The 57,131-nt window shown below is 72.2% G+C and carries 49 protein-coding genes and 1 tRNA gene (2 of these 50 cut by a window edge); 25 read left to right on the top strand and 25 right to left on the bottom strand.

The genetic code is table 11. From position 1 onward, the window contains the following. The 4 genes from OG392_RS09580 to OG392_RS09595 all read right to left on the bottom strand — a co-directional run. A protein-coding gene (locus tag OG392_RS09580; RefSeq protein WP_329277579.1) for a TerD family protein crosses the window boundary here: on the bottom strand, positions 1 to 1,897 show its 5' portion. It extends 47 nt beyond the left edge of the window; 1,897 of the gene's 1,944 nt are visible here — the first part of the coding sequence; the start codon lies at positions 1,895 to 1,897; its stop codon lies beyond the left edge, outside the window. Positions 1,898 to 2,105: 208 nt separating this feature from the next. Then, on the bottom strand, positions 2,106 to 2,684 hold the full coding sequence (locus OG392_RS09585) for a TerD family protein (protein ID WP_030325289.1): 579 nt from the start codon (positions 2,682 to 2,684) through the stop codon (positions 2,106 to 2,108). A 176-nt stretch (positions 2,685 to 2,860) separates the two neighbouring features. Continuing rightward, a complete protein-coding gene (uvrB, locus tag OG392_RS09590; RefSeq protein WP_329277583.1) occupies positions 2,861 to 4,990 on the bottom strand; it encodes an excinuclease ABC subunit UvrB in 2,130 nt (709 codons plus the stop codon). Between the two features lie 62 nt (positions 4,991 to 5,052). Continuing rightward, positions 5,053 to 5,952, bottom strand: coding sequence for an MHYT domain-containing protein (locus OG392_RS09595; RefSeq protein ID WP_329277585.1), 900 nt, complete (start codon positions 5,950 to 5,952; stop codon positions 5,053 to 5,055). Positions 5,953 to 6,162: 210 nt separating this feature from the next. Between OG392_RS09595 and OG392_RS09600 the strand changes: the two genes are divergently transcribed. Both OG392_RS09600 and OG392_RS09605 read left to right on the top strand, forming a co-directional pair. Beyond that, positions 6,163 to 6,729, top strand: a complete 567-nt coding sequence (locus OG392_RS09600; protein ID WP_329277587.1) for a methylated-DNA--[protein]-cysteine S-methyltransferase — start codon at positions 6,163 to 6,165, stop codon at positions 6,727 to 6,729. 112 nt (positions 6,730 to 6,841) lie between these two features. Beyond that, positions 6,842 to 8,134, top strand: coding sequence for an MFS transporter (locus OG392_RS09605; RefSeq protein WP_329277589.1), 1,293 nt, complete (start codon positions 6,842 to 6,844; stop codon positions 8,132 to 8,134). Positions 8,135 to 8,150: 16 nt separating this feature from the next. Here the strand turns inward: OG392_RS09605 and OG392_RS09610 are convergent, their stop codons facing one another. From OG392_RS09610 to OG392_RS09625, 4 genes are all read right to left on the bottom strand, one after another. After that, positions 8,151 to 9,146: a TolB family protein gene (locus OG392_RS09610; protein ID WP_329277591.1), complete on the bottom strand. Its 996-nt coding sequence runs from the start codon at positions 9,144 to 9,146 to the stop codon at positions 8,151 to 8,153. Continuing rightward, the gene (locus OG392_RS09615; RefSeq protein ID WP_329277593.1) at positions 9,134 to 10,474 is read right to left on the bottom strand and encodes an MFS transporter; all 1,341 of its coding nucleotides are present in this window, start codon (positions 10,472 to 10,474) and stop codon (positions 9,134 to 9,136) included. Before OG392_RS09615 ends, OG392_RS09610 begins: the two co-directional genes overlap by 13 nt. Further along, positions 10,474 to 11,814, bottom strand: coding sequence for a discoidin domain-containing protein (locus OG392_RS09620; protein ID WP_329277595.1), 1,341 nt, complete (start codon positions 11,812 to 11,814; stop codon positions 10,474 to 10,476). Before OG392_RS09620 ends, OG392_RS09615 begins: the two co-directional genes overlap by 1 nt. A 312-nt stretch (positions 11,815 to 12,126) precedes the next feature. Then, entirely contained in the window at positions 12,127 to 12,483 is a 357-nt protein-coding gene (locus OG392_RS09625; protein ID WP_266964832.1) for a cupin domain-containing protein, read from the bottom strand. Between the two features lie 273 nt (positions 12,484 to 12,756). Here OG392_RS09625 and OG392_RS09630 point away from each other — a divergent pair, with 273 nt between their 5' ends. Beyond that, positions 12,757 to 13,671: a pseudouridine-5'-phosphate glycosidase gene (locus OG392_RS09630; RefSeq protein ID WP_329277600.1), complete on the top strand. Its 915-nt coding sequence runs from the start codon at positions 12,757 to 12,759 to the stop codon at positions 13,669 to 13,671. Then, positions 13,668 to 14,582, top strand: a complete 915-nt coding sequence (locus OG392_RS09635) for a carbohydrate kinase family protein (RefSeq protein WP_329277601.1) — start codon at positions 13,668 to 13,670, stop codon at positions 14,580 to 14,582. The genes OG392_RS09630 and OG392_RS09635 overlap by 4 nt, the downstream gene beginning before the upstream one ends. 58 nt (positions 14,583 to 14,640) lie before the next feature. On the opposite strand, the gene OG392_RS09640 is transcribed toward OG392_RS09635, so the two are convergent. Continuing rightward, positions 14,641 to 15,276, bottom strand: a complete 636-nt coding sequence (locus OG392_RS09640; RefSeq protein WP_329287170.1) for a uridine kinase — start codon at positions 15,274 to 15,276, stop codon at positions 14,641 to 14,643. Positions 15,277 to 15,336: 60 nt separating this feature from the next. Between OG392_RS09640 and OG392_RS09645 the strand changes: the two genes are divergently transcribed. From OG392_RS09645 to OG392_RS09655, 3 genes are read left to right on the top strand one after another with little or no spacing between them, the layout of a single operon-like run. Further along, positions 15,337 to 15,486 (top strand): hypothetical protein, encoded by a 150-nt coding sequence (locus OG392_RS09645; protein WP_443054731.1) that lies wholly within the window; start codon positions 15,337 to 15,339, stop codon positions 15,484 to 15,486. Between the two features lie 57 nt (positions 15,487 to 15,543). After that, positions 15,544 to 16,296, top strand: a complete 753-nt coding sequence (locus OG392_RS09650; RefSeq protein WP_329277603.1) for an SDR family NAD(P)-dependent oxidoreductase — start codon at positions 15,544 to 15,546, stop codon at positions 16,294 to 16,296. A gap of 26 nt (positions 16,297 to 16,322) precedes the next feature. Beyond that, on the top strand, positions 16,323 to 16,679 hold the full coding sequence (locus tag OG392_RS09655) for a MerR family transcriptional regulator (protein ID WP_329277604.1): 357 nt from the start codon (positions 16,323 to 16,325) through the stop codon (positions 16,677 to 16,679). A gap of 97 nt (positions 16,680 to 16,776) precedes the next feature. On the opposite strand, the gene OG392_RS09660 is transcribed toward OG392_RS09655, so the two are convergent. Beyond that, positions 16,777 to 17,418 (bottom strand): winged helix-turn-helix transcriptional regulator, encoded by a 642-nt coding sequence (locus tag OG392_RS09660; protein WP_329277605.1) that lies wholly within the window; start codon positions 17,416 to 17,418, stop codon positions 16,777 to 16,779. Between the two features lie 91 nt (positions 17,419 to 17,509). Between OG392_RS09660 and OG392_RS09665 the strand changes: the two genes are divergently transcribed. The 3 genes from OG392_RS09665 to OG392_RS09675 all read left to right on the top strand — a co-directional run bounded on the left by OG392_RS09665 (position 17,510) and on the right by OG392_RS09675 (position 19,977). Beyond that, a complete protein-coding gene (locus tag OG392_RS09665) occupies positions 17,510 to 18,721 on the top strand; it encodes a pyridoxal phosphate-dependent aminotransferase (protein WP_329277606.1) in 1,212 nt (403 codons plus the stop codon). A gap of 97 nt (positions 18,722 to 18,818) precedes the next feature. Then, entirely contained in the window at positions 18,819 to 19,277 is a 459-nt protein-coding gene (locus OG392_RS09670) for a hypothetical protein (RefSeq protein ID WP_329277608.1), read from the top strand. Positions 19,278 to 19,290: 13 nt separating this feature from the next. Further along, the gene (locus tag OG392_RS09675) at positions 19,291 to 19,977 is read left to right on the top strand and encodes a DUF2293 domain-containing protein (protein ID WP_329277610.1); all 687 of its coding nucleotides are present in this window, start codon (positions 19,291 to 19,293) and stop codon (positions 19,975 to 19,977) included. 45 nt (positions 19,978 to 20,022) lie between these two features. Here the strand turns inward: OG392_RS09675 and OG392_RS09680 are convergent, their stop codons facing one another. The 3 genes from OG392_RS09680 to OG392_RS09690 all read right to left on the bottom strand — a co-directional run bounded on the left by OG392_RS09680 (position 20,023) and on the right by OG392_RS09690 (position 25,077). Further along, positions 20,023 to 20,826, bottom strand: coding sequence for a chaplin (locus OG392_RS09680; RefSeq protein ID WP_329277612.1), 804 nt, complete (start codon positions 20,824 to 20,826; stop codon positions 20,023 to 20,025). A 124-nt stretch (positions 20,827 to 20,950) separates the two neighbouring features. Continuing rightward, a complete protein-coding gene (locus OG392_RS09685; RefSeq protein ID WP_329277614.1) occupies positions 20,951 to 22,219 on the bottom strand; it encodes an SWIM zinc finger family protein in 1,269 nt (422 codons plus the stop codon). Next, a complete protein-coding gene (locus tag OG392_RS09690; RefSeq protein ID WP_329277616.1) occupies positions 22,216 to 25,077 on the bottom strand; it encodes a DEAD/DEAH box helicase in 2,862 nt (953 codons plus the stop codon). The genes OG392_RS09685 and OG392_RS09690 overlap by 4 nt, the downstream gene beginning before the upstream one ends. A 220-nt stretch (positions 25,078 to 25,297) precedes the next feature. On the opposite strand from OG392_RS09690, the gene OG392_RS09695 reads away from it, so the two are divergent. Continuing rightward, on the top strand, positions 25,298 to 25,636 hold the full coding sequence (locus OG392_RS09695) for a hypothetical protein (RefSeq protein WP_329277618.1): 339 nt from the start codon (positions 25,298 to 25,300) through the stop codon (positions 25,634 to 25,636). 75 nt (positions 25,637 to 25,711) lie between these two features. Further along, positions 25,712 to 25,981, top strand: coding sequence for a DUF6343 family protein (locus OG392_RS09700; protein ID WP_329277620.1), 270 nt, complete (start codon positions 25,712 to 25,714; stop codon positions 25,979 to 25,981). A 76-nt stretch (positions 25,982 to 26,057) separates the two neighbouring features. On the opposite strand, the gene OG392_RS09705 is transcribed toward OG392_RS09700, so the two are convergent. From OG392_RS09705 to rpsA, 4 genes are all read right to left on the bottom strand, one after another. Then, entirely contained in the window at positions 26,058 to 26,426 is a 369-nt protein-coding gene (locus OG392_RS09705) for a tetratricopeptide repeat protein (RefSeq protein ID WP_329287172.1), read from the bottom strand. A 50-nt stretch (positions 26,427 to 26,476) separates the two neighbouring features. Beyond that, positions 26,477 to 27,079 carry a dephospho-CoA kinase gene (gene coaE, locus OG392_RS09710; protein ID WP_329277622.1) on the bottom strand — a complete coding sequence of 201 codons (603 nt, stop codon included), beginning with the start codon at positions 27,077 to 27,079 and terminating at the stop codon, positions 26,477 to 26,479. A gap of 31 nt (positions 27,080 to 27,110) precedes the next feature. Continuing rightward, on the bottom strand, positions 27,111 to 28,049 hold the full coding sequence (locus OG392_RS09715) for a PAC2 family protein (RefSeq protein WP_329277624.1): 939 nt from the start codon (positions 28,047 to 28,049) through the stop codon (positions 27,111 to 27,113). A gap of 195 nt (positions 28,050 to 28,244) precedes the next feature. Beyond that, a complete protein-coding gene (gene rpsA / locus OG392_RS09720; protein ID WP_148004571.1) occupies positions 28,245 to 29,759 on the bottom strand; it encodes a 30S ribosomal protein S1 in 1,515 nt (504 codons plus the stop codon). Positions 29,760 to 30,105: 346 nt separating this feature from the next. On the opposite strand from rpsA, the gene OG392_RS09725 reads away from it, so the two are divergent. Beyond that, positions 30,106 to 30,945, top strand: a complete 840-nt coding sequence (locus tag OG392_RS09725) for a class I SAM-dependent methyltransferase (protein ID WP_329277628.1) — start codon at positions 30,106 to 30,108, stop codon at positions 30,943 to 30,945. 82 nt (positions 30,946 to 31,027) lie between these two features. Next, complete coding sequence (locus OG392_RS09730; RefSeq protein ID WP_329277630.1) at positions 31,028 to 33,691, top strand: ATP-dependent RNA helicase; 2,664 nt, start codon at positions 31,028 to 31,030, stop codon at positions 33,689 to 33,691. Here the strand turns inward: OG392_RS09730 and OG392_RS09735 are convergent. The 3 genes from OG392_RS09735 to OG392_RS09745 all read right to left on the bottom strand — a co-directional run bounded on the left by OG392_RS09735 (position 33,675) and on the right by OG392_RS09745 (position 36,854). Further along, on the bottom strand, positions 33,675 to 34,673 hold the full coding sequence (locus tag OG392_RS09735) for a DUF3068 domain-containing protein (RefSeq protein WP_329277632.1): 999 nt from the start codon (positions 34,671 to 34,673) through the stop codon (positions 33,675 to 33,677). The genes OG392_RS09730 and OG392_RS09735 overlap by 17 nt on opposite strands. 9 nt (positions 34,674 to 34,682) lie before the next feature. Beyond that, positions 34,683 to 34,823: an SPW_0924 family protein gene (locus OG392_RS09740; RefSeq protein WP_106975990.1), complete on the bottom strand. Its 141-nt coding sequence runs from the start codon at positions 34,821 to 34,823 to the stop codon at positions 34,683 to 34,685. A gap of 228 nt (positions 34,824 to 35,051) precedes the next feature. Next, positions 35,052 to 36,854, bottom strand: coding sequence for a lytic transglycosylase domain-containing protein (locus OG392_RS09745; RefSeq protein WP_329277634.1), 1,803 nt, complete (start codon positions 36,852 to 36,854; stop codon positions 35,052 to 35,054). 260 nt (positions 36,855 to 37,114) lie between these two features. Here OG392_RS09745 and OG392_RS09750 point away from each other — a divergent pair, with 260 nt between their 5' ends. Then, positions 37,115 to 38,053 (top strand): DUF4184 family protein, encoded by a 939-nt coding sequence (locus OG392_RS09750; RefSeq protein ID WP_329277636.1) that lies wholly within the window; start codon positions 37,115 to 37,117, stop codon positions 38,051 to 38,053. A gap of 13 nt (positions 38,054 to 38,066) precedes the next feature. Here the strand turns inward: OG392_RS09750 and polA are convergent, their stop codons facing one another. Beyond that, entirely contained in the window at positions 38,067 to 40,778 is a 2,712-nt protein-coding gene (gene polA / locus OG392_RS09755; RefSeq protein ID WP_443054733.1) for a DNA polymerase I, read from the bottom strand. Positions 40,779 to 40,912: 134 nt separating this feature from the next. Here polA and OG392_RS09760 point away from each other — a divergent pair, with 134 nt between their 5' ends. From OG392_RS09760 to OG392_RS09790, 7 genes are all read left to right on the top strand, one after another. Continuing rightward, positions 40,913 to 43,195 (top strand): FdhF/YdeP family oxidoreductase, encoded by a 2,283-nt coding sequence (locus tag OG392_RS09760; protein ID WP_329277637.1) that lies wholly within the window; start codon positions 40,913 to 40,915, stop codon positions 43,193 to 43,195. 65 nt (positions 43,196 to 43,260) lie between these two features. Then, positions 43,261 to 43,755, top strand: a complete 495-nt coding sequence (locus OG392_RS09765; protein ID WP_329277639.1) for a PaaI family thioesterase — start codon at positions 43,261 to 43,263, stop codon at positions 43,753 to 43,755. 561 nt (positions 43,756 to 44,316) lie between these two features. Next, positions 44,317 to 45,540 (top strand): branched-chain amino acid ABC transporter substrate-binding protein, encoded by a 1,224-nt coding sequence (locus OG392_RS09770; RefSeq protein WP_443055064.1) that lies wholly within the window; start codon positions 44,317 to 44,319, stop codon positions 45,538 to 45,540. Positions 45,541 to 45,637: 97 nt separating this feature from the next. Continuing rightward, the gene (locus OG392_RS09775) at positions 45,638 to 46,567 is read left to right on the top strand and encodes a branched-chain amino acid ABC transporter permease (RefSeq protein ID WP_329277643.1); all 930 of its coding nucleotides are present in this window, start codon (positions 45,638 to 45,640) and stop codon (positions 46,565 to 46,567) included. Positions 46,568 to 46,572: 5 nt separating this feature from the next. After that, positions 46,573 to 48,405: a branched-chain amino acid ABC transporter permease gene (locus OG392_RS09780; RefSeq protein WP_329277644.1), complete on the top strand. Its 1,833-nt coding sequence runs from the start codon at positions 46,573 to 46,575 to the stop codon at positions 48,403 to 48,405. A 2-nt stretch (positions 48,406 to 48,407) separates the two neighbouring features. After that, the gene (locus OG392_RS09785; RefSeq protein ID WP_329277646.1) at positions 48,408 to 49,451 is read left to right on the top strand and encodes an ABC transporter ATP-binding protein; all 1,044 of its coding nucleotides are present in this window, start codon (positions 48,408 to 48,410) and stop codon (positions 49,449 to 49,451) included. Beyond that, positions 49,448 to 50,164 carry an ABC transporter ATP-binding protein gene (locus OG392_RS09790; RefSeq protein WP_209494232.1) on the top strand — a complete coding sequence of 239 codons (717 nt, stop codon included), beginning with the start codon at positions 49,448 to 49,450 and terminating at the stop codon, positions 50,162 to 50,164. The genes OG392_RS09785 and OG392_RS09790 overlap by 4 nt, the downstream gene beginning before the upstream one ends. A gap of 88 nt (positions 50,165 to 50,252) precedes the next feature. Here OG392_RS09790 and OG392_RS09795 read toward each other — a convergent pair whose 3' ends face one another. After that, complete coding sequence (locus tag OG392_RS09795) at positions 50,253 to 50,906, bottom strand: ANTAR domain-containing response regulator (RefSeq protein ID WP_056560864.1); 654 nt, start codon at positions 50,904 to 50,906, stop codon at positions 50,253 to 50,255. Between the two features lie 98 nt (positions 50,907 to 51,004). Here OG392_RS09795 and OG392_RS09800 point away from each other — a divergent pair. Beyond that, positions 51,005 to 51,079, top strand: a tRNA-Leu gene (locus tag OG392_RS09800). 109 nt (positions 51,080 to 51,188) lie between these two features. After that, positions 51,189 to 51,974: a helix-turn-helix domain-containing protein gene (locus OG392_RS09805; RefSeq protein WP_329287176.1), complete on the top strand. Its 786-nt coding sequence runs from the start codon at positions 51,189 to 51,191 to the stop codon at positions 51,972 to 51,974. 3 nt (positions 51,975 to 51,977) lie between these two features. On the opposite strand, the gene pyk is transcribed toward OG392_RS09805, so the two are convergent. Together pyk and OG392_RS09815 are read right to left on the bottom strand one after the other, a co-directional pair. Beyond that, complete coding sequence (gene pyk / locus OG392_RS09810; RefSeq protein WP_329277653.1) at positions 51,978 to 53,405, bottom strand: pyruvate kinase; 1,428 nt, start codon at positions 53,403 to 53,405, stop codon at positions 51,978 to 51,980. Between the two features lie 146 nt (positions 53,406 to 53,551). Next, positions 53,552 to 54,235: an SIMPL domain-containing protein gene (locus tag OG392_RS09815; RefSeq protein WP_329277656.1), complete on the bottom strand. Its 684-nt coding sequence runs from the start codon at positions 54,233 to 54,235 to the stop codon at positions 53,552 to 53,554. 160 nt (positions 54,236 to 54,395) lie between these two features. Between OG392_RS09815 and OG392_RS09820 the strand changes: the two genes are divergently transcribed. Further along, positions 54,396 to 56,198: a bifunctional metallophosphatase/5'-nucleotidase gene (locus tag OG392_RS09820; protein ID WP_329277658.1), complete on the top strand. Its 1,803-nt coding sequence runs from the start codon at positions 54,396 to 54,398 to the stop codon at positions 56,196 to 56,198. A 14-nt stretch (positions 56,199 to 56,212) separates the two neighbouring features. Here the strand turns inward: OG392_RS09820 and OG392_RS09825 are convergent, their stop codons facing one another. Next, positions 56,213 to 57,131, bottom strand: the 3' portion of a protein-coding gene (locus OG392_RS09825; protein ID WP_329277660.1) for a lysine N(6)-hydroxylase/L-ornithine N(5)-oxygenase family protein. Its footprint extends 494 nt past the window's final position; only the last 919 of its 1,413 coding nucleotides appear in the window; the start codon falls outside the window, past its right edge; it ends in the stop codon at positions 56,213 to 56,215.

Below are 57,131 nucleotides of genomic sequence, written 5' to 3' on the forward strand. Positions count from 1 at the left end.
GCCGGAGCACCCCGCTGCCCGGCGGAACCATCGGGGGCTCGTACGACCACGCGTGGCCGACCCACGGATCGGCCAGGTGGTCGTCGGGGACGGGAGTGAGCCGCAGCAGCGAGCGCCACAGCGGATCGAGCAGCGGCCCGTACGCCGACGCGTCCTCCCGGTCCGCCACCATCAGCAGATGGACGCCGACCGACGGGCCCTCGTCGGCGAGGTACCGGAGGCGGGTGACCGCCCGGTCGTCGAAGCCGTGCGGGAAGTCGTGCACGAGCAGCAGCTGCCGGGCCGCGTCCATGCCGGGCGGCAGGGCGTCGGAGGCACCCGCCCGTACCGCCATCTGCAGCAGGTCGACCCGCTCGGTCAGCTGCTCCAGGACGGCCGAGACCCCGGCCGCTCCCCGGGCCGGCGGGGCCGCGAGGACGCCCGTCTCCACGAGCGGCGCGAGGGCGGCGGTGCCCGCACCGGCCGGGTCGAGGACATGGACGGTGAACGCGCCCGCCGGATGCGCCGCGAGCAGCCGGGCCGCGTGGGCGACCGCGCAGTCCAGGGCGAGCCGCCGGAGTTCGACCTCGTCGAGGAGGCCGGCGGCCTCGGAGTGCCCTCGGCCGCTGTCCACCCAGAGCCCCCGCTCCAGTGGCAGCCGGACGAGCATGGGGATCCGCAGATCGGTCCGCTCGGGCAGGTGGAGGTCGCCGAGGCGGATGGCCATCGGCTCCTCGGCGGGGACGCGGTAGGCCTGCCAGACGGGGTTGTCCCAGCGGGCGAAGGCGACGGGCAGGGCGGGCTCGACGACCCCGGACTCCGCCGCGAGCTGGGCGAGGTCCCGGTCGAGTACCTCCTGCGCCCGCGCCACCAGCTCGTCGTGCCGGGCGCGTGCGGCGGCCCGCGCGGCGTCATTGGCACCGTCGGCGCGGGCCCGGTAGTCCGAGAGCGTCTGGTCGAGCTCCCGGTCGAGCCGGTTCTCGGCGAACTCGCAGGCGCTCCGGTAGGCGGCGGCGGTACGGGCCAGGTCCTCGAACATGCCCCACACCTGGTTGTAGAGGCGCTCGTCCATGGACCAGCCCGCCGCGTCCCCGGCGACCGGCGCCGGCGGCCCCTGGCGGGGCTCGGACGCGGGTGCGGGACCGGGCGCGGAGGTGGTCCGGCGGCGCGGATGGGCGTAGTCGACCGGACCGCCGGCCGTCGGACCGCCGGTCGGCGCCGGGGCGGGCGTGTCCGTGCCGACCGGCGAGCTCGACTGCGGGGTCGGCGGAACGGCCGGGGCCGGGTCCGTGGCGGTCACCGGTGCCGTGCGGCGCACGCGCTCCGCCTCGGGGACGTGCCGCGCCGGGGCGGCGAGCGGGGCGGGCTCCGGCGCGACGGTCTCCAGGATCGTCGCCGCCAGGTCGGCGGGGCGCTCCAGGCCCTGGTCGTCGAGGAGGGCGGCGAGCCCGCCCTCGTACCCCTGGCCCATGGCGCGGACCTTCCAGGCGCCCTGGCGGCGGTACAGCTCCAGGGCGACGACGGCGGACTCGCTGTCGAGCCCGGTGATCGTGAAGGTGGCGATCTCGGTGCCGTCGGCGCCGGCGACGGCGACGAACGGGGCGGCGACCGTGCCGAAGCGGGCGGCCCCGCCGGCCCGCGGCCCGGGCAGCGCGAGGACCACCGAGACCCGGTGGACGGCGCCGGGGACGGCCTCCAGGTCCACGGCGAGGCGGTGGTCGGCGGCGGCCTGGCCGGGGACGTCCACCCCGGGCAGGGAGGGCGCTCCCGGATGGGCGATCCACTCCGCGCCCGGGACCCTGCCCCGCTCGTCGCCGAGGGTGGCGCCGGCGAGGACGGGGTGACCGGCCGACACGCGGATCTCCAGTCGGGTGTCGGGCAGGGGGTGGTTCTGCCCCCGGACCAGCTCGGCCGTCATCGACTCTGTCCCCTCGGTGTTCTCGGCGTTTCGGCGTTTCGGCGTTTCGGCGCTTCGGCGTGCTCGGTGGCCCGGCGTTCCCGGCGTTCCGAGGTACGCGGTTCACGGTGCGCGTTCGCGGTTCGCGGTTCGCGGTTCGCGGTTCATGCGGGACAGCTCCCGGCGGCCTGCTGCCTCCGGGAGCTGTGGGTGGGTCGGTGCGGTCCTGCTACAGGTGCGGCAGGATCGCGGGCATCAGGTCCTGGAACGTGCGGCCGTTGGCCGGGTTGCCCAGGGCGGTCATCTGCCAGCCGGAGCCGACCCGGTGCACCTTCGCCATGATCTGCGCGGTGTAGTTGCCGCCGCCGTCGAGGGTGTAGCGCGCGAGCTCCTGGCCGTTCGTCTCGTCGACGATGCGGCAGAACGCGTTCTGCACCTCCTGGAACGTCTGGCCGGTGAAGGAGTTCACCGTGAAGACGATCTGGTCGATGTGGACCGGGACCCGCTGGAGGTCGACGAGGATCGCCTCGTCGTCCCCGCCCTGGCCCGCGCCGCCGACCAGGTTGTCGCCGGTGTGCTTGACCGAGCCGTCGTCGCTGACCAGGTGACGGAAGAAGACCACGTCGACCGGCTGCTTGTCCGCGAAGAGGACGGCCGAGGCGTCCAGGTCGATCTCCTGGGTGCGCTTGCCGAAGAGACCGCGACGCGGCGCGGCCTGCCAGCCGAGGCCCATCCGCACCTGGCTGAGGCTGCCCCCACCCTGCTTCTCCAGGCTGATGGCCTGACCCTTGGTCATGTTGACCGACACGCGTTTGCCCCTCTCGTTAGCGTTCCCCGCGCCCGCTGTTCCGGTGCGTGCGGTTGCCGAGCACATTACGCAGCACCACTGACAGCGCGGAGGGGCGGTCCGGTTTTGTGTCGGTCTTGCAACACACCGGACCGCGCGCCGGACCACCCTCCCCGCCGCTCACCGAGCGCGTCCGGTCAGGCGAGTCCCGCCTCCTTCATCTGGCGCAACTCCTTCTTCAGCTCGCCCACTTCGTCACGGAGCCGGGCGGCCACCTCGAACTGCAGCTCGGCGGCGGCGGCGCGCATCCGGTCGGTCATCTCCTCGATGATCGCGGCCAGTTCGGTTGCGGGCCGGTCCCCGAGCTCGACCGTCGAGCCGGCCTTGCCCCTGCCCTTGCCACCGTGCGCGGCGAGCGAGGGGACGGGGGCCTTGGCGGCCTTGCCCTCCTTGCCCTGGCGGTAGCCGCTGCCGAGGAGTTCCTCGGTGTCGATCTCCTCGCGCGCGATGGTCGCGACGATGTCGTTGATCTTCTTGCGGAGCGGCTGCGGGTCGATGCCGTTCTCGGTGTTGTACGCGATCTGCTTCTCGCGGCGCCGGTTCGTCTCGTCGATGGCCTGCTCCATCGCCGGGGTGATGCGGTCCGCGTACATGTGGACCTGTCCCGAGACGTTTCGCGCGGCGCGGCCGATCGTCTGGATCAGGGAGGTCCCGGAGCGCAGGAAGCCCTGCTTGTCGGCGTCGAGGATGGCCACGAGGGACACCTCGGGGAGGTCGAGGCCCTCACGGAGGAGGTTGATGCCGACGAGGACGTCGTACTCACCGGCGCGCAGCTCCCGCAGCAGTTCGATCCGGCGCAGGGTGTCGACGTCGCTGTGCAGGTAGCGCACCTGGATGCCGAGCTCCAGGAAGTAGTCGGTGAGGTCCTCGGCCATCTTCTTGGTGAGGGTGGTGACGAGGACCCGCTCGTCACGCTCGGTGCGCAGCCGGATCTCGTGGACCAGGTCGTCGATCTGGCCCTCGGTGGGCTTGACGACGACCTCGGGGTCGACGAGCCCGGTGGGGCGGATGATCTGCTCGACGAAGCCGTCGCCGCGCGAGAGTTCGTACGCGCCGGGGGTGGCGGAGAGGTAGACGGTCTGGCCGATGCGCTCCTGGAACTCCTCCCACTTGAGCGGGCGGTTGTCGAGGGCGGAGGGGAGCCGGAAGCCGTGGTCGACCAGCGTCCGCTTGCGGGAGGCGTCGCCCTCGTACATGGCGCCGATCTGGGGCACGGTCACGTGCGACTCGTCGATGACGAGGAGGAAGTCCTCGGGGAAGTAGTCGATGAGGGTGTTCGGAGCGGAGCCGGGGTCGCGGCCGTCGAAGTGCATCGAGTAGTTCTCGATGCCGGAGCAGGAGCCGATCTGACGCATCATCTCCAGGTCGTAGGTGGTCCGCATGCGCAGGCGCTGGGACTCCAGGTGCTTGCCCTGCTTGTCGAGCTCGGCGAGGCGGCCCTCCAGCTCGCGCTCGATGTCGTTGACCGCGCGCTCCATGCGCTCCGGGCCGGCGACGTAGTGGCTGGCGGGGAACACGTACAGCTCGCGGTCCTCGCTGATGACCTCGCCGGTGAGCGGGTGCAGCGTGGAGAGTGCCTCGATCTCGTCGCCGAACATCTCGATGCGGACGGCGAGCTCCTCGTAGACCGGGAAGATCTCGATGGTGTCGCCGCGGACGCGGAAGGTGCCGCGGGTGAACGCCAGGTCGTTCCGCGTGTACTGGATGTCGACGAAGCGGCGGAGCAGCTGGTCGCGGTCGAGTTCCTCGCCGACCTTGAGCGGGACCATCCGGTCCACGTACTCCTGGGGCGTGCCGAGGCCGTAGATGCAGGAGACGGAGGCGACCACGATGACGTCCCTGCGGGTGAGCAGGGAGTTCGTCGCGGAGTGGCGGAGCCGCTCCACCTCCTCGTTGATGGAGGAGTCCTTCTCGATGTACGTGTCCGACTGCGGCACGTACGCCTCGGGCTGGTAGTAGTCGTAGTACGAGACGAAGTACTCGACCGCGTTGTTCGGCAGGAGCTCGCGGAACTCGTTCGCCAGCTGGGCGGCCAGGGTCTTGTTCGGCGCCATCACCAGGGTGGGGCGCTGGAGCTTCTCGATCATCCACGCGGTGGTGGCGGACTTTCCGGTGCCGGTGGCACCGAGGAGCACGACGTCCTTCTCGCCCGCGCGGATACGCCGCTCCAGGTCGGCGATGGCCGCGGGCTGGTCGCCGTTGGGCTTGTACTCACTGACGACCTCGAAGGGCGCCACCGAACGTTCGATCTTGGAAACGGGCCGCATGCAACCACCGTACGACCCGGCACTGACACTCGGGCGGTGATCGGCGCGGCAGCGGCCCTCCGTCACCAGTCCTGGGAGCGGTGGCCGCCCCTCGGGACGCTCCTGCGGGCCCCGCGGCCGGCGGGCCGGGCCGTCCAGTTGGCGGGCTCGCCGTAGGACGGCACATGGCGCGGGGCGGGCACGCCGGGGCGGTGCGGGGCGCGGCCGGCGGGGCCCTGCCAGTCCGGGTCGCCCATCACGAGCAGCGGATCGAACATGACGACGACGGCGGCGAGGATGAGGAAGACCGCCGGACCGATCAGCATCGGCAGCAGCAGCGAGGTGGCGGTGTCGCCGGTGCCCTTGACCGGCTCCGGGCCGTGCAGGTGGACACTGACCGCCGACATGGCGGTGTAGTGCATACCACTCACGGCGACGCCCATCACCAGGCTCGCACCGAGACTGGCCAGAAATCCATGTACCGACACGGCCGCCCAGAGGGCCGTCGTGGCCGCCACGACGGCGATGACCACGGACGTCGCGACGGTGAGCGTGTCGTACTCGATCCGCCCCTGCAGTCGCATCCCGGCCATGCCGAGGTAGTGCATGGTGGCCACGCCGAGGCCCGTGATGGTGCCGCCCGTGACCAGGGTGAGGGCGGTCGCCCCCCGGTACCCGACGATGAAGATCCCGATGCCGACCATCAGGACGGCGACGCCCAGGCTGGCGAAGGTGATGGGCAGGTCGTAGTGGATGGGCGCCTGCCGGACCGAGAAGCCCATCATGGCGATGAAGTGCATGGTCCAGATGCCGGTGCCGATCGACGTGGCGCCGAGGGCGAGCCAGCCCGCCTTGAAGCTGTCGCGGTGTCGGAGCGATCTCGTGGTGCAGCGCAGGCCGAGGGCGCCGCCGAGGCACGCCATGAGAAAGGCCGCCACCGGAGTGACGATCCCGTAGCTGAATCCGTCGACCGTGCCCTGCATGAGCGTGTGTCCTCCACCCCTGGTGCCACGTCGTCCGAAAACAGTCGGTACCGCTGGGTAGTACTACCGGGGCGAGATTATGGCGCGCCGGGGGCCACGCGACCACGTGACCGGGGAATTTCCACTCGTGAGACCTGAGCGAGACCGGTTCGTGATCTTGCCCCGGCTCTCCGGGCCCCGTTGTCGGTGGTGGGTCGTACCGTGGGCGGCATGGACATCGAAGCGGGACCGGGGGTCGGCGGGCGGGCCGTCCCGGTGGAGTGGACGGTCATGGAGAGCCTCATCGGGCCGCTCTTCCTGGCCGCGACCGGGCGGGGGCTCGTGCGGGTCGAGTTCCACGCCGACGCGGCGCGGCGGGAGCTGATGCTCGACCGGCTGGCGGCGCAGCTCGGAGCGGAGCCGGTGGAGCGCGCCTCGGGGCTGCTCGCCGGCGCGATACGCGGGCTCGACCGGTACTTCGCGGGCGAGCCGGGCGACCTCGACCTGCCCCTGGACTGGAGCCTGACGGCCGGGTTCAACCGGCAGGTGCTGCGCGAGCTGGCGAGCGGCGTGCCGTACGGCAGCGTCGTCGGCTACGGGGACCTGGCCAGGCGCGTGGGCCAGCCGGGGGCGGCGCAGGCGGTCGGCGCGGCGATGGGGTCCAATCCGCTGCCGGTCGTGGTGCCGTGCCACCGGGTGGTGGAGAGCGACGGCGGTCTCGGCGGCTTCGGGGGCGGTCTGGAGACCAAGCGGCAGTTGCTCGCACTGGAGGGCGTGCTGCCGACGCCGCTGTTCTGAGGGCCTCTCCGAGGGCCTTCCCGGCCGGCCTCCGCCGACCGCCGGCCCGGACCCTTCCGGGCCTGGTCGGGAGGCGTTCCCCTCAGGTGGGACGGCTGGCACACTCACGTAAGTGACCCACACCCCCGGCGCCCCTGACGCCACCCTGCCCGACCACATACCCGGCCCCGTCACCGACGCCGAGCTCCCCGCGCTGCGCCGGCGCGTCCAGGCCGTGCTCCTCGCCACCCAGATCCTCGGAGGCCTCGGCATCGCCACCGGTGTCGCGCTCGCCGCCGTGCTCGCCAGGGACGTGAGCGGTTCCGAGGCACTGTCCGGTCTCGCGTCCACGGCGACCGTGGCGGGACCCGCGCTGCTCGCCATGCCACTGGCCGCCCTGATGGCCTCGCGGGGCCGCCGGGCCGGTCTCGTCCTCGCGTACCTCATCGGCGCGGTCGGCGCCGGGGTCGCCGTGCTCGGGGCGGTCGCCGACAGCTTCCCCCTGCTGCTCCTCGGCCTCGTCGGCTTCGGCGCCGGTTCCTCGGCCAATCTGGCGGCCCGCTTCGCCGCCGCCGACCTCGCCGAACCGCACCGCAGGGCGCGGGCCATCTCCACCGTGGTCTGGGCGACGACGATCGGCGCCGTCCTGGGGCCGAACATCGCCGCGCCGGCCGGGAAGAGCGTGGCCGGTCTGGGAATCCCCGCCACCGCGGGCCCCTTCGTCTGGGCCGCGGGAGTCTTCGTGATCGCGGCGGCCGTGGTGGCCGTGCTGCTCCGCCCCGACCCGCTCCTCACGGCCCGCGCGCTCCACGAGACGGCTGCGGGCGAGGCGCCGGAGGAACGTTCCCTGCGGGCCGGGATGCGGGCCGTACGGGAGTCCCCGAAGGCCCGTCTCGCGGTGGTGACCGTCGCCGGCTCGCACACCGCGATGGTGTCGATCATGTCGATGACCCCGGTGGCCCTCACCCACCACGGGGCGGACATCCAGCTGATCGGGCTCGTCATCAGTGGGCACATCGCCGGCATGTACGCCTTCTCGCCCCTGATGGGCTGGCTGTCCGACCGGCTGGGGCGGCTGTCGGTCATCGGGCTCGCGGTGGGTCTCATCGGCGTGGCGGCGCTCGTCGCGGGGACGGCGGGGCCCAGCCACGGCCGTACCGCCCTGGGCCTGTTCATCCTCGGCCTGGGCTGGTCGGCGGGTCTGGTGTCCGGCTCGGCGCTGCTCACGGACTCGGTTCCGCAGGCCGCGCGGGCGGCCGTCCAGGGGTTCTCCGACTTCATCATGAACACCGCCGCCGGCGTCGGCGGCCTCGCGGCGGGCCTGATCGTGGCGCAGGCGGGCTACGGGCCGCTCAACGCGATCGCCGCCTGCCTGCTGCTGCCGATGGCGGCGCTCGCGCTCCGGGGCTCCCTCCGTAAGGCGTGAGTCTCCGTACGGTCGGTCAGTGCGGCGCCGCCGGGGAGGAGGCGCCGCTCGCGAGTCGGCGCGGGGTGCCCGTGCCGTCGGCCGGGACCGACCAGACCGCTCCCCCGTAGCCGTACGCGAGAGTGCTCCGGTCCGTCCACAGCGCCTGGTCGTCGATGCCGCGCCGCTCGGCGACCGCGTGTTCGCGCCCGGTGGCCAGGTCGTACACGTACAGCCGCCACGGCTCGCTCGGGCCGTCGGAGACCCGCTTCTTGAAGGCGAGCCGGGTGCCGTCCGGGGACAGCGACGGGCATTCGACGTTCTCCCGCAGGGCCTTGGCGGACCAGCCCCGCATGTCGCCCTCGACGAGATGGGTGCGGCCCCCCGTGGAGACGGTCGCGTAGAAGCGGTTGTCGTCGGCGGCGAAGCTGACGCCCCAGTAGTTGACGTCGGGGGCATGGTGGCGGCGGCCGCCGAGAGTGAGCGGGATCTGCTCGATGTTCTTCACCAGATAGCCGGTGCGCAGATCGAGGATCGAGGTCCTGGTGGAGAAGGACGAGCGCGCGTAGGAGTCGCCGGTCGCGAACATCGTCCAGGAGAGCATGTTCCCCGAGGCGGAGACCCTGGCCCGGCTGGGGATGCCCGGCAGTCCGATCCGGCGGATCTCGCGCAGCCGGCGGTCGAGCACGAGGACGTAGGAGCGGGCCGGGACGCCCGGCCTGCGCTGGAGGCAGAGGGCGGTGGGACCGGCCGCGTGGAAGCGGTCGCAGGAGGGGCCGCCCACCACCCGGCCGCCGGGCGCGGACGGGTCCACGCGCGCGATGCGGCCGCTCGCCGCGTCCCGCGCGTAGAGCGCGCCGGGGGCGCGGTCGAGGGTGAAGCCGGGGTCGGCGGTCCCGGCGACGGCGGCCTCGCGGCCCGAGGCCGCGCGCAGCGTGTAGGCGGTGGCGCCGCCGCCGAGCAGCAGAAGGGCGAGGACGAGGATCCACACGCGCGTACGGGTGGACGGGCGGGCGCCGTTCAGTTCGGACATGGGTCGATCGCTCCGCTCGGAGGGCTCGGAGGGGTGGGGGGCTCGGAGGGAGTCGTGGGCAGGAGTCGCGCCGCGCAGCAGACGGCCGCCGCGAGGGCGACCAGCGCCGCGACGAGGGCGGTCTCCGGGCCGCTCGCGGTCCAGACGGCGCCGAAGGCGACGGCGGCACCGAGCCGGGCCAGCGCCTGCGCGGTCTGGACGACGGCGAGTCCGCTCGCCTGCCGGCCCTCGGTCAGGAACGGGCCTGCCAGGGCCATCAGGACGCCGTCGGTGGCGGCGTAGAAGACTCCGAGCAGCAGGAGGACGCCCAGCAGCACCACGGGGTCGGGCAGGGGGGCGAGGAGCAGTCCGTAGGCGAGAAGCAGGGCACCGTGCCCGTACAGGAGCGGTGCCCGTCGCCCGATCCGGTCGGCGAGGCGCCCTGCGGGGACGGCGAGCAGCAGATAGACGGCGGCCGCGCCGAGCGGCAGGAACGGGAACCAGGTGGCGTCGAACGCGAGCCTTCGCTGGAGCAGCAGGTAGAGGAAGGCGTCGCCGATGGTGGCGGCGCCGAGGATTCCGGCACAGATCACGATGCGCCGGTACTCGGGCGAGCGCAGCCCTGAGAGCAGTCCACCGAGGGGTCCGCGCCGCGGGAGCGGCTCCTCGCCACCGTCACGCGCGCGTGGCCCCGCCGGGCCGACGGGCCCCTGCTTCTCCCCGCGTGTCCGCCCGGGGACGAGCAGCACCCACAGCAGGACGCCGAAGGCCCCGACGCTGAAGCTGACGGCGAAGACGGCGTCGTAGGCGTCCGCCGTCGCCCACAGCAGCGCGAAGGCGGCCAGGGGGCCGAGCAGGGCGCCGGTGGTGTCCATGGCCCTGTGCGTGCCGAAGGCGCGGCCCAGGTCCTCGGGCGGGCTGTGCAGGGTGATGAGGGCGTCGCGCGGGGCGGTGCGGACGCCTTTGCCGAGCCGGTCGGCGGCGATCGCGGTGGCGATCCAGCCGGTCGCGCCGCCGGCGAGGAGGAGGCCGAGCCGGGAGCAGGCGGACAGGGCGTAGCCGAGCCCCGCGACCTGTTTGTGGCGGCCGCCGCGGTCGGCGGTGGCGCCGCCGAGGAGGCGTACGAGTGCGGTGGCGCCGGTCGAGAGGCCGTCGAGCAGCCCGAACTGGAGCGGGGAGAGGCCGAGTCCGAGGACCAGGTAGAGCGGCAGGACGGCGGTCACCATCTCCGAGGAGATGTCGGTGACGAGGCTGACCGCGCCGAGGGCGAGGACGGTGCCGGGGACGCGCCGCCGGGCCCCCGAGGGGGCGGGCGGCGCGTCCGGGCGACCGGTGGTCGCGAGGTACATCAGTGGCAGGTGTAGGTCGGGCCGGAGTCCTTCACCTGGTTGTCGGTGCCGACGTACTGCCAGGTGTAGGTGGTGTCGGTGAGGTCCAGCTTCAGGACGCCGTACGGACCGCTGATCCGCTTCTGGCTGTTGGGCTGGACGGTCTCGATGTCGTAGGGCTCGGCTCCGCCCATGCCGCCCACGATCTCGACGATGCCGTCGGCGGTGGCCCGCCCTTCGGGGTCCTGCGGAGCGAAGCGCTCGTAGTGGTGGTCGTGGCCGTTGAGCACCAGGTCGGCCTTGGCGTTGTAGAGGATCTGCCAGACCGGCTTGGAGACGGGGTCGTTGCCGTGGCCGCCGGAGGAGTACAGCGGGTGGTGGAAGTAGGCGGCGACGCAGCCCTTGGTGTTCCGCGCGAGGTCGTCCTTGAGCCACTGGATCTGGGTGGCGTCGTCGAAGGAGTTGGAGTCGAGCGCGACGAAGTGCCAGTTGCCCTGGTCGTAGCTGTAGTACGGCTTGCCCTGCGGGTAGGCGATCGAGCCGAAGTAGGACTTGTATCCGGCGAGCGGGCCCGCCGGGTCGTAGGTCTCGTGGTTGCCGGGCACGGGGCGGGTCTTCGCCTTGAAGGCGCCCCAGGACTTGTCGTAGTAGTTGCGGAAGTCGGAGAGCAGGGCGTCGTCGTACTGGTTGTCGCCCATGGTCAGGTAGAAGGACGGCGCGATCCGCTGGGCCAGGGCCGCGGTCTTGGGGTGGGCGCAGGAGCTGCTGGAGGCCGTGCACTGGGCGGCGATGTCGCCGGCCGCGACGACGGTGAAGACGCCGGTGGGCGGCTGCGTGCTGCCGGTGGTGCCGTAGGCCTCCACCGAGAAGAGCGAGTAGCCGTACGAGGTGCCGCGGGCGGTCCCGTACACGCGGAGGTAGCGGCCCTGGCCGGTGAGTCCGGTCCAGTCGTCCGTGCCGCCGTTCCCCGCTGTCTCGTTGGCGAGGCGGGTCCAGGTGGTGCCGTCGGTGGAGATCTCGACGCGGTAGGCCTTGGCGTACGCGGCCTCCCAGACGAGCTTGACGCGGGAGACGGTGGCCGAGGGGCCGAGGTCGACGCGGATCCACTGGGGGTCGACGCCTTCGGCGCTGGCCCAGCGGGTGGTGGAGACGCCGTCGAAGGCCTTCTCCGGGCCGAAGGTGCCGTCCTCGACGGAGGAGGAGGTGGCGGGTCGGCCCTGGGAGATGAGGACGTCGGCGGCGGCTCCGGCCCGGTCCGGGAGGGCGAGCAGGAGCCCGCCGACGAGCAGCAGCACGGCGGCGAGGACGAAGGGGAGAGGGGTGGTGGTGCGGCGTGGTGGGGCGGAGGCGTTCAGGCGCATACCTGGGCTCCCTGGCCTGGGGGTCGGCGAGAGCTGGACACCGGTGCGGCGCACCACGGGTCTGCCGTGCGGCAGCGGCCGGGGCGCCCGTGCCATGGGGTCCGGGCACGGGCGGCCGGCCGGGTGGCGATTCGGGGCGCCACACGGCGGGGTGGTGCTCGGCGGCCGGGTCAGAGCTCTCGCTGAGCGCGTCACGCCCCTTGGGGTGGGGCGCCGCGCCAAGCCGCTGCCGGAATGCTAGCCGATAGGAAGGTTTCCTACCAGACTCTCGACTCGGGTCGGGCCGAGGGGAGTTCAGTGACCCCAGGAGCCTCAGAGGCTGATGTGGTACGCCTTGCGCAGGGTCTCGTGCACGGTCCAGGTCGTCCGGTCTCCCTCGCGGAGCACACAGGCGTCACCGGGTCCGATCTCCAGGGTCGCCCCGCCCTCGACGGCGACGGTCGCCCGGCCGGAGACCACCACGAACAGCTCGTCGGCCTCGGTGTCGGTGACGACGCCGGGCGTGATCTGCCAGATGCCCCGCAGCTGCTTGCCGTCGGCGGACTCCCACAGCACCTTGCCCGTCACCTCGGGCGTACCGGAGACGATCTGGGCGGGGTCGAGCGGCTCCGCCTCGAGCTCCGCGTCGGGGATGTGCACGGCGAAGGAGGGCTGGTCATGTGTCGTCATGGGCGGTGACTGTAGCGGGGGTCCGGGGCCGCCCCGAGGCCGGGACCGACTGGACGGAAGCCCTCCGCTTCGCCTCCCACCAGGTGTGATGCCTGGAACCGGCCACGACGACGAAATCCGCACGCCCCCTTCGGCGCAGCGCCGGACGGGTGGCGCTGCCGCCCCCGACGCTCTCGCCGGGCACCCCGTGACGGAATCCGAAGGCACCCCCGCGGGGTGGCCGGAGCTCGCCGACGAGGTTTGCGGGGCCGGTGGTCGCGCCAGGAATGGGACATGTCCACACAGGTGTCCGAAGAGGTACGCGAGGCGCTCCACGAGGGGCGTCCCGTCGTCGCGCTGGAATCGACGATCATCGCCCACGGCCTGCCGCGCCCCCGGAACCTGGTGGTGGCCCTGGAACTGGAGGAGCTGGTGCGGGCCGGGGGCGCCGTCCCCGCCACGATCGCCGTGGTCGACGGCAGGGCCAGGGTCGGCCTCGACCGGGCGGCCCTGACCCGGATCGCCGAGGACCCGGCGGTACGGAAGCTGGGGCACCGCGACCTCGCCCCGGCCCTGGCGGCCGGCGTCACCGGGGCGACGACGGTGTCGGCGACGGCCTGGCTCGCGGACGCGGCCGGCATCCGGGTGTTCGCGACGGGAGGGCTCGGCGGTGTCCACCGCGAGTGGACCGACACTCAGGACGAGTCCGCCGACCTCCGGCTGCTCGCCCGCGTCGGCACCACCGTGGTCTGCGCCGGGGTCAAGTCGATCCTCGACGTGCCCGCGACGCTCCAGCGCCTGGAGACGCTCGGCGTCACGGTCGTGGGGTACGGCACGGACCGCTTCCCCGGCTTCTATCTCGCCTCCTCGGGCGAACCGGTCGACTGGACCCTGCGGACCCCGGAGGCGGTGGCCGCGGTGCTACGGGCCCAGGACCGGCTCGGCGGGCCACGGGCGGCGCTGATCGTGGCCAATCCGGTGCCGGTGGCGGAGCAGCTGGATCCCGCGCTGCACGACCGGGTGCTCGCGGGCGGCCTGACGGCGGCGAAGGAGAAGGGGATCACCGGGCAGGCGGTGACGCCGTTCCTGCTCGAATACCTGACGGTGCACACGGAGGGAGCGTCCCTGGAGGCCAATCTGGCGGCGGTACGGGGCAATGTGCGGCTCGCGGCGGGGATCGCGGGGGCGTACGGCGCGAGTGGCCGGTGAGCCGGGCGGCGGGTGCGCTGCTCGTCGTCGGGGACGTGGTCACGGACGTCGTCGCCCGGCACCGGACCCCGCTGGCGCCCGCGACCGACACGGCGGCGGAGATACGGACCCTGCCGGGCGGCGCGGGAGCCAACGCGGCCTGCTGGGCGGCGCGTTCCGGCTGCTCTGACGTGCGCGTCCTCGGCCGGGTGGGGACGGACGCGGCCGACTGGCACGAGCGGGCGCTGCGGCACGCGGGCGTGCGCCCCCTGCTCGTCCGGGACCCGGACGCGGCGACGGCCAGCGTGATCGCGCTCGTGGACTCCTCGGCGGAGCGCACCTTCCTCACCGACAGCGGCGCCGCCCTGCGCCTCTCCCCCGGCGACTGGTCGGCGGCTCTGCTCGACGGCGTGGCCCGGCTGCATCTCTCCGGCTACCTGTTCTTCGCCTCGCCGAGCCACGGGACCGCGCGACAGGCACTGCGGGACGCGCGGGAGGCGGGGGTCCCGGTGAGCGTGGACCCGGCGTCGGCGGGGTTCCTGGCGGAGCTGGGGGCGGACCGGTTCCTCGCGGCGGCCGACGGTGCGGAGGTCCTGCTGCCCAACGCCGACGAGGCCCGGTCGCTCACCGGGCGGGACGAACCGGATGGGGCGGCGGCCGAGTTGAGCCGCCGGTTCCCGCTGGTCGTCGTCACCCTGGGGGCGTCGGGCGCCCTGGTCGCCGAGGACGGCTCGGTGACCGCGCGGGTGACGGCGCCCGCGGTCCGGCCGGTGGACTCGACCGGCGCGGGCGACGCGTTCACCGGGGCCTTCCTGGCGGCCCTGCTCGCGGGCGCGGACCCCGCGAAGGCCGCCGAGGCGGGCTGCCGCGCGGGCGCGGAGGCGGTCACCGTGGTGGGCGGGCGACCTCAGGCGGGACCCGCGGGCAACTGAGGCGGAGAGGCCCGAGGCCCGCCGGCGAGTGGCGAGCGCGAAGCTCCCTCCCCGTCCCCTACCCGCCGAACCCCGCCCAGGCCGGGTGGCGTGGGTCGTCCGCCCGGACGACCACGTCCGCCGCGTCGCCGGGGGCCACCTCCGACTCGTACCGGGCGAAGGCCGGCAGGGTCCAGGCCTCCTCGGTGCGCCGGGCCAGCGCGGCGGCCGAGAGCCGCAGGTACACGGTGAGGTCGAAGGGGAACCAGTGGCCGAGCAGGAAGGGCCCGTGCAGCACGAGCACCCCGCCGGGCGGCAGCGTCACGTACGGGCTGCGGGTCGCGCGGTCCCTCGCCGGATCCCACAGGTCGGGCAGCACCCGCCCCGTACCGCCGGGCTCCAGCGGCCCGAAGACCTCCCGCCACAGCGCCCCGGTGTCGGTCCACCCGTCGTAGTACGCGTCCGGGTCCTGCTTCCCGTACTCGTACCGAAGCGACGCGGGGCGCAGGAAGCCGCCGGTTCCCGCGACGAGGACGGACCGTCCGCGCGTCCGCAGGGCCTCGGCCAGCCTCTCCGCGAGCTCACCCCCGGGCGCGGCGGGCGGCCCGTCGACGCCGACCTTGAGCCAGCCGCTCCCGTCGGCCGGCTCGGTCCCGTCGAGCCGCCCGGCGAGCGCCTCGGCCAGCCGTTCCCAGGTGATCGCCTCGTATCGCATCCCGCTCATCCTGCCCGCAGCTCCCCCCGACGCGCATCGGCCGACACCCCCGGCAGTACGGTGATCGTCGCCGACATCGACGGCCTGGCCGAGCGGCTGACCGCCCGGGGCGTGGAGGTGACGTGGGACGACGACTTCCCGGGACACCGGCGCTTCCACACCGTCGACTGCCATGAGAACCGGCTCGAGTTCCTCTCCCCCGAACGCTGACCGCTCACCACCCCCGCTTGACCTTGTCACTGGCGTCACTGTTCGACCCTCAGAGCCATGGACACCACCACACCCACCAGGGTCGTCGTCATCACCGGCGCGGGCACCGGCATCGGCCGGGCCGCCGCCCGCGCCTTCGCCCGGCAGGGGGCGACGGTCCTCGCCGTCGGCCGCAGGACCGAGCCGCTGCGGGAGACCGCCGAGGGGCACCCCGGCATTCACCCGTACGTCGCCGACATCACGGCGGAGGGCGCGGCCGAGGAGATCGTCCGCGCCGCCGTGACCGGCCACGGCCGCCTCGACGTGCTCGTCAACAACGCCGGGATCTCCCGCGGCGGCCCGCTCGGCACTCTCGACCGCTCCGTGATCACCCCGCTCCTGGAGACCAACCTCGTCGCCCCCGTCCTGCTGACGCAGGCCGCGCTCCCCGCGCTCCGGGAAGCGCGAGGCGTCGTGGTGAACGTGACGACGACGATCGGCCAGCGCGGCTGGCCGGCCAACTCCGTCTATCCGGCGACCAAGAGCGCCCTGGAGACCCTGACCCGCTGCTGGGCGGTGGAGCTCGCGCCCGCCGGCGTCCGGGTGGTGGCGATCGCCCCGGGTCCGGTCGAGACCCCGATCGCGGACCACATGGGTCTCTCCCCCGAGCGGCTGAAAGCCTTGCGGGACTGGCAGCTCGCGCACGTTCCGCTGGGCCGGATCGGCCGTCCCGAGGAGGTCGCCTGGGCGATCACCGCGCTCGCGGCACCGGACGCCTCCTTCCTGACCGGCACCGTCCTGCCCGTCGACGGGGGTGCGCTGGTCGCGTGATAGGAGTGCTCCAGGAGGTGGCGCCCTTGCGCATCGGTGAAGTGGCCCGGCGGACCGGGGCGTCGCCGCGCGCCCTGCGCCACTACGAGGCGGCGGGCCTGATCGCGTCGGTCCGCGCGGCCAACGGATACCGGGTGTACGGCGAGGACTCCGTGACGCGGGTGACGAACATCCGGTACCTCCTGGACGCCGGCCTCACCCTGGACGACGTGTCCGCGTTCCGTTCCTGCCTGGACGGTGACATGCCCTCGGCCCCGCCGTCGGCCCGCGGCCTGGAGATCGCCCGCGAGCGGCTGGCCGTGCTCGACGCGCGGATCGCGGCCCAGACCGAGGCCCGGAACCGGCTGGCCCGACGTCTGAACGTGCTGCCTGACCGGGGCTGACGCCAGGACACGGCCGCCCCGCGGGACGGGCAGACACCGGACGGGGCCGACCCGCGGGACGGGCCGACGCCGGACGGGGCCGAGCCTCGGGAGCCCGCTACGACCGGCCGGCCCGCACCGGCCGTTCCAGCGCCGCACGCCCCGCCTCGATCGCCTCGGCGAGCGTCGACTCCCCGCCCGCGAGGGCCCGGCAGGTCGCCGCGTCGGTGCGCAGCCGGGCGTCCGGCACCTCGCCCGTAGCGGCGCCGTACGCCCCGTCCCCGTACGACACGGACCCGTCGCCGCCGACCCGTACGAAGAACTCGCCCTCGTCCAGGGTCACCTGGACCACACCGGCGCCCAGCCCGGCGAACGCCCCGAGGAGCGGGATCGCGTACCAGTGCGCGCGGACGGCGTCGGTGGGCCGTGGTTCGCCCAGGTCGGGCGCCCCCCAGGCGGCGAGGGTGCGCAGCACGGGCAGCAGCTCGCGGCCGCGCGGGGTGAGCTCGTACACGAACGCCGAGGCGGGCGGCGGCAGTCGGCGGCGGGTGACCAGCTCGGCGCCCTCCATGTCCTTGAGGCGGCCGGCGAGCATGTCGGTGCTGACGCCGGGGAGGTCGGCGTGGAGGTCGGTGTAGCGGCGCGGCCCGGCGAGGAGTTCGCGGACGACGAGCAGGGTCCAGCGGTCGCCGACGAGGTCGAGGGCGCGCGCTGCGGCGCAGTGCTGGTCGTAGCTGCGGCGGCGTTGCTGACGTGGCATGCGACGCAGTCTAGACATGTTGTTGGACTTCCCAAGCTCGAACTTGGTAAAACCAAGCAACACTGATTCCGGGGACCTGGGGAGGTCGGACATGGAGTTCCGGCAGTCGAGCAAGCTGAGCGAGGTCTGTTACGAGATCCGGGGCCCGGTCATCGAGCACGCCAACGCGCTGGAGGAGGCGGGCCACAGCGTCCTGCGCCTCAACACCGGCAACCCGGCCCTCTTCGGCTTCGAGGCGCCCGAGGAGATCGTCCAGGACATGATCCGGATGCTCCCCAAGGCCCACGGATACACCGACTCGCGCGGCATCCTCTCCGCCCGCCGCGCGGTGGCCCAGCGCTACCAGTCCATGGGCCTCCCGGAGGTGGACGTCGACGACGTCTTCCTCGGCAACGGCGTGTCCGAGCTGATCTCGATGGCCGTCCAGGCCCTCCTGGAGGACGGCGACGAGGTCCTCGTCCCCGCCCCGGACTACCCGCTGTGGACGGCGGTGGTGACGCTCGCGGGCGGCAAGCCCGTGCACTACCTGTGCGACGAGTCCGCCGACTGGTACCCGGACCTCGACGACATGGCGTCGAAGATCACCGACCGCACCAAGGCCATTGTGGTCATCAACCCCAACAACCCCACGGGCGCTGTCTACCCGAAGGAGATCCTGGAGGGCATCTTCGCGCTCGCCCGGCGCCACGGGCTGATGGTCCTCGCCGACGAGATCTACGACCAGATCGTCTACGACGAGGCCGTCCACCACCCGGCCGCCTCGCTCGCCCACGATCTGATCGTCCTCACCTTCGGCGGGCTCTCCAAGACCTACCGGGTGGCGGGCTTCCGCTCCGGCTGGCTGGTCGTCACCGGCCCGAAGGAGCACGCCAGGAACTACCTGGAAGGCCTCACCATGCTGGCCTCCATGCGGCTCTGCCCCAACGCCCCCGCCCAGTACGCCATCCAGGCCGCGCTCGGCGGCCGGCAGTCGATCCACGAGCTGACCGCGCCGGGCGGACGGCTGCGCGAACAGCGCGACCGGGCCTGGGAGAAGCTCAACGAGATCCCCGGCGTCACCTGCGTGAAGCCGAAGGGAGCGCTGTACGCCTTCCCGCGCCTCGACCCCGCCGTGCACAAGATCCACGACGACGAGAAGTTCGTCCTCGACCTGCTCCTGCGCGAGAAGATCCAGGTCGTGCAGGGAACCGGCTTCAACTGGCCCCGCCCGGACCACTTCCGCATCCTGACCCTGCCGTACGCCGACGACCTCGACGCGGCCATCAGCCGCATCGGACGCTTCCTGAGCGGCTACCGGCAGTGACGTGACGGCCCCTCGACTGTCATGATCTGAAGGTCCGAAGATCCTTCGGACCGGTGGACCTGACGGCAGCACGGCAGGACGGGAGGGGCGCCCGGTCATGGATGTGGCGCTGATTGCGGTGGCGGGAACCCTGTTGGGCGTCATCGCCACACACTGGTTCCAGGGGCGGGCCACCGAGCGCACCGCCTCGCTGGCCCGGACCGAACAGCTCCGCCAGGAGCGGATCGCGACCTACAGCGCCTACGCGGGCGCGGTCGTCGACTACCGGCACAGCCAGAACGACCGCTGGTTCCGGGCGGCCGAGGAGCCGGGCTCCCAGGAGGCGGAGGAGTCCCGGCACGCCTCCTACCGGCAGCGGACCGCCGCCCGGCAGGCCCTCTTCCGGGTGCAGTTGGTGTGCGACGACCCGCAGGTCCGGCGGCTGGCCGAGGCCGCCTTCGAAGAGGCCCACTGCATGCACGAGGCACGGGGGGAGTCCGAGCGCGCCCGCCGCTCTGCGGAGGCGAAGGAAGCGCTCGCCCAGTTCATCGCCGCGGCCGCGCCCGGCGTGCGCTGAGCGGGGCCCGGACATGGACCTCGTCGCGCCCGTCGTCGTCGAGCCGCTCAGGCGCCGCCGCTGCTCGGAGTGCCTGCGGGGACCTCTCGAGCGGATGATCGTCGAGTTCAACGCCCCGGTCTGTCTCGACTGCGCCGACCTGGGGCATCTCGTGTTCCTGCGGCGGGGCGACACGGCGCTCACCCGCCGGGCCCGCGAGGGCAGCACGCTCTGGGCCGTGGTCGTACGCCACAACCGGCGCCGTACCCGGTACGAACGCCAGGGCCTGCTCGTCGAGGAGGCGGCGCTCGCCGAGGCGGAGCGCTCCTGCCTGGCGGACGCGGAGGCCCGGGCCAGACGCCGGACGCGGGACGCCGCACGGCGCGCGGCGCTCGACACGGAGATCACCGAGATCCTCCGGACGGAGATCCTGCGGCTCTTCCCGGCCATCCCGGCGGACCGGGCCACGGAGGTCGCCGTCCACGCCTCGGCGAAGGGCAGTGGACGGGTGGGGCGCACGGCGGCGGGCCGCTCGCTCGACCGCGGCGCCGTGACGGCCGCGGTCCGCGCCTCCGTACGCCATGTCGACACCCCGTACGACACCTTGCTGATGCGGGGTGTTCCTCGGCACCAGGCCCGGACTCGGGTGGCACCCGCCATCGAGGCGGTGCTCCGGGCCTGGCGTCGCGACGGGGACGCCGGCGGCCGGGGGCGCGGCTGACCACTCGGGTGTCAGCCCACGTCGCCCGGCCTCGGGGCGGAACCGTCAGGCCTGGTCCGCGGCGCGGCGGGCGCGACGGTACAGCAGGGCTCCACCGAGCAGCAGCGCGGCACTCGCGGCGCCGGTGTACCCGATGCTGTCGGAACCGGTGGAGGCCAGCGCGACCGTGCTCGTCCCGCCCTGCGGAGCGGGAAGCGGGGCGGGCTTCGCCGTCTCGGTCTCCGGCTGCGGAACCGGCACGTTCCGCACGGGGGTCTGCGGGCGCGGGGTCGGCGTCTCGACCGGCGGCGTGGGCTTCGAGGGGCCGTTGACCGAGGTGTTGCCGAAGACCGGGTTCAGGATGCCGACCACGTTGACCGAGTTGCCGCTGACGTTCACGGGGAGGTCGACGGGCAGCTGGAGGCCGTTCCCGGAGAGCACGCCGGGAGAGCCCGCGACGTGGGTCTCTGCCGTGGACCCGCCGCCGTTGGCGGAGCCGCCGTCGGAGGACCCGCCGCCGTGCGAACCGCCTGCGGCGTGCTCCCCGCCGCGCGGGGTGCCGGGCTCGTCCTTGTGGGAGCGTCCGCCGCCGTCCTCCGAGCCGTAGCCGTCGGGCTCCTTCTCGGCGGAACGGTTGGCACAGCCGTTGCCGAAGGCCGGGTTGAGCAGGCCGACGACGCTGACCGTGTTGCCGCAGACGTTGACCGGCACGTGCACCGGCAGCTGAACCGTGTTGCCGGAGCCGACGCCCGGCGAACCGACCGCGGCGCCCTGCGCGCCGGAGTCGGCGTGCGCGGCGCCGGCCGAGAGGGCGATCGCCCCACCCGTGACCAACAGTGTGGCCAGACCACTTCGGCGAATCTGCCTCATGGCTTCCTGCCTTCCGGAGGTGTGCGGGCAAGTGCCCGTACCGGAATCAACGCGACAAACGCACGGGCCGGATCCGACCGTTGACGGGTTTCACTCCATCGAGTGGGCCCCGTTCGAGTGTGCGTCAGCGCCCCAGAAGATCGGTGAGGGCGCCGACGGGGTCGTGGTCGGGCGCGCCGCGCGGCCACCAGTCCTCGCGGCCGCCATCCGACTCGTAGCCGTACCAGAGCCCGTCCCGGCCGAGGCGGAGCTGGAGCGACTCGGTGGAGAGCCGGTTGCGCCAGGGCCGGAAGGCGGGGAAGTCGGCGGCGATCAGGGCGGGTCTGGCCCGGTCGAACGGACCCGCCGGCGGATCCCACGGCTCCTCGAGGACGGCGAGACCGGCGGCGCCGCCCTGCCGCCAGGCGGAGACGGCCCGGGCGAGGTCGGTGGGGGTGCGGTCCAGCGCGTACGCCAGGTCCCGGTAGAGGGCGCGGGTCGAGGCGGTCAGCCCGGATCCGGGGTGCGCGGCGGCCAGCCGGACGGCGTCCTGCCACGGGGTGAGCGCGGCGACCGGGTCGTGCCCGGTGGTGAGGAACGCGTGTGCGCGGACAGCGGCTTCGGAGGCGAGGAGGTCGAGCGCGAGCGGATCGGGGGCGTCGGGGTCGGGCGGGAACACGGCCGGGCGGCCGGGCCGGTCCGGGACCGGCAGCGGAGGGGGCAGCGGCAGCCCGGCCCGCTCCGTCGCGTCGAACACGGCACGGGCGGGGACGGTGGGCATCGGAGGCGCGGCGGCGGTCGTCTCGGCGGCCGACAGGGCGGCGTTGCGCCGGGTCAGCTCCGCGAGCAGCTCCTGCTCCCCGCGGCCGCGCATCAGGAAGAGGACGAAGGGATCCTCGTCGAGGAGCCGGGCGGCCTGATAGCAGAGGGCGGCGGCGTGCTTGCAGGGGTAACCGTCGTCCGGGCAGGAGCAGTCGGGGACGAGGTCGCCCGGTGCGGGCAGCAGTCCGGTGACCGCCTCCAGGGCGTGCGGCACGTCCTTGTCGAGCAGGGCGGCGATGTGGTCGGGGCGGGCGGCGGCCTCGTCGAGGAACCGCTCCCAGCCGTCGTCGCCGAGGGTCCGCATCCTGATCTCGGTGCGGTACGGGCGGGGCCGGCTGCCGTGGACATAGGCGACGACCCGGCCGGGGGTGACGGTGATCGCGTCGACATGGCCACGCCCCGCGTACGCCTTGCCGCGGGCGAGACGGGCCGGGTCGAGGGCGGTGTCCTCCAGGGCGTCCACCCAGGCGTTGCCCCACCAGGTGGCGGCGAACCGGCCGTCGGACGCCTCTCGGGGCGCGACCTGCGGGAAACTGCGGCGGCGGTCGTCGTGGCGGGGCACCGCTCCGCGCGCGCCCCGTGGGGTGGTCACGAGGGCCTCCTCAGGGACACCAGATCGGCGAGCTCGCGGTCGGTCAGTTCGGTGAGGGCCGCCTCGCCGGAGCCGAGGACGGCGTCGGCCAGGGCCCGCTTGGCGCGGAGCATCTCGCCGATCCGGTCCTCGACGGTGCCCTCGGCGACGAGCCGGTGGACCTGGACCGGCTGGGTCTGCCCGATGCGGTAGGCCCGGTCGGTGGCCTGCTCCTCGACGGCCGGGTTCCACCAGCGGTCGTAGTGGACGACATGGCCGGCCCGGGTGAGGTTGAGGCCGGTCCCCGCGGCCTTGAGGGAGAGCAGGAAGACGGGCACCTCACCGGCCTGGAAACGGTCGACCATCCGCTCCCGCTCGGCCACCGGGGTGCCGCCGTGGAGGAGTTGGGCCTGGATGCCGCGCGCGGCCAGATGGTCGGCGAGGAGCCGCGCCATCGTCACGTACTGGGTGAAGACGAGCACCGAGCCGTCCTCGGCGAGGATCGTGTCCAGGAGCTCGTCGAGCAGGGCGAGCTTCCCCGACCGGCCGGCGAGGCGCGCGGTGCCGCTGCCGCGCGGCGCCTCCTCCTTCAGGTACTGCGCGGGGTGGTTGCAGATCTGCTTGAGGGAGGTCAGCAGCTTCATGACGAGACCCCGGCGGGCGATGCCCTCGGCCTCCTCGATCCGCGCCATGGTCTCGCGGACGACCGCCTCGTACAGCGAGGCCTGTTCCCGGGTGAGGGAGACGGGGTGGTCGGACTCCGTCTTGGGCGGCAGCTCGGGGACGATGCCGGGGTCGGACTTGCGGCGGCGCAGCAGGAAGGGGCGGACGAGCCGGGCGAGCCGCTCGACGGCCTCCTCGTGCTCGATCTCCTCGTGGTTCTCGACGGCGCGGGCGTGCCGGGAGCGGAAGGCCTTGAGCGGGCCCAGGAGACCGGGCGTGGTCCAGTCGAGGAGCGCCCAGAGTTCGGAGAGGTTGTTCTCCACGGGGGTGCCGGTGAGGGCGACGCGGGCGGGTGCGGGGATCTCGCGCAGCGCCCTCGCGGTCGCGGAGAACGGGTTCTTGACGTGCTGGGCCTCGTCGGCGACGACCATCCCCCACTCCCGCCCTGCCAGTTCGGCGGCGCTCGTCCGCAGAGTGCCGTAGGTGGTGAGGACGAATCCGCCCTCGGCGCCGTCGAGGTCGCGCTCGGTGCCGTGGAAACGCCGGACGGGCACGTCGGGGGCGAACCTCCCCACCTCCCGCTGCCAGTTGCCGAGGAGCGAGGCCGGGCAGACGACGAGGGTGGGGGCGCGCCGGGCGCGGCGCAGATGGAGGGCGATCAGGGTGACGGTCTTGCCGAGGCCCATGTCGTCGGCGAGGCAGCCGCCGAGGCCGAGCGAGGTCATCAGGTCCAGCCAGGCGAGGCCGCGCAGTTGGTAGTCGCGGAGGGTGGCGGTGAGTCCGGGCGGAGCCTGCACGTCCTCGGGCCCGGCGAGGAGCCGGTCGCGGAGCGCGGCGAGCGCCCCGACGGGGACGGCGGGCACGGTCTCCCCGTCGACCTCCGCGGTGCCGGTGAGGGCGACGGCGAGGGCGTCGACCGGTTCGAGCAGGCCCAGTTCACGCTTGCGCGCCTTGCGGACGAGGTCGGGGTCGACGACGACCCACTGGTCGCGGAGCCGCACGATCGGCCGGTGGGCCTCGGCGAGGTGGTCCATCTCCCGCTCGGTGAGCGGATCGCCGTCGAGGGCCAGCTGCCAGTTGAACCGCAGGAGTTCCTCGCTGTCGAAGAACGCGGTGCCGTCGGTCGCCGAGCCCGGCGCGGTGTGGGCGGCGCTGACGACGGCGGAGGCGCTGAGGGAGCGGGCGAGCTCGCGCGGCCAGTGGACGGCCACACCGGCGTCGGCGAGCCGGGCGGCGGCCGGGCCGAGCAGCTCGTACAGCTCGTCCTCGGTGACCGCCAGGACATCGGGCACGTCCCGCTCCAGGAGGCGGGCGAGCGGGGGCCAGACACGGGCGGCCCGGCGCAGGGCGAGGACCGCGTCGATCCGGGCACGGGGCCCGAAGTGCTCGCCGTCGCCCGCCCAGAGGGCCGTGGCGTCGATGACGAGGGTGGGATCGGCGAGGCTGTGGACCTGGAGGAGCGCGGCCGCCGCGTGCCGCTCACCGCGCGGCGTCCGGCCCGCGTCGGAGGCCTCGGCGCCGGAGGCAGCGTCGAACAGTTCGTAGGGGGAGAAGTCCAGGCGGAGCGAGACCCGGACACCGGCGTCCATCCCGGCCGCCGCCTCGGCGGCCCAGGCCCGCGCGCGGGGCAGATGCTGGGGGGCACGGGCGGCGAACGGCGCCCCCACCGCGTGGGCGGCGGCCGGGGTCCTGGGCAGGATGTCGGCCACCGCGTCGAGGAAGGCACGCACCAGGGCCTCGGGATCGGGCAGTCGCAGCGGGCCGCGCCCGGGGACGGGCACGGCGTGCGCCTCGTACGGCAGGGCCGCGGCGACGGCCCGCAGATGGGCGATGTCGTCGGCGTCCAGCGGGCCGGCCCGCCAGGCGTCGAGGTCGTCGGCGGTCAGACCGGGCAGCAGACGGCCGCGGGCCACCAGATGCAGGGCATGCAGGGCGGCGGCACCCCAGCCGGCGCTCGCGGGGTGGGTGGCCGGGTGGTGGCGGGCCGCGACGAGACGGGGCAGCGCGGCGTCGACCGGGAGGGTCAGGGCGGGGACCGACCGGCTCCGGGCGCCGCTGCCGTGCCGTCGGACGACGGTCAGCTCGACGCGCTCCGCGCCGCTCTCCCCCGGGTCCGGCAGCGCACCGCCGTCGGGGGCCCAGAAGGCCACACGGCCCTCCCGGGGCAGGGCGGCCGGCAGGAAGACGGCGGCGCTGGTCGTCCAGGTGTGTGCCACGGCTCCGCGCTCCTTCCCACCGATGACGGATGTCGACCGGATCTCCGACCTTACGGCGGGGGTCTGACAACGGCCGTCAGGCGGGTTCGCCCGAGCGGCCCAGCAGCGGATGACACCCGCCCCCGGGGGCGGGAGGGTGGGCCTCAACCGGGTGCGCCCGAGGTGCCGCCGGAACTCCGACCGGAACACCGACCCTGACCCCGACAGAAGAGGAACCGCCATGTCCGTTCGCCGGCGTCTCACGACCGCCACCGGGGCCGTGCTGCTCACCTTCGCCGTCGCCGGCTGTTCGAGCCTGGGCCGCACCATGGTCGGCACGCTCTCGTACGAGACGGAGCGCGAGGTCGTGGTGACCGTGACGAGCCCCTCGGTGAACGGCTGCCACCGCCTCCTCGCCCCGAGCGGGGTGCACCGGGTCGAGAACAACACCCTGGTCGACATCAGGCTGTTCCCGACGCCCAACTGCACGGGGAAGCACAACATCTACCTCCCCATGAACACCAGCTACAGGGTCTCTCCGAGCGCCCTGCCGTGGCGCAGCTACAACGTCATCCACTAGCGGGTTCCCACCGGACCGTCGCAGGGTCCATCCTGGAAGTGCCCTTCGGGGCTCGGACGGGAGATGGTGACCGTCATGCGTTCCGGGAACGAACCGGCGACCGCGCGCAGCCCCCTGCGCATGCGCTTCTGGCTGGGCCTGTGGGGGCTGCTCTGGGCCGCCTTCGGCACGACCGTCTTCGCGCTGCTCGGCCGACCGGGATGGGCCGCGGCCTGCGGCGTCCTGTTCCTCGTCGTGCTGGTCGACCTGGCGATGGTGGTGCGCCACATCCGCCAGGGCCCGCACTGGCAACCTGGCCGGAACGTTCCGCCGTACGAACCGGATCACGGCGGCACGAGGCGCTGAGCGCCCGCGCCCCGTACGTTGCATCCCCGCCGTGCCCGCGCCCCGTGCCCGCGTCTCGTACCCGCCGTGCACGCGTCTACTGCTCCGTGTCGAACCCGGCGGCCCGGAGGTACTCCGGCTTCGGGTCCAGCGCCGCCGCGAGGCGGAAGTGCCGGGTGGCCTGGGCGGTCAGGCCGGAGCGCTCGAAGGTCCGGGCGAGGGCGAAGTGCGCGAAGGCGTTGTCCGGCTCGCGCTCCAGGACCAGCTCGAACTCCAGCTGCGCGGGTCGCAGCTGCGCGGCCGCGAAGAACGCGCGGGCCCGCAGCAGACGCGCCGCCGTGTTCTCGGGATGGGCGGCGATCACCGAGTCCAGGAGCTTCACGGCGCCACGGGGGTCCCGCGCGGCCAGCAGATGCTCGGCTGCGCGGAAGTCGATGACGTGCGTTTCCGGGTTTCTGTCGGCCACCATGGAATCCTTCCCCTCGATCCGGTGGTTGAACACCGGACCCGGCACCCTCATTCCGCCGAGGCGCGGCGCTCCAGCTCGTCCCAGACCTTCCGCACCTGCGGTTCGAGGGCGTCCAGAGGCCCGTCGTTGTCGATCACGAGATCCGCGACGGCCAGCCGCTGCGCCCGCGTGGCCTGGGCCGACATCCGGGCACGTGCCTCGGACTCGGCCATGCCCCGGAGCCGTACGAGCCGGTCGAGCTGGGTCTCCGGGGAGGCGTCCACGACCACCACCAGGTCGTACAGGGGCGCCAGCCCGTTCTCGGTGAGCAGGGGTACGTCGTGGACGACGACGTCCCCCTGGCCCGCACGGCTCTCCAGCTCCGCCGACCGGGCCCCGACCAGCGGGTGCACGAGGGCGTTGAGGGTGGCGAGACGGTCGGGGTCGGCGAACACGATGGAGCCGAGCCTCGGCCGGTCGAGCGTCCCCTCCGCGGTGAGGACGTGCTCTCCGAAGGCCTCGACGACGGCCGCGAGCCCCGGTGTGCCGGGCTCGACGACCTCGCGGGCGATCCGGTCCGCGTCGATCAGCACGGCCCCGTACGAGACGAGCAGCCGTGACACTTCGCTCTTGCCGGCGCCGATCCCGCCGGTCAGGCCCACCTTCAGCATGAGCGGCAGCTTAGGGCCTGCCCCGGGCGGGTCAGGAGTCGCCCTCCCGCTCGGCGAGGAAGCGCTCGAACTCGCGGCCCAGCTCGTCCGCCGACGGCAGGTCGACGGGCTCGGCGACCAGACTGCCGCGGGTCTCCGCGCCGGCCACGGCGTCGTACTGGTGCTCCAGGCCCTGGACGAGCGCGACCAGCTCCTCGTCGCCCTCGCCGATCTGGCGGTCGATCTCGGTCTGGGTGCGACGGGCCTCGGTCCGCAGCGCGTGCGCGACCTCGGGGAGGACCAGTCCGGTGGCGGCCGTCACGGCCTCCAGCGCGGTCAGCGCCGCGTCCGGGTACGGAGACCGGGCGACGTAGTGCGGGACGTGCGCGGCGACACCGAGGGTGTCGTGGCCGGACTCGGTGAGCCGGTACTCGACGAGGGCCTCGGCGCTGCCGGGGACCTGCGCCTCGTCGAAGGGGCTGCGGTGGCCCGGCATGAGGTCGGTACGGCTGCCGTGCGGTGTGAGGCCGACGGGCCGGGTGTGCGGCACGCCCATGGGGATGCCGTGGAAGTTCACGGAGAGGCGCACGCCGAGGCGCTCGATGATCTGCCGGACGGCGGCGGCGAACCGCTCCCACTCGACGTCCGGCTCCGGGCCGGAGAGGACGAGGAAGGGGGCGCCGGTGGCGTCCTGGACGAGGCGGACCTCGATGGACGGCGTCTCGTACGCGGTCCAGCGGTCGCGCCGGAAGGTCAGCAGCGGGCGGCGGGCGCGGTAGTCCACGAGCCGGTCGTGGTCGAAGCGGGCCACGAGCTGGTGGGGCAGCGTGTCGAGCAGACCCTCGACGATCTGCTCACCGGTCTCCCCGGCGTCGATGTAGCCGTCGAAGTGGTACAGCATGACCAGCCCGGCAGACTCCTGCGCCAGTGCCAGGTCGACGACAGCCAGGCCCTTGGCGTCCCATTCGTACAAATCCTGGGGATCAAGCACGATTACCGCTCCTCCTCGTGTTCTCTTTGGGAACGTCTCGCGCGGCAACGCCATTCCCGGACGGCTCGATCTTCCGTACGGGCGCGGCCGTCGGGGCGGGAGAGGGCCGGAGTCCCGGAACATGACCGAGGCCCGCTCCCCCGAAGGGGAGCGGGCCTCGATTCGCTAGCGGCTAGCGCTCAGCGGAGAGCCTGTTCAGCTCTGGCCGCCGGCCAGCTTCTCGCGCAGGGCGGCGAGCGCCTCGTCCGACGCCAGGGCGCCGGAGTTGTCGTCCGACTCCGAGGAGTACGAACCACCCGAGATGCCCGCACCGGCGTTGCCACCGGCGGCCGGGGCGGCAGCGCCCTCGGCAGCGGCGGCCTCGTCGGCCTCGCGGGACTTGATGACCTGAGCCTGGTGCTGCTCGAAACGAGTCTGCGCCTCGGCGTACTGGGTCTCCCAGGCCTCGCGCTGGGTCTCGAAGCCCTCGAGCCAGTCGTTGGTCTCGGGGTCGAAGCCCTCGGGGTAGATGTAGTTGCCCTGGTCGTCGTAGGACGCGGCCATGCCGTACAGGGTCGGGTCGAACTCGACCGAGGCCGGGTCGGCACCGAAGGACTCGTTGGCCTGCTTCAGCGAGAGGCTGATGCGACGACGCTCGAGGTCGATGTCGATGACCTTGACGAAGATCTCGTCGTTGACCTGGACGACCTGCTCCGGGATCTCCACGTGGCGCTCGGCCAGCTCGGAGATGTGGACCAGACCCTCGATGCCCTCGTCCACGCGGACGAACGCACCGAACGGAACCAGCTTGGTGACCTTACCCGGGACGACCTGACCGATCTGGTGGGTCCGGGCGAACTGCTGCCACGGGTCCTCCTGCGTCGCCTTCAGCGACAGGGAGACACGCTCGCGGTCCATGTCGACGTCGAGAACCTCGACGGTGACCTCCTGGCCGACCTCGACAACCTCGGAGGGGTGGTCGATGTGCTTCCAGGACAGCTCGGAGACGTGCACGAGGCCGTCGACGCCACCCAGGTCCACGAAGGCACCGAAGTTGACGATCGAGGACACGACGCCGGAGCGGACCTGACCCTTCTGGAGGGTCGTGAGGAAGGTCTGGCGAACCTCGGACTGGGTCTGCTCCAGCCAGGCGCGGCGGGACAGGACCACGTTGTTGCGGTTCTTGTCCAGCTCGATGATCTTCGCCTCGAGCTCCTTGCCCACGTAGGGCTGGAGGTCGCGGACGCGACGCATCTCGACGAGGGAGGCCGGCAGGAAGCCACGGAGGCCGATGTCGAGGATGAGACCACCCTTGACGACCTCGATGACGGTACCGGTGACGATGCCGTCCTCTTCCTTGATCTTCTCGATGGTGCCCCAGGCGCGCTCGTACTGGGCACGCTTCTTCGAGAGAATCAGGCGGCCTTCCTTGTCCTCCTTCTGGAGAACCAGGGCCTCGATCTCGTCGCCGACCTTGACGACCTCGTTCGGGTCGACGTCGTGCTTGATCGAGAGCTCGCGGCTCGGGATGACACCTTCGGTCTTGTAACCGATGTCGAGCAGGACCTCGTCCCGGTCGACCTTCACGATGACGCCGTCGACGATGTCGCCGTCGTTGAAGTACTTGATCGTCTCGTCGATCGCGGCGAGGAAGGCTTCCTCGTTACCGATGTCGTTGACCGCAACCTGCGGGGTGGTGCTGGTGGCGGTGGTCTCGGTGCTGCTCGTCATGTGGGAAAGGGCTCCGGTTACGGACAGAAAGTCGTAGGTACTGCTACGCCGAGAGCCCGTATCGCACCAAGAAGCCGGACAGCCAATGAGGCCCCCGTCCCGCGAACGGGAGGAGCCTCGAAAACCGAGGGGACATACAACAGGTACGAGCGCGGCCTGCTCCGTCTGAGGCGCGCAGGCCCGCAGCGCAACCTTTAGCATACGGGGGCGGCCGGACAGGGTCAATGCGCGAAGCGCGCACCCGGGGCAGATCTACTCAACTCCGGCACCAACTCGTGTCCTTCCACGCCTCATCGGCGGGATCCGCGCAGAGCGGCACTGAGCGCAAACTACATCGGCGGGCGAGATGAACCAAGAGTACGAACACGAAGTCCCCTCCGACTCGGGCGACGAGGAGGCGGAGGCGACCCGGCGTGACGCGGGGGACGCGGAGAGCAGCCGGGCGAGCCGTGGCTGGTGGGACAGGAACGCCGACGAGTACCAGAGCGATCACGGATCGTTCCTGGGCGACGACCGGTTCGTCTGGGGTCCGGAGGGACTCGACGAGGCCGAGGCCGGGCTCCTCGGACCGGCCGCCGCACTGAAGGGCCTCGACGTCCTGGAGATCGGCGCGGGCGCGGCGCAGTGCTCGCGCTGGCTGGCCGCCCAGGGCGCACGGCCGGTGGCCCTCGACCTCTCGCACCGCCAGCTCCAGCACGCGCTGCGGATCGGCGGGGAGGTCCCGCTGGTGGAGGCCGACGCCGGTGATCTCCCCTTCCGGGACGGCTCCTTCGACCTGGCGTGCTCGGCCTACGGCGCGGTGCCGTTCGTCGCCGACCCGGTGAAGGTGTTCAGGGAGGTGCGGCGGGTGCTGCGGCCCGGCGGCCGGTGGGTCTTCTCGGTGACGCACCCGATCCGCTGGGCGTTCCCGGACGAGCCGGGCCCCGAGGGCCTCTCGATCGCGGCGTCCTACTTCGACCGCACCCCTTATGTGGAGCAGGACGAGCAGGGGCGGGCGGTGTACGTGGAGCACCACCGGACGATCGGCGACCGAGTGCGGGACGTGGTGGCCGGCGGCTTCCGGCTGCTCGACCTGGTCGAGCCGGAGTGGCCGGAGTGGAACAGCCAGGAGTGGGGCGGCTGGTCCCCGCTGCGGGGCAATCTGATCCCGGGCACGGCGATCTTCGTCTGCGAGCGCACGGAGTAGCGGCAGTGCGTTCGTCCTATTAATAGGTGGGTCCTGTGGACGACGGGGCCCACCTTTCCGCGTCGCGTACGAGACTGAGTGCGTGATCCGAAACGACGCACTCGACCGTCTCCCCGTCCGCCATGCCGTCCCCGAGCTGCTGGCCGCGCTCGACCGGCGCGGTACGGCCGTGTTGTCCGCGCCTCCCGGCACGGGCAAGACGACGCTGGTGCCGCTCGCGCTCGCGGGCCTCATAGGGGAGGGACCGCGGCGCCGGGTCCTGGTGGCCGAGCCGCGGCGGATGGCGGTGCGGGCGGCGGCCCGGCGGATGGCCTGGCTGCTCGGCGAGGAGGCGGGCGGCACGGTCGGCTTCTCGGTGCGCGGTGAGCGGCGGACCGGCCCCTCGACCCGGGTCGAGGTGGTGACCACGGGCATCCTGCTCCAGCGGCTCCAGCGCGATCCGGAGCTGGCGGGTGTCGACGTGGTGCTGCTCGACGAGTGCCACGAGCGGCATCTGGACGCCGACACGGCGATGGCCTTCCTGGTGGACGTACGGGCCACCCTGCGGCCGGAGCTGAATCTGATCGCGGCGTCGGCGACGAGCGACGCGGCGGCCTGGGCGGATCTCCTGACGGTCCTGGACGGCGGCGGGCCCGCGCCGGTGGTGTGGAGCAAGGGCGAGGGCCACGGCTGCCGGATCTTCTTCGAGGCGCCACCCTCGGGGATCCGGCTGGCCCATGGCACCTGGGTGGATCCGGCGCTGCTCCGGCACGTCGCCGCGACGGTCCGGCTCGCGCTGGCGCGGCACGAGGGAGACGTCCTCTGCTTCCTTCCGGGTACGGGGGAGATCGCGCGGACGGCCGGGATGCTCGCCGATGTCGACGCGGAGGTCCTCCAACTGCACGGGCGGGCGCCGGCCGCGGTGCAGGACGCGGTGCTGCGCGGTACGGAGCCGGGCGGGCGTCGGCGCGTGGTGCTCGCGACCTCGGTGGCGGAGTCCAGCCTGACGGTGCCGGGGGTGCGGATCGTCGTGGACTCGGGTCTGGCCCGTGAGCCCCGGACGGACCATGCGCGCGGCCTCGGCTCGCTGGCGACGGTGACGGTCTCGGAGGCGACGGCGACCCAGCGCACGGGCCGGGCCGGCCGCGAGGCCTTCGGGTTCGTCTACCGCTGCTGGGCGGAGGCGAGCGACGGCGGCAGGCCGCGCTTCCCGTCCCCGGAGATCAGGGTCGCCGATCTGGCGGACTTCGCTCTGCGGGCCGCCTGCTGGGGCGATCCGACGGCGGAGGGGCTCGCGCTGCTCGACGCGCCGCCCGCCGGGGCCCTGGCGGCGGCCCGGTCGGTCCTCGGCTCGATCGGAGCGGTGGACGAGGCCGGGCGGGCCACCGACCGAGGGGTACGGATGTCCCGCCTCGGTCTCCATCCCCGGCTCGGGCGTGCGCTCCTGGACGGCGCGCCGGAGGTCGGGGTGCGACGGGCGGCGGAGGTGGTGGCGCTGCTCAGCGAGGAGCCGCCGCGGGACTACGGGGACGACCTGGCGGCGGCCTGGCGCGCCGCCCGCCGGGGTGCCGACGGGTACGGCGCCCGGTGGAAGGCGGAGGCCCGTCGGCTGGAGCGATCGGCGGCGGAGGCGGTGGGCGGTGGGGCCCCGGGGGCTTCACGGACTTCGGGGGCCATCAGGACCTCGGGGGCTGCGGGGGCTCCCCGGACTCCGGGGGCCACCGGGACCTCGGGGGCTGCGGTGCTTCCCGCTGTCGACGGGAGGTCGGCGGGGCCGGCGACCGGGGACGACGCCGTGGCCGGTCTGGTGACGGCGCTCGCCTTTCCCGAGCGGGTGGCGAGGGCCCGGGAGCAGGGCGGCTATCTGATGGTGTCGGGGAGCGGGGCCCGGCTCGGTGAGGGTTCCGGGCTGCGGGCCACGCCGTGGCTGGCCGTGGCGGTGGCCGACCGCACGGCGCGGGACGCGACGGCGCGGGTGCGGCTGGCGGCCGTGGTGGACGAGGACATGGCGCGGCGGGCGGCCGGCCATCTGCGGTCCACCGGCGAGGAGGTGCGCTGGGAGGACGGGGACGTGGTCGCGCGGTCGGTGGACCGGCTCGGCGCGGTCGAGCTGACGGTCCGCCCCCTGGGCTCGAAGGCGGAGCCCGCGCTCGTGCGGGAGGCGCTGCTCGACGGACTGCGGCGCGAGGGGCTCGGGCTGCTGCGGTGGAGCCGGGAGGCCGGGGAGCTGCGCGCGCGGCTCGCCTTCCTGCACCGGGAGGTGGGCGAACCGTGGCCGGACATGGCGGACGAGGCGCTGGTGGAGCGGGCCGGGGAGTGGCTGGAGCCGGAGCTGTCCCGGGCCGCGCGGCGCGCCGATCTGGGGCGGATCGACGCCGGTGAGGACCTGCGGCGGCTGTTGCCGTGGGCGTCGGGCGAGGCGGGCCGGCTGGGAGAACTGGCGCCCGAGCGGATCGAGGTGCCGAGCGGCTCGCGGATCCGGGTCGAGTACGGCGGTGAGCGGCCGGTGCTCGCGGTGAAGCTCCAGGAGATGTTCGGGCTCGCGGAGACGCCTCGGGTGGCGGGGGTCCCGGTGCTCGTCCACCTCCTCTCCCCCGCCGGGCGGCCGGCGGCGGTGACCGCCGACCTGGCGTCGTTCTGGCGGGACGGCTACCGGTCCGTGCGGGCGGAGCTGAGAGGGCGGTATCCGAAGCATCCGTGGCCCGAGGACCCGTCCGCCGCGGAGGCGACCCGGTTCACGAGCGCGCGGCTCAGACGGGAGGGGTGAGCGGGGTGCCGACGGGCTGCGGCACGGCCACGGCCTCCGGTGCGGGGCGGCGGGAGCGGGCCTCCAGCCAGAGGGCGAGGGCGAGCAGGAGCAGCGCGAGGAAGGTCAGGCTCCAGGGGACGTAGGAGACGAGCAGGAGGACCGTGAGGCGGTTGGAGGAGACCATCTCGCCGACGCTCCGGATGTAGTCCTCGCGCATCTTCACATGGCCCTCGAAGACGGTGAGGGTGTCGACGCCCATCAGCGCCTTGGCGTTGCGGAGCTCCTCCTTGTGGATCTCCTCGCCGTTGACGGGGGCGCCGGTGACGGGCTCGATCCAGAACATCCGCTTGGTGGTGTACCAGCGGGTGAGTCCGGACTCGGCGATGACCTCCGGGGGGATCTTGACCGGCATGGTCTTGGGCATGGGGACCTTGGTCCAGGGGATGGTCTGCTCGAAGTAGTAGACCTCCATGCCCCGGAAGGTGCGGGTGCCCTTGTAGTGGATCGGGGAGGAGGTGCGGGTCTGGGCGTCGAAGTACTGGTAGTCCCGCTTCTCGGTGAGGAAGGGCCACTTGAACTCGATGCCCTCGCGCCGGACCGGGTCGCCGTCGACGGATTCACCGGTGGCGTTGACGGGGTCCTGGGAGTGGGCGTCGAAGATGTACCGCTCGGGGACCCTGGAGACCATCTTGCCGTCGGGACCGGTGATGTAGGCGAGGGCGTCCCAGACGACGACGTCGCGCCCGGCGTCGCGCTCGATGCGCCGCGATTCCTCCACGTTGCCCTTGAGCGTCTGGATGATCGTGATCTTGTCGACCTTCTCGGCCTTGAGCGTGGAGTAGTTGAGCAGGGTCGCCGGCCGCGCCTCCAGGACGGTCTCCTGGTACTGGTTCGGCGGGATCTTGGCCAAGCGGGGGAAGGCGTACCAGCGCAGGGTCGGGGCCATCGCGACGCAGAAGACGGCGAGGGCGAGGAGGACGAGGCTGGCTCGGCGGCGCACGGTCGCCCCCTACTTCTTGGGGCCGGGGTCGGCGGTGAGCAGGGGCTTGGGCGAGGTGGGGCCGTCGGGCGGCAGATCGACCACGGAGACGAGGAGGACGAAGAGGAGGACTGGGGCGAGTCCGATGGCGGCGGCGACGAGGGCACGCATGGTCGGCCTCCCGGGATGCGATCTGATAGGTCGTCAGGGCGGGGGCACCGTAGCAACGCGACCGCGAGATGAGAACACGTTGCACCGCCCTGCACGGGGATCACGATGCCGCTCCCCCGCCCCCGGTATCCCGGAGAGCCGCTCGCCGTCCGGGGAACGCGCAGCGCCGCTCCCCCGCCCGGTGGGGCGGAGGAGCGGCGCGTGGGGAGGAGGGGACGCGCGGGCGCGTCAGGCCGAGGGCGAGGGGGAGGCCTCGGGCGAGCCGGTGCCGGAGGAGGTCGGCTCGGGGGTCGGGCTCGGGGTCGCGGTGGGCCCGTTGACCGTCAGCTTGATCTCCGTGGTGCCACCACCGGGCGCGGTGAGGCGGAGCACGTACTCGCCGGCCTTGCCGCCCGCGAGGATGTCCGGCAGCGAGATCAGGCCGTTCGCGTCGGTCTTCAGGACGAGCGTGCGCACGCCGTCCTTGAACGACGGCCCGTCGGCGCTCTCCTTGGCTCCCGCGGAGTCGGCGATCACGGCCGTGACGAGCACACCGGGTGCGAGCACGCCCTTCTCCGTGGCCTTCACCTGCACGGACTGGGCGAACGTGGTGCCGGTGGTGGCCGACAGCGGGTCGCCGCCGACCCTCGCGAGGGCGTCCGCCTGACGCTCGGTGACGGTCGCGGTGAACACGGTCGCGTCCATGCCGCGACCCACGACGGTGGCCTTGACCGTGAACGACCCGGTCTTCTCGCCCGCCCGCAGGGTGGGAGCGGCGGCGATGCCGGCCGAGCCCGTGGTGACGGTCGCGGTCGTCGCGCCGCCGGAGAAGCGGGTGTCGGTGGTGCCGGTGATCTCGAAACGGATGCTCACACCGGTGATCGGCGCGCCGGCGGCGTCGAGTGCCGCGACCGTCGGGGCCTTGGTGAAGGCACTCTCGGTGGTCGCGGTGAGGGGGCCGGAGGAGACGGCCGCGAGGCGCGCGACCTTGACGGCCGGCGGCACGGTGGGCGGCACCGGCGGCTTCGTCGGCGGCGTGACCGGGGGCTTCACCGGCGGGGTCGGCTTCGTCGGCGGCTTGGTGACCTCCGAGGGCCCGCCCGGCTTCGTGGGCTTGGGCTTCGGCCCACCCGTCCCGGACGGCTCCGGAGCGGGGGTCGTCGGGGCCGGCGAGAGCGGTGACGTGGGGCGGTTGTCCTGCCCGCGACCGTCGCTGCGGTCGACCGGCAGCACGCCCGTGCCGTCCGGGACCTGGTGGGTGCCGCGACGGTAGTACTCGAACCACGACGTGACCGTGTTCAGGTACTCCGTCGAGCGGTTGTAGCTGAGGATCGCGCGGTCGAGGTCCGCCTTGAGCGCGAGGTTGCGGTCGTTGGCGCAGAGGTAGAGACCGGCGGCCTGCGCGGCGTCGTAGATGTTGTTCGGGTCCTTCTTCCCGTCGCTGTTCGCGTCCTGGCCCCAGGTGGCCCAGGTGGACGGGATGAACTGCATCGGGCCGACGGCACGGTCATGGGTGCGGTCACCGTCGAAGGCGCCGCCGTCGGTGTCCGAGATGTTGGCGAATCCGACGCCGTCGAGCTTGGGGCCGAGAATCGGCGAGAGGGTCGTGCCGTTGGCGTCGACCTGGCCGCCGCGCGCCTGTCCCGACTCGACCTTGCCGATGCCGGCGAGCAGCTGCCAGGGCAGGTTGCATCCGGGGGCGGTCGACCGGATCGACTGCTCGGCGCGCTGGTAGGCGGCGAGCACGGACGCGGGTATGCCGGCCTGGGCGGACCCGGTGACCACCGGCAGCTTCACGGGGGGCAGTCCGGGCTTGTTCGGCGTGTTCAGCGGCGGCAGCTCGGTGTAGTACGGCGAGTCGCCGGTGGCGGAGCCGTCGGCGGGCGGCGCCGCGGTGTCGCCGGCTCCGATGGCCCGGTCCCCGCCGGCGTTGTCGGTGGGCGGCGGGGTCATCTCCGGTGCCTGCGAGGCGGCGAGCGCGGCGACCGCCGCCGCCACCACCGCACCGCTGGTGGCCCCCTTGCGCAGCCTGCGGCCCAAGTGCGCTGACATGTCGGTGTGGTCCCTTCCCCCTCGACTGGGTCCCGCGCTCCCCGCGCGAGACCTCCGGCGACCCTATGCCAACTCCGGTCCACCGGGCACCGGCGCCTGACCGGCTTTCACGCTTTCGTCACCTCTCGGCTGCCTGAGGACCGCCCGCGCCGGACGCGGAGACCGACCGGACCGGGAACCGGGTGGAGGCTCGGACACCTCTTGCACTGCGGCCGACGATGCGCTCCGGCCGTCGGCACCCAAACCTGGGGGAACACCCGTTGCCGTTCACGTTGAGTCATGCCGCTGCCGTGCTGCCCGGGCTGCGTCGGAACGGGACCGCGCGCGGACCGCTGCTCGCGTCCGCTCTCGTCGCGGGCTCCTTCGCGCCCGACATGACCTATTTCGCGGCGACGGCCTTCCCGGGGGCGATGGTCTTCGGGGACGTCACCCACTCCGCCCTCGGGATCGTCACGGCCGATGTCCTGATCACCGCCGCGCTGGTGGCGCTGTGGCTGACGGTCCGTGAGCCGCTCGTGGTGCTGCTGCCAGCCCGGTGGCGCGGCAGGGTGTACGGCTTCGTGCGGGGCGGTGTCCGGCGCGACCGGCACCCGGCGGTGCTCGCGGGGTGGTTCGTCCTCTCCGCGGTCGTCGGCTCGACGACCCATGTCGTGTGGGACTCCTTCACCCACCTCGACCGCTGGGGGACCCGCGCGGTCCCGTTCCTCGGCGACATGGCGGCCGGGTTCCCCGTCTATCTCTACGCCCAGTACGGGAGTTCGGCGCTGGCGCTCGGTCTCATGACCTGGTTCACGGCACGGGCGCTGCGCTCCGCCGAGGCCGTGGAGCCGCCGGCCGGGGTACGGGTCCCGAGCCGGCGGGGGCGGCTGCTCGCGGCCGGGCTCATCGGCGGCTGCGTCCTCGCCGGGATGGCCCACCGGGTGCTGCGCTGGGCCGCGTACTGGGGCTGGGACCGGATCGAGACGCCGCTGGACGTCATTCCGACGGCCTGCTTCGGGGCCGGCGCGGGGCTCGCCGTCGGGCTCGTGCTGTACGGGGCGGGGGTGCGGCTTCTGGGGTCGGCGACCCTTGCGCGACCGGAGACTCCGGCACCCCCTCCCCCGGTGCCGGGAGAAGGGGACCGCCCGGAATCCCGGGCGAAGCGTCTCGCGCCACCGGCGCGGGTCGCCGGTGGCGCGGGTTCAGGCTCGGACGCCTAGCTGTCGTGCCGGGTCAGTGGGCCGCCGAGTCCCAGTCGTGGCCCACGCCCACCGAGACGTCCAGGGGGGCGCGGAGGTCGGCCGCGGCCGACATCTGTTCGCGGACCAGGGCCTCGACCTGCTCGCGCTCGCCGGGGGCGAGTTCGAGCACGATTTCGTCGTGGACCTGGAGGAGCATCCGGGAGGCCAGGCCCGCCTCGGTCAGCGCCCGGTCGACGCCCAGCATCGCGACCTTCACGATGTCGGCGGCCGTGCCCTGGATCGGGGCGTTGAGCGCCATCCGCTCGGCGGCCTCGCGGCGCTGGCGGTTGTCGCTGTTGAGGTCGGGCAGGTAGCGCCGACGGCCGAGCATGGTCTCGGTGTAGCCCGTGGCGCGGGCCTCGTCGACGACGCGGCGCAGGTAGTCACGTACCCCGCCGAAGCGCTCGAAGTAGGTGTCCATCAGGCCGCGGGCCTCGCCCGGGTCGATGTTCAGCTGCTGCGAGAGACCGAAGGCGGAGAGGCCGTAGGCCAGGCCGTAGGACATGGCCTTGATCTTGCGGCGCATCTCGGCGTCGACGGCGGACCGCTCGACGGAGAAGACCTGGGAGGCGACGGTGGTGTGGAGGTCCTCGCCGGAGGTGAAGGCCTCGATCAGGCCCTCGTCCTCGGAGAGGTGCGCCATGACGCGGAGCTCGATCTGGCTGTAGTCGGCGGTCATCAGGGCCTCGAAGCCCTCGCCGACGACGAAGCCGTGCCGGATGGCGCGGCCCTCGTCCGTCCGTACCGGCACGTTCTGCAGGTTGGGGTCGGTGGAGGAGAGACGCCCGGTGGCGGCCACCGTCTGGCTGAAGGTGGTGTGGATGCGCCCGTCGGCACCGATCGTCTTGATCAGGCCCTCGACGGTGGAGCGCAACCGGGCCTGCTCGCGGTGGCGGAGCATGATCACGGGCAGGTCGTGCTCGGTCTGGCCGGCCAGCCAGGCGAGCGCGTCCGCGTCCGTGGTGTAGCCGGTCTTGGTCTTCTTGGTCTTCGGCAGGTTCAGCTCGCCGAAGAAGACCTCCTGGAGCTGCTTGGGCGAGCCGAGGTTGAACTCGTGGCCGACGGAGGAGTGCGCCTCCTTCACGGCCTGCTGCACGGCCCCGGCGAACTGCTGCTCCATGGCCTCCAGGTGGTCGCGGTCGGCGGCGATGCCGTTCCGCTCCAGGCGGGCGAGGAGGGCGGAGGTGGGCAGCTCGACGTCGTGGAGGAGCTCGCGGGCGCCGACCTCGCCGAGCTTCTCCTCGAAGGCCACGGCCAGGTCGAGGACGGCCCGCGCCTGGGTCATGAGGGCATCGGCCTCGGCGCTGTCGTCGGCGCCGAAGGCGAGCTGGCCGTCGGCGGCGGCCGCGGGGGCGAGCTCCCGGTGGAGGTACTCCACGGAGAGCGCGTCGAGCGCGAAGGAGCGCCGGCCGGGCTTCACGAGGTAGGCGGCGAGGGCGGTGTCCATGGTGACGCCCGCGATGCTCCAGCCGTGCTCCGGGAAGACCCGCATGGCGCCCTTGGCGTTGTGCATGACCTTCGGCCGGTCGGCGTCGGCGATCCAGGCGGCCCAGGCGCGCTCGTCGGCCTCGTCGAGCGCGCTGGGCTCGAACCACGCGGCGGCGCCGCCGGCGGCGGCGAGGGCGATCTCGCCGACGTTCCCCGTGCCGAGGGCCCAGGTGTCGACGGTGGCGATGCCGAGGGGCTCGGTGCCGTGCTCGGCGAGCCAGGGGGCGAGCTCGCCGGCGCCGAGGACGGTGCCGTCGATCTCGACGCCCGCCTCGGGTGCCGGGGCGGCGTCCTCGGCGGCGCCGGGGTCGACGGCGAGGAGCCGCTCGCGCAGCGAGGGGTTGCGGATCTCCAGGGTGTCGAGGACGAGGGCGACGGCCCCGCGGTCGTACGGCTCGCGGGCGAGGTCCGTGACGCCCTTCGGCAGCTCGACGTCCGTGACCATCGCGGTCAGGCGGCGGTTGAGCTTGACCGACTCCAGGTGGTCGCGGAAGTTCTGGCCGGCCTTGCCCTTGACCTCCTCGGCGCGCTCGACGAGCTCGTCGAAGGAGCCGAACTGGTTGATCCACTTGGCCGCGGTCTTCTCGCCGACGCCGGGGATGCCGGGCAGGTTGTCCGACGGGTCGCCTCGCAGGGCCGCGAAGTCGGGGTACTGCGAGGGCGTGAGGCCGTACTTCTCCTGGACCTTCTCCGGGGTGAAGCGGGTGAGCTCGGAGACGCCCTTGGTCGGGTAGAGCACGGTGGTGTGGTCGGAGACCAGCTGGAAGGAGTCCCGGTCGCCGGTGACGATCAGGACCTCGAAGCCGGCGGCCTCGGCCTGGGTGGCGAGGGTCGCGATGACGTCGTCGGCCTCGAAGCCGTCGACGGCGAACCGCGGCGCGTTCATCGCGTCGAGGAGCTCGCCGATCAGCTCGACCTGCCCCTTGAACTCGTCGGGGGTCTTGGAGCGGTTCGCCTTGTACTCGGGGAACTCCTCGGACCGCCAGGTCTTGCGGGACACGTCGAAGGCGACCGCGAAGTGCGTGGGCGCCTCGTCGCGCAGCGTGTTCGCCAGCATCGAGGCGAACCCGTAGATCGCGTTCGTCGGCTGTCCGGTCGCGGTGGTGAAGTTCTCCGCGGGCAGCGCGAAGAACGCCCGGTACGCGAGCGAGTGCCCGTCCATGAGGAGCAGGCGGGGGCGGGTGTCTGCGGGGTTCTTCGATGCTGTCTCGGCCACATGACGATCCTGCCACGGACGACTGACAATCCCGCCCACCGATCCCGTCGGCACCGGCGGGGTGCCGGGCTGTCACCGCCGCGTGACAGGATCGGAGACGTACGCCGCAGGATTACCGCTCAAGGGAGAGCGCGATGGTCAGCAAGCCGCCGGTCGGCGACCCGGTCCAGGACGCACCGCAGGTCACGCCGCCGCAGCACGCCGCCGCCGGGCTGCCCGCCATCGGGCACACCCTGCGGATCGCCCAGGAGCAGATGGGGCTGCGGCGCACCGCGCGGACCCTGCTCAAGGTCAACCAGAAGGACGGCTTCGACTGTCCCGGCTGCGCCTGGCCCGAAGAGGACAAGCGGCATGTGGCGGAGTTCTGCGAGAACGGCGCGAAGGCGGTCGCGGAGGAGGCGACGCTGCGCCGGGTGACCCCGGAGTTCTTCGCCGCGCACCCGCTGGCGGACCTGGCGACCCGCAGCGGGTACTGGCTGGGCCAGCAGGGCCGGATCACGGAGCCGATGCTGCTGCCCGAGGGCGGCGACCGGTACGAGCCGGTGACCTGGGAGCGGGCCTTCGCGATCCTGGCGGAGGAGCTGCGGGCCCTCGCCTCGCCCGACGAGGCGCTCTTCTACACCTCGGGGCGGACGAGCAACGAGGCGGCGTTCCTGCTGCAGCTCTTCGCCCGCGAGTTCGGTACGAACAACCTGCCGGACTGTTCCAACATGTGCCACGAGTCCTCGGGCTCGGCGCTGACGGAGACCATCGGCATCGGCAAGGGCAGTGTCTCCCTGGAGGACCTGCACCGGGCGGACCTGATCATCGTGGCCGGGCAGAACCCGGGGACGAACCATCCGCGGATGCTGTCGGCCCTGGAGAAGGCCAAGGCGGGCGGCGCGCGGATCATCTCGGTCAATCCGCTGCCCGAGGCGGGCCTGGAGCGGTTCAAGAACCCGCAGACCCCGCAGGGCATGCTCAGGGGCGCCGCGCTCAACGACCTCTTCCTGCAGATCCGGATCGGCGGCGACCAGGCCCTCTTCCGGCTCCTGAACAAGCTGGTCCTGGAGACGCCCGGGGCGGTCGACGAGGAGTTCGTACGCGAACACACGCATGGGTACGAGGAGTTCGCGGCGGCGGCCGAGGGGGCCGACTGGGACGAGACCCTCGCCGCGACCGGTCTGGAGCGTCCGGAGATCGAGCGGGCGCTGGAGATGGTGCTCGCGTCGGAGCGGACCGTGGTGTGCTGGGCGATGGGTCTCACCCAGCACAAGCACTCGGTGCCGACCATCCGTGAGGTGGTCAACCTCCTCCTCCTGCGCGGGGCCATCGGCCGGCCGGGCGCGGGGGTGTGCCCGGTCCGCGGCCATTCGAACGTGCAGGGCGACCGCACGATGGGGATCTTCGAGCGGCCCGCGCCCGCCTTCCTCGACGCCCTGGACAAGGAGTTCGGGATCGTCTCGCCGCGCCACCACGGCTTCGACGTGGTCCGGTCGATCCAGGCGCTGCGGGACGGCGAGGCGAAGGTGTTCTTCGCGATGGGCGGCAACTTCGTGGGGGCGACGCCCGACACGGAGGTGACGGAGGCGGCGATGCGCCGGGCCCGGCTGACCGTCCACGTCTCGACGAAACTGAACCGCTCGCACGCGGTGACGGGCACGCGCGCGTTGATCCTGCCCACGCTCGGCCGTACCGACAAGGACGTGCAGGCGAGCGGCAAGCAGTTCGTGACCGTCGAGGACTCGATGAGCCAGGTGCACGCCTCGCGGGGCAATCTGCCGCCCGCGAGCCCGCTCCTGCTGTCCGAGCCGGCGATCGTGGCACGGATGGCCCGCGCCGTCCTCGGCGACGGATCGGCCACGCCCTGGGAGGAGTTCGAGGCCGACTACGCCACGATCCGGGACCGCATCGCGCGCGTGGTGCCCGGTTTCGAGGACTTCAACGCCCGCCTCGCGGCGGACCCGGGGGGCTTCCGGCTGCCGCACGGGCCGCGCGACGAGCGCCGGTTCCCGACGAAGACCGGCAAGGCCAACTTCACGGCGGCGCCCGTGGAGTACCCCCGGGTTCCGGAGGGGCGGCTGGTCCTCCAGACGCTGCGCTCGCACGACCAGTACAACACCACGATCTACGGCCTCGACGACCGCTACCGGGGCATCAAGGGGGGCCGCCGGGTCGTCCTGGTCCATCCCGAGGACGCGGCGGCGCTGGGCTTCGCGGACGGGGCGTACGCGGATCTGGTGAGCGAGTGGACGGACGGCAGCGAGCGGCGGGCGCCCGGCTTCCGGGTGGTGCACTACCCGACGTCCCGGGGGTGCGCGGCGGCCTACTACCCGGAGACGAACGTGCTCGTGCCGCTGGAGTCCACGGCGGACGTCAGCAACACCCCCGCGAGCAAGTCCGTGATCGTCCGTCTGGAAGAATCCGCCTCCGCCTAAGCGTTTGCTCAGGCAGCTCAGGAAGACCAGCCGTACGAAGACGTACGAAACGAACGGAGCCGGGCATGGGTGAGCAGCAGCACGTGAAGTTCCCGCAGGAGGTCCTCGACGAGTACGCGGCGCTGGGTGTCGACCTCCCGGCGCTGTTCTCGGCCGGGCACCTCGGCAACCGGATGGGGGTCCAGGTCCTGGAGGCCTCCGCCGAGCGGGTCGTCGGCACCATGCCCGTGGAGGGCAACACCCAGCCGTACGGTCTGCTGCACGGCGGCGCCTCGGCGGTGCTCGCGGAGACGCTGGGCTCCATCGGTTCGATGCTGCACGGCGGGGTGTCGAAGATCGCGGTGGGCGTCGACCTGAACTGCACCCACCACCGGGGGGTGCGCAGCGGTCTGGTGACCGGTGTGGCGACCCCGGTGCACCGCGGGCGGTCGACGGCCACGTACGAGATCGTGATCACCGACGAGCAGGACAAGCGGGTGTGCACCGCGCGGCTGACGTGTCTGCTGCGTGAGGTCACCGCGAAGGACGCGTCCAGCATTCCGGACACCTCGAACGCCTGAGCGGTGACATACGGGGCCTGACCAGCCACGCACGACAGAGGGGCGGCACCTGCCGGTGCCGCCCCTTCGGCGTTCCCCGGCCGGCTCCGCCCCCGATTTCGTCACGCTGTGTCACATGCACAAGGGCTTTCGGTGCGGGAACCGGAGGGGCCGGTTCGTCCGCTCAGGTTTCTGCCGTTGTCCGATATCCGGAGAGTCCGCTGAGCGGACCGTCAGTACCAAGAATCGCTCAAGCCCCTTAGCGGAACTGCGCGTTCTCACTATGTGAACACCGCATTACAGCCCCCTATGCCCCGGTTTTCCCACCCGACGCGCACACACTTTCCCCGTCGGCATAACAAGACAGTCACATCCTGTCCTCGGCGCTCCCCGACCCTCCCCACCTGCGCTTAGAGTCACCGCCAGTCACCGCGCCGCCGGGCGCGTTCTACTGCACGGCCCTGTACCAACCCCAGTACGGCCCGGCGTTCCAAAACGGCACCCCTCGCTCCGCAGCTTCACGGCACCGCCTCATCCGAGGGGGCCGCGCCAGGGAAAGGACCCTTCGTGCGAAACCGTTCGATGCTCATACTCACCACCGCGGTCACCGCGGGAGCACTCACCCTCACCGCCTGTGGTTCGCGCGACGACAAGGGGGCCGAGAAGGGCGGCGACGGCGGCAACGTCACCGTGACCATCGGTCTCGACGCGCCCCTCACGGGTGAGCTGTCCGCCCTCGGCCTCGGCATCAAGAACTCCGCCGACCTCGCGGTCAAGACCGCCAACGAGAAGGCCTACGTCAAGGGCGTGACCTTCAAGCTGGAGTCCCTGGACGACCAGGCGCAGCCCTCCGCCGGCCAGCAGAACGCGACCAAGTTCGTCGCCGACAAGGGCGTCCTCGGCGTCGTCGGCCCGCTGAACTCCTCCGTCGCCGAGTCGATGCAGAAGGTCTTCGACGACGCGAAGCTGGTGCAGGTCTCCCCGGCCAACACCAACCCGGCGCTGAGCCAGGGCATCAACTGGAGCACCGGCGAGAAGAAGCGGACCTACAAGTCCTACTTCCGCACCGCCACCACGGACGCCATCCAGGGCCCGTTCGCCGCCCAGTACGTCTTCAAGGAGGCCAAGAAGACCAAGGCCTTCATCATCGACGACAAGAAGACCTACGGCGCCGGCCTCGCGGGCACCTTCAAGGGCGAGTTCGAGAAGCTCGGCGGCAAGGTCCTCGGCACCGAGCACATCAACCCCGACACCAAGGACTTCTCCGCGGTCGCGACCAAGGTGAAGAGCTCCGGCGCCGATGTCGTCTACTACGGTGGCGAGTACCCGGCCGCCGGCCCGCTGGCCAAGCAGATCAAGGAGGCCGGCGCGAAGGTCACCGTCGTCGGCGGTGACGCGATCTACAGCCCCGAGTACGTGAAGCTCGGTGGCGCGGCCGCGACCGAGGGCGACATCGCCACCTCGGTCGGCGCGCCGATCGAGTCCCTCGACTCCGCCAAGGAGTTCCTGGCCAACTACAAGGCCAAGGGCTACAAGGAGGCCTACGAGGCCTACGGCGGTTACGCCTACGACTCCACCTGGGCGATCATCGAGGCCGTCAAGAAGGCCGTCGACGGCAACAGCGGCAAGCTCCCCGACGACGCCCGCGCCAAGGTCGTCGAGGCCATGCAGGGTGTCTCCTTCGAGGGCGTGACCGGCAAGGTCTCCTTCGACGAGTTCGGTGACACCACCAACAAGCAGCTGACGGTCTACAAGGTCGAGGGCGGCGCCTACAAGCCGGTCAAGTCCGACACCTTCGGCGGCTGATCAACCCCACCACTCAGCACCACCTTCACCGCGCGGGGGGCCGCACCTGGCTCCCCGCGCGGTGTCACATCCGTCGAAAGTCTCGGAGGACAATGCGGTGAACGAACTGCCGCAGCAGCTGGTCAACGGCCTGCTACTGGGATCCATGTACGGGCTCGTCGCCGTCGGCTACACGATGGTCTACGGCATCGTCCAGCTCATCAACTTCGCCCATGGCGAGATCTTCATGACCGGCGGCTTCGGGGCGCTCACGGTCTGGCTCATCCTGCCCGGCGGCACCAGCATGTGGGTCGCACTGCCCATCATGATCATCGGTGCCGTGATCGTCGCGACCACCATAGCCGTCGGAGCGGAACGGTTCGCCTACCGTCCGCTCCGGGGTGGCCCACGCCTCGCCCCCCTCATCACGGCCATCGGTCTCTCGCTCGCCCTGCAGTACGCGGTGTGGGTGTGGTACCCCGAGGCGAAGTCCGCCCGGACCTTCCCGCAGATCCCCGGCGGCCCGATCGAGCTCGGCCCCATCACCATCCAGACCGGCGACGTCTTCCTCCTGATCGCCGCCCCGATCTGCATGGCCGTCCTCGCCTTCTTCGTCATGCGCACCCGCGTCGGTCGCGGCATGCAGGCCACGGCGCAGGACCCGGACACCGCGAAGCTCATGGGTGTCAACACGGACCGGATCATCGTGATCGCGTTCGCTCTCGGTGCCGCGATGGCCGCCGTCGGCGCCGTCGCCTACGGCCTCAAGTACGGCGTCGTCGACTACAAGATGGGCTTCCTCCTCGGACTCAAGGCCTTCACGGCCGCCGTCCTCGGCGGCATCGGCAACATCTACGGAGCCATGATCGGCGGAGTCGTCCTCGGTATCGCCGAGACCATGGCGACGGCGTACATCAGCCACATCCCCGGTATGGAGCAGCTCGGCGGCCAGTCCTGGGCCGACGTCTGGGCCTTCGTACTCCTCATCGTCGTACTCCTCGCCCGGCCACAAGGCCTCCTGGGCGAGCGCGTCGCGGACAGGGCGTGAGCACCATGACCACCATCTCCGAGAACCCCCAGGCAGCGTCGGTCTCCCCGCAGAACGAGACGACCGGCCTCCTCGGCTTCGTGCCGGCCAAGGCCGCTCGCGCACTCGTCCTGGGCGGCGCCGTCCTCACCGTCGCCAGCTGTTTCCTCTCGTGGACCTGGACGCCCACGTTCCCCGGCGACCTCACGTTCTACGGATCCCCGGCCGGCCTCCAGCTCCAGGTCCTGGTGCTGGGTCTGATCACCACCCTCTTCGCCCTCTCCTCGTACGGCGTCAAGGGCACCCGCTGGCTGACCCCGGCCGGCGGCGACGCGGCCGTCAAGTTCGCCGCGCTCGCCGCCTTCGGCACCACCTGGTACACCGTCGCCGCCATCAGCATCACGCTGGGCGGGCCGGTCAACCTGGAGCCGGGCGGCGCGATCGTCGCGTTCGCCACCCTGATCACCCTGCTCGGCGCCCTCGCGCTCCCCTTCGAGCGGCCCAAGGTGCTGCCCGTGGACCCCGAGGACACCGGCTGGGACCAGTTCAAGCACCGCGCAGGCAACGGCTGGACGGTCTTCAAGGGCGCCTTCGCCACGACCGGCCCCGCCCGCAAGCTGCCCCCGATGCACTCCGCCCTCGAGATCCTGATCATCACGGGCATCCTCGCGGTGGCACTCGGCGTCTTCACCTACGGTGTCGGCACCGAGTACGACGAGCTGTTCCTCGGCTTCCTGATCACGGCCGGCCTCGGCTTCGCCGCGGTCAACAAGTCGGGCCTCATGCAGCAGGCCACGCAGCTCACCAAGAAGCACCAGAACCTCACCATCGCGGGCGCGTTCACCGCGGCGGCGCTGTTCCCCTTCACCCAGACCGACGACCAGTACGCGACGCTCGGCGTCTATATCCTGATCTTCGCCACGGTCGCCCTGGGCCTGAACATCGTCGTCGGCCTCGCCGGGCTCCTCGACCTCGGTTACGTCGCCTTCCTCGGCGTCGGCGCCTACGCGGCCGCCCTCGTCTCGGGCGCCCCGACCTCGCCGTTCGGTGTGCACTTCCCCTTCTGGGCCGCCATCCTGGTCGGCGCCGGAGCCTCCCTGGTCTTCGGTGTCCTCATCGGCGCCCCGACCCTGCGCCTGCGCGGCGACTACCTCGCCATCGTGACGCTCGGTTTCGGTGAGATCTTCCGTATCGCCGTCATGAACACCGACGGCACCTCGGGTCCGGACATCACCAACGGCTCCAACGGCATCGCGTCCATCCCGAACCTGAGCATCCTCGGATTCGACTTCGGCGCCGAGCACTCGATCGCCGGATTCACCATCGGCCGCTTCGCGAACTACTTCTTCCTGATGCTGCTGATCATGGCGGTCGTCGTCATGGTCTTCCGCCGCAGCGGCGACTCCCGCATCGGGCGCGCCTGGGTCGCCATCCGCGAGGACGAGACCGCCGCGCTCGCCATGGGCATCAACGGCTTCCGGGTCAAGCTCATCGCCTTCGCGCTCGGCGCCTCGCTCGCCGGCCTCGCCGGCACCGTGCAGGCCCACGTGACCTACACGGTGACGCCGGAGCAGTACCTGTTCGCCGGTCCGATCCCGCCCAACTCCGCCTTCCTGCTCGCGGCCGTCGTGCTCGGCGGCATGGGCACGATGAGCGGCCCGCTGGTCGGTGCCTCGCTGCTCTTCCTCATCCCGAACAAGCTCCAGTTCATGGGCGAGTACCAGCTCTTCGCCTTCGGCGTCGCGCTCATCCTGCTCATGCGCTTCCGCCCGGAAGGCATGATCGCCAACCGGCGCAACCAGCTGGAGTTCCACGAGAACGACGAGACGCCCGCCACGCTCGCCAAGGCAGGTGCCTGAACATGACGACCACCACGAAGACCGCCGACGCCGCCACCACGCCGGCCACCGGCGAGACCGTGCTCGACGCACGCGGGGTCACCATGCGCTTCGGCGGCCTCACCGCCGTGCGCGATGTGAACCTGACCGTCAACAGCGGCGAGATCGTCGGTCTCATCGGCCCCAACGGCGCCGGCAAGACCACCTTCTTCAACTGCCTCACCGGTCTCTACGTCCCCACCGAGGGTGAGGTCCGGTACAAGGGCAAGGTCCTGCCGCCCACGTCGTACAAGGTCACCGACGCCGGCATCGCCCGCACCTTCCAGAACATCCGTCTGTTCCACAACATGACGGTCCTGGAGAACGTCCTCGTCGGACGCCACACCCGGATGAAGCAGGGCCTCTGGTCGGCGCTGCTCCGGCTGCCCGGCTTCAAGAAGGCCGAGGCGGAGGCGACGGCGAAGGCCATGGAGCTCCTGGAGTTCATCGGCCTCCAGGACAAGGCGCAGCACCTCGCCAAGAACCTCCCGTACGGAGAGCAGCGCAAGCTGGAGATCGCCCGCGCCCTCGCGAGCGACCCCGGACTGATCCTGCTCGACGAGCCCACCGCCGGCATGAACCCGCAGGAGACCCGGGCGGCCGAGGAACTCATCTTCGCCATCCGGGACATGGGCATCGCCGTGCTCGTCATCGAGCACGACATGCGGTTCATCTTCAACCTCTGCGACCGGGTCGCCGTGCTCGTCCAGGGCCAGAAGCTGATCGAGGGCGACAGCCAGACCGTCCAGAGCGACGAGCGGGTCATCGCCGCCTACCTGGGCGAGCCCGTCGCGGAGGAGGTGCCGGCGGCCGAGGCCCCCGCGAAGGCAGCCGCCCCCTCCGAGGACGCGCCCGCCGAGGAGGAGGCGCCGTCGGAGGAGGACGCCCCCGAGGCCCCTGAGGCCCCTGAGGCCCCCGAGGCGACCGACACCTCCGAGGCCGCCGCCGACGAGGCACCGGCCTCCGAGGAGACCTCCTCGGAGGACACCAAGCACGACCCTGCTTCGGGCAAGGAGAACGACGCATGACCGCACTGCTCGAAGTCGAGGACCTGCGCGTCGCCTACGGAAAGATCGAGGCCGTCAAGGGCATCTCCTTCTCCGTCGAGGCCGGTGAGGTCGTCACCCTCATCGGCACCAACGGCGCCGGGAAGACCACCACCCTGCGGACCCTCTCCGGGCTCCTCAAGCCGGTCGGCGGCCAGATCAAGTTCGAGGGCAAGTCCCTCCGCAAGATCCCCGCGCACAAGATCGTCTCGCTGGGTCTGGCCCACTCCCCCGAGGGCCGGCACATCTTCCCCCGCATGACGATCGAGGAGAACCTCCTCCTCGGCGCCTTCCTCCGGAAGGACACCGCGGGCATCGCCAAGGACGTCCAGCGCGCCTACGACCTCTTCCCGATCCTGGGCGAGCGTCGCAAGCAGGCGGCCGGCACGCTCTCCGGCGGTGAGCAGCAGATGCTCGCCATGGGCCGGGCGCTGATGTCCCAGCCGAAGCTGCTCATGCTCGACGAGCCCTCCATGGGCCTCTCGCCGATCATGATGCAGAAGATCATGGCGACCATCGCCGAGCTGAAGGCCCAGGGCACCACGATCCTGCTCGTCGAGCAGAACGCCCAGGCCGCGCTCGCCCTCGCGGACCACGGTCACGTGATGGAGATCGGCAAGGTCGTGCTCTCGGGCACCGGTCAGAACCTGCTCCACGACGAGTCCGTCCGCAAGGCGTACCTCGGCGAGGACTGACCCACCCGGTCGGCACCACGGACAGAAGGCCCGCCCCACAGAGTCGTGGGGCGGGCCTTCTCCGTACGGGTACGGCGAGGCGGGCGGGCTACTGGCCCTTGGCCGCCTTCTTCTCCTCGGCGTCCTCGATGACCGCCTCGGCGACCTGCTGCATGGACATGCGGCGGTCCATGGACGTCTTCTGGATCCAGCGGAACGCGGCCGGCTCCGTCAGCCCGTACTGGGTCTGCAGGACGGACTTGGCGCGGTCGACCAGCTTGCGGGTCTCCAGGCGCTGGGAGAGGTCGGCGACCTCCTGCTCCAGGGCGCGCAGTTCGGAGAAGCGGGAGACGGCCATCTCGATGGCCGGCACCACGTCGCTCTTGCTGAACGGCTTCACCAGGTACGCCATGGCGCCGGCGTCGCGGGCCCGCTCGACGAGCTCGCGCTGCGAGAAGGCGGTGAGCATGAGGACCGGGGCGATGGACTCGCCGGCGATCTTCTCGGCGGCCGAGATGCCGTCGAGGACGGGCATCTTCACGTCGAGGATGACGAGGTCGGGGCGGTGCTCGCGGGCGAGCTCGACGGCCGTGGCACCGTCACCGGCCTCGCCGACGACCGTGTAGCCCTCTTCCTCCAGCATCTCTTTGAGGTCGAGGCGGATGAGGGCCTCGTCCTCGGCGATGACGACGCGGGTCGTCAGCGGCGGGACGTGCGACGCGTCGGCGTCGTCGGCGGGCTGGGGCGACTCGGGGGCGGTCACGGGGGCTCCTCGTTGCGGGGCAAGTACTGCTCCCCTGAGCCTACCTAGCTCCTGTAATGTGGTGCCCCGCAGGGGCGGCAACGCCCTCGCTTTCCAAGGCCCCAGTACTCCAACTGGTCAGAGAGGCCGCTCTCAAACAGCGGACAGTGTGGGTTCGAATCCCACCTGGGGCACTTTTCCTTCGATTCGAAGGTCGACGAGCAGTCAGTGATCGTCACCCACACGCGTGAACCCTGCCGATTCGTACGCGGCATCGCCGCCACAGCAGGCAACGTCGACCGTGTGTACGACATCGGAACGCGCCAACGGGCCCTCACCCTGCTGCGAAGCGGCGCGAAGAACGCGGCCGTCGCCCGGACACTGAACATCCCGCCTGGCACGATCGGCTCCTGGAAGCACGCGGACCGCGCCAAGCGCGGCGAGTGCCCGGGGAGGGTCGACCGCCCCCTCTGCCCGCGGTGCGACGGACGCGAGCTCGACGAAGCCGCGTACGCCTATCTTCTCGGGCTGTACCTCGGTGACGGGCACATCAGTCACCCCCGGCAACACCGGGTGCCGAGCCTGCGGATCACACTCGACGACGCCTGGCCCGGAGTACAGCAGGAAGCCATGACGGCCGTACGCACGGTGTTCCCCGACAACACGGCCTCCTGGGCACGGAAGACCGGGTGTCGCGACGCCAAGGTGCACTCCAAGCACCTCGTCTGCCTCTTCCCGCAGCACGGGCCCGGCAAGAAGCACGAGCGTGCCATCGTCCTCGAACCATGGCAGCGGGAGATCGTCGACGCTCACCCGTGGCCGTTCGTCCGAGGACTGATCCATTCCGACGGATCGCGCGTCGTCAACTGGACGGAGAAGACGATCGGCGGCCGAAGGAAGCGGTACGAGTACCCCCGCTACTTCTTCACCAACACCTCGGACGACATAGCTCGGCTGTACACCGACACGCTGGACCGTGTCGGTGTGGCCTGGCGGAGCAGGCTCCGGGCGACCGGGGCGCACGATGTCTCGGTGGCGCGACGTGATGCCGTCGCCCTGCTGGACGCGCACGTCGGCCCCAAGCACTGACCCCTACGTCAGCGACTCCCCGATGTGGTGGACCCGCACCAGGTTCGTCGAGCCCGCTACTCCCGGCGGGGAGCCGGCCGTGATGACCACGATGTCGCCCTGCCGGCAGCGACCGATACGCAGCAGTTCCTCCTCCACCTGGGCCACCATCGCGTCCGTCGAGTCGACGTGCGGGCCGAGGAAGGTCTCGACGCCCCAGGTGAGGTTGAGCTGGGAGCGGGTCGCCGGGTCCGGGGTGAAGGCGAGCAGCGGGATCGGCGAGCGGTAGCGGGAGAGCCGCTTGACCGTGTCGCCGGACTGCGTGAAGGCCACGAGGAACTTGGCTCCGAGGAAGTCGCCCATCTCCGCGGCCGCGCGGGCCACCGCACCGCCCTGGGTGCGGGGCTTGTTCCGCTCGGTCAGCGGCGGGAGGCCCTTGGCGAGGACGTCCTCCTCGGCCGCCTCGACGATGCGGCTCATGGTGCGGACCGTCTCGATCGGGTAGCGCCCGACACTGGTCTCGCCGGAGAGCATCACGGCGTCGGTGCCGTCGATGACGGCGTTGGCGACGTCGGAGGCCTCCGCGCGGGTGGGCCGGGAGTTGTCGATCATCGAGTCGAGCATCTGCGTGGCGACGATGACCGGTTTGGCGTTCCGCTTGGCGAGCTTGACGGCGCGCTTCTGGACGATCGGCACCTGCTCCAGGGGCATTTCGACGCCCAGGTCGCCGCGGGCGACCATGATGCCGTCGAAGGCGGCGACGATCTCCTCGATGTTCTCGACGGCCTGCGGCTTCTCGATCTTGGCGATGACGGGCAGCCGGCGGCCCTCCTCGTCCATGATCCGGTGGACGTCGTCGATGTCCCGGGCGCTGCGGACGAAGGAGAGCGCGATGACGTCGGCGCCGATGCGCAGCGCCCAGCGCAGGTCCTCGATGTCCTTCTCGGAGAGGGCGGGGACGGAGACGGCGACACCGGGCAGGTTGAGGCCCTTGTTGTCGGAGACCATGCCGCCCTCGACGACGAGGGTGTTCACCCGGGGTCCGTCGACGGAGGTGACCTCCAGGGTGACGCGGCCGTCGTCGACGAGGATGCGCTCACCGGCGGTGACGTCGGCGGCGAGGCCGGCGTAGGTCGTTCCGCAGCAGTGGCGGTCGCCCTCCATCGGCTCGACGGTGATGGTGAACTCGTCTCCGCGTTCAAGGAGTACGGGGCCTTCGCGGAAGCGGCCGAGTCGAATCTTCGGGCCTTGAAGGTCGGCGAGGACACCGACGCTGCGGCCGGTCTCGTCGGAGGCTTTGCGTACGCGCTGGTAGCGCTCCTCGTGCTCGGCGTACGAGCCGTGGCTGAGGTTGAAGCGGGCCACGTCCATTCCGGCCTCGATCAACGACTTGATCTGGTCGTATGTTTCGGTGGCGGGCCCAAGGGTACAAACGATTTTCGCTCGGCGCATGCTCCGAGCCTAGGCCTTACCCACCAGTAGCGAGTTGGCAGGACATGACTACTCAACAACCTTTCCGTGAAAGGCTGTTGACAAGTCTTGAATCTGTGCGCCGGGGTGCTCCGATGAGCGATTTGCGCGCCCCGGCGCCCCCTGTCTCAGAGTGCGGGCGGTCGCATCGTGAAGCGCGCCACGACCTCGGCGGTCACCGTCTGGCGCTGCGGTTCGAGGTCGAGCGGCGGGGCCTCCCCGGCTCCCTCCGCCGAGTACGCCACCGCCGCCGAGCCGAAGGCCGCCCGCCTCGGCATCAGCGGCTCCGCTACCCCCGCGTCCGACAGTTCGAGGAGTGAGGAGAGCGAGGTGCCGAGCGCCTCCGCGTAGGCCCGCGCCCGCTGCACCGCCTCCGTCACCGCGAGCCTGCGGGCCTCGGCGTACGCCGGGGAGGCCGGGCGCAGGAACCACCACGGGCCGTCGACGCTCGTCAGCTCCAGATCGGCGAGCCGGGTCACCAGTTCCCCGAGGACGGTGAAGTCGGTGAGCTCGGCCGTGACCCGCACCCGCCCGTGGAAGGCGTGCACCCGCTCCCCCCGCCCCTTGCGGGTGAGCTCGGGAGAGATCGAGAAGCTGCCCGTCTCCAGCTTCTCCACCGCGGAGCCCTGCGCCTTGACCAGGTCGAGCACCAGGGCGTTGCGCCGGGTGAGGTCCGCGAGCGTCGTCGACCGGTCGGGTCCCCGGGCGGAGACGGCCACCCAGATCCGGGCCAGCTCGGGGTCGACCTCCAGCCGTCCCTCGCCACGGACCGTCACCTGGGGTGCTTCCGGGGTCGCGTGTTCCTGCGTCACGTCCTGACTCCTCCGTGTTCGGCAGCGATCGTCCACCGAACACTTTCCCACTCCGTAACCCGAAAGCCCTGTTGCCGGCGTGGCCGTCCGGGTCAGAATCTACGCGCGTTGTGCGCCACGGTCGGCGCCGACGGCACAGAACCACAAGGGGAGAGAACACATGCCGCTGAACCGCAGGACGTTCCTGGAGCGCTCGGCCGCCGCCGGGGCCGGAGTGGCCGTCGCCGGAGCCGTCGCCGTTCCCGCCGAGGCCCACGGCGGCCACGGCCGCCCGCGTCCGCGGAAGCGGTACTCCTTCACCGTGATGGGCACCACCGACCTGCACGGCAACGTCTTCAACTGGGACTACTTCACGGACAAGGAGTTCGACGACAAGGCCCACAACGACGTCGGCCTCGCCAAGATCTCCACCCTGGTCGACCAGGTCCGCAAGGAGAAGGGCCGCCGCAACACCCTCCTCATCGACGCCGGCGACACCATCCAGGGCACCCAGCTCTCGTACTACTACGCCAAGGTCGACCCGATCACCGCCCGCCGCGGCCCGGTGCACCCGATGGCACAGGCCATGAACGCCATCGGCTACGACGCCGCCGCGCTGGGCAACCACGAGTTCAACTACGGCATCCCGGTGCTGCGGAAGTTCGAGGAGCAGTGCGACTTCCCGCTGCTCGGCGCCAACGCGCTCGACGCCAAGACCCTGCGCCCGGCCTTCGCGCCGTACAGCATGCACCGGCTGCGGACCCCGCACGGCAAGGACGTCAAGGTCGCGGTCCTCGGTCTGACCAACCCGGGCATCGCCATCTGGGACAAGGCGAACGTCAGCGGGAAGATGGTCTTCCCCGGGCTGGAGGAGCAGGCCGCGAAGTGGGTGCCGAAGCTGCGCTCGATGGGCGCCGACGTGGTCGTCGTCTCCGCGCACTCCGGTTCCAGCGGGACCTCCTCGTACGGTGACCAGCTCCCCCACGTCGAGAACGCGGCCGGGCTCGTCGCCGAGCAGGTGCCGGGCATCGACGCGATCCTCGTCGGCCACGCGCACACCGAGATCCCCGAGTACCGGGTGAGGAACAAGGAGACCGGCAAGGACGTCGTCCTGTCCGAGCCCCTCAAGTGGGGCCAGCGCCTCACCCTCTTCGACTTCGACCTGGTGTGGGAGAAGGGCTGCTGGACCGTCGAGAAGGTCGCCGCGAAGGTCCTCAACTCCAACACGGTGGCGGAGGACCCGGAGATCACGGGGCTGCTCGGCGACGAGCACAAGAAGGTCGTCGCGTACGTCAACCAGATCATCGGCACCTCCACCGCCGCCATGACCACGGCCGACGCGCCGTGGAAGGACGAGCCGATCATCGACCTGATCAACGTCGTCCAGGCCGAGACCGTGAAGGCGGCCCTCGCGGGCGGCGCCCACGCGGCCCTGCCCGTCCTCTCGCAGGCCTCCTGTTTCTCCCGCACGGCCCGCATCCCGGCCGGTCAGGTCTCCATCAAGGACGCCGCCGGTCTGTACCCCTTCGAGAACACCCTGGAGGCCCGTCTGATGACGGGCGCCCAGCTGAAGGACTACCTGGAGTTCTCGGCGCGGTACTACGTCCTGACGCCGGCGGGCGCCCCGGTCGACACGGCGAAGCTGACCAACGCCGACGGCATCCCGGACTACAACTACGACGCCGTCTCCGGACTGACGTACGACATCGACATCGCCAAGCCGGCCGGTTCGCGGATCGTGAACCTGTCCTTCGAGGGCAAGCCCCTCGACCCGGCGGCGAAGTTCGTCCTCGCGGTCAACAACTACCGGGCGAGCGGCGGCGGCGCGTTCCCGCACGTCGCCGGCGCCCAGCAGCTGTGGGCCGACTCGGACGAGATCCGCAACACCATCATCCGGTGGGTGCAGGCGAAGGGGACGGTCGACCCGTCCCTGTTCGCCTCGGTGGACTGGAAGCTGACGCGGGACGGCGTCCCCGTCTTCTAGGAATCACCCCGTTCTCACTGCTGTACGAGAGGCGTCAGCTTCTGGCCCTGGGCCGGGATGCTCGGCGCCTCTCGTGTCTCCAGGCCGAAGGTGGTGAACGCCGTGCGGCGCGGCAGAGGGTACGGGTCCTTGCCGGTGATCGAGTTGAGGATGGTGGCGCTCCGCCAGGCGGCCAGGCCGAGGTCGGGGGCACCGACGCCATGGGTGTGCCGCTCGGCGTTCTGCACGTGCACGGCGCCGGTCACCGACGGGTCGAGGACCAGGCGGTACCGCTCGTCGACCCGGGCGCGCCCCGCGGAGTCGTGGCGGAGGTACGGGTCCAGGCCGGCGAGCATCCGGTCCACCGGGCGCTCCCGGTAGCCGGTCGCGAGGACGACGGCGTCGGTGGTGAGCCGGGAGCGGGTGCCCTGCTGGAGGTGCTCCAGGTGCAGCTCGACCTGGGTGGTGGCGACCCGGCCGGCCGTGCGGACCCGGACGCCCGGGGTGAGGACGGCGTCCGGCCAGCCGCCGTGCAGGGTCCGGCGGTACAGCTCGTCGTGGATGGCGGCGATCGTGTCGGCGTCGATGCCCTTGTGCAACTGCCATTGCCGGGGCATGAGTTCGCCACGTACCGGTTCGGACAGGGAGTGGAAGTAGCGGGTGTAGTCCGGGGTGAAGTGCTCGAGTCCCAGCTTCGAGTACTCCATGGGCGCGAAGGCCTCCGTGCGGGCCAGCCAGTGGATCCGCTCGGCGCCGGCGGGCCGGGCTCTGAGCAGGTCGAGGAAGACCTCGGCGCCGGACTGGCCGGATCCGATCACGGTGACGTGCCCGGCGGCGAGGAGCGTCTCGCGGTGCGCGAGGTAGTCGGCCGAGTGGAAGACGGGGACGCCGGGTGCGTCGGCGAGCGGCTTGAGCGGCTCGGGGACGTACGGCTCGGTTCCGACGCCGAGGACG

Origin of the sequence: Streptomyces sp. NBC_00691 (assembly GCF_036226665.1) — a bacterium.
GTDB lineage: Bacteria > Actinomycetota > Actinomycetes > Streptomycetales > Streptomycetaceae > Streptomyces.

Coding starts and splice junctions, on each gene's coding strand:
- OG392_RS09725 (WP_329277628.1), top strand. CDS start 30,106: ATGAACCAAGAGTACGAACACGAAGTCCCCTCCGACTCGGGCGACGAG.
- OG392_RS09785 (WP_329277646.1), top strand. CDS start 48,408: ATGACGACCACCACGAAGACCGCCGACGCCGCCACCACGCCGGCCACC.
- OG392_RS09650 (WP_329277603.1), top strand. CDS start 15,544: ATGGACACCACCACACCCACCAGGGTCGTCGTCATCACCGGCGCGGGC.
- OG392_RS09745 (WP_329277634.1), bottom strand. CDS start 36,854: ATGTCAGCGCACTTGGGCCGCAGGCTGCGCAAGGGGGCCACCAGCGGT.
- uvrB (WP_329277583.1), bottom strand. CDS start 4,990: ATGCGGCCCGTTTCCAAGATCGAACGTTCGGTGGCGCCCTTCGAGGTC.
- OG392_RS09740 (WP_106975990.1), bottom strand. CDS start 34,823: ATGCGTGCCCTCGTCGCCGCCGCCATCGGACTCGCCCCAGTCCTCCTC.
- OG392_RS09630 (WP_329277600.1), top strand. CDS start 12,757: ATGTCCACACAGGTGTCCGAAGAGGTACGCGAGGCGCTCCACGAGGGG.
- OG392_RS09670 (WP_329277608.1), top strand. CDS start 18,819: ATGGATGTGGCGCTGATTGCGGTGGCGGGAACCCTGTTGGGCGTCATC.
- OG392_RS09600 (WP_329277587.1), top strand. CDS start 6,163: ATGGACATCGAAGCGGGACCGGGGGTCGGCGGGCGGGCCGTCCCGGTG.
- OG392_RS09820 (WP_329277658.1), top strand. CDS start 54,396: ATGCCGCTGAACCGCAGGACGTTCCTGGAGCGCTCGGCCGCCGCCGGG.
- OG392_RS09675 (WP_329277610.1), top strand. CDS start 19,291: ATGGACCTCGTCGCGCCCGTCGTCGTCGAGCCGCTCAGGCGCCGCCGC.
- OG392_RS09620 (WP_329277595.1), bottom strand. CDS start 11,814: ATGCGCCTGAACGCCTCCGCCCCACCACGCCGCACCACCACCCCTCTC.
- OG392_RS09615 (WP_329277593.1), bottom strand. CDS start 10,474: ATGTACCTCGCGACCACCGGTCGCCCGGACGCGCCGCCCGCCCCCTCG.
- OG392_RS09765 (WP_329277639.1), top strand. CDS start 43,261: ATGGGTGAGCAGCAGCACGTGAAGTTCCCGCAGGAGGTCCTCGACGAG.
- coaE (WP_329277622.1), bottom strand. CDS start 27,079: ATGCTGAAGGTGGGCCTGACCGGCGGGATCGGCGCCGGCAAGAGCGAA.
- OG392_RS09790 (WP_209494232.1), top strand. CDS start 49,448: ATGACCGCACTGCTCGAAGTCGAGGACCTGCGCGTCGCCTACGGAAAG.
- OG392_RS09770 (WP_443055064.1), top strand. CDS start 44,317: ATGCTCATACTCACCACCGCGGTCACCGCGGGAGCACTCACCCTCACC.
- pyk (WP_329277653.1), bottom strand. CDS start 53,405: ATGCGCCGAGCGAAAATCGTTTGTACCCTTGGGCCCGCCACCGAAACA.
- OG392_RS09665 (WP_329277606.1), top strand. CDS start 17,510: ATGGAGTTCCGGCAGTCGAGCAAGCTGAGCGAGGTCTGTTACGAGATC.
- OG392_RS09760 (WP_329277637.1), top strand. CDS start 40,913: ATGGTCAGCAAGCCGCCGGTCGGCGACCCGGTCCAGGACGCACCGCAG.
- OG392_RS09595 (WP_329277585.1), bottom strand. CDS start 5,952: ATGCAGGGCACGGTCGACGGATTCAGCTACGGGATCGTCACTCCGGTG.
- OG392_RS09700 (WP_329277620.1), top strand. CDS start 25,712: ATGCGTTCCGGGAACGAACCGGCGACCGCGCGCAGCCCCCTGCGCATG.
- OG392_RS09640 (WP_329287170.1), bottom strand. CDS start 15,276: ATGCGATACGAGGCGATCACCTGGGAACGGCTGGCCGAGGCGCTCGCC.
- OG392_RS09660 (WP_329277605.1), bottom strand. CDS start 17,418: ATGCCACGTCAGCAACGCCGCCGCAGCTACGACCAGCACTGCGCCGCA.
- OG392_RS09610 (WP_329277591.1), bottom strand. CDS start 9,146: ATGTCCGAACTGAACGGCGCCCGCCCGTCCACCCGTACGCGCGTGTGG.
- OG392_RS09680 (WP_329277612.1), bottom strand. CDS start 20,826: ATGAGGCAGATTCGCCGAAGTGGTCTGGCCACACTGTTGGTCACGGGT.
- OG392_RS09780 (WP_329277644.1), top strand. CDS start 46,573: ATGACCACCATCTCCGAGAACCCCCAGGCAGCGTCGGTCTCCCCGCAG.
- rpsA (WP_148004571.1), bottom strand. CDS start 29,759: ATGACGAGCAGCACCGAGACCACCGCCACCAGCACCACCCCGCAGGTT.
- OG392_RS09625 (WP_266964832.1), bottom strand. CDS start 12,483: ATGACGACACATGACCAGCCCTCCTTCGCCGTGCACATCCCCGACGCG.
- OG392_RS09695 (WP_329277618.1), top strand. CDS start 25,298: ATGTCCGTTCGCCGGCGTCTCACGACCGCCACCGGGGCCGTGCTGCTC.